Consider the following 56,971-nt stretch of genomic DNA (forward strand, 5'->3'; position numbering starts at 1 on the left):
TCGGTGTCTCGCCTAGGCTCGACATGCCCTCACTCCGGCTTGAATCCGTGGGCCGCCGCGATGGGCCATCCTTGGCCCAGCGCGGCTAACCCGGCGTCCTGCCGGGTTACCCACGGATTCAAGCCTGCGTTCGGCCAGCGTGGTTTAACGGGGCGCCTAAGATCAAGATCAAAAGCCAAATCAAAAGCCAGATCAAAAGCCAAGGCAGACCACTGTCTATCTGACAAATGGAGATCCAAATGTGGGAGCGGGCTTGCTCGCGAATGCGGTGGATCAGCCAATGAATGTGTTGACTGACACACTGCATTCGCGAGCAAGCCCGCTCCCACATTTTTTAACCGTGTCTGACTCACTATGACCGTGCGCTGAACACTCCCCGCGCAATCCCCCTTGCCACACAATCGGCCGCTGCCGCGCCAATCCGCCCGATCTCCACCTGCCGCCGCGGCCCGTCGGTCAACTCCACTGCCGCCGACGCCAACGCGAACACCGTGTCCCCATCAAACGGCAAGTGCGCCGGTCGCACCGCGCGGGCGATGCCGTCCTGGGCCATGATCGCCACGCGCTTGCACTCTGCAACGGTGAGGCGCGCAGTGCTGGCGACCACTACCAGCGTGGTATTCGCCCCGGCTTGCAAACGGCCCATGGAGTCCAGCCGCGACAGCTCCGGCATCGGGTCGCTGCAGTCCATTTCTGTTTGCGGGCGCTGGCCGCCGAACTCCCCCGCCACTTCCCACGGCCACGCCCAGAAGGTCTGGCCGTCGGGCATGTACACCGAGCCAATCGGGTTGGCGACCACCAGCGCGGCAACGATCAGGCCATCGCCCAAATCCAGGGACGCCGTGCCCAGCCCGCCTTTCAGCACCCCAGCCATGGCACCACGGCCGGCGCCCACCGAGCCCAGCTCAAACTCCTCGCCAGCATTGGCCAATGCTTCAAAACCCAGGCGCCGGTATGGCGGCTCCAGGCCCCAGTCCTTGTCGCCACCGTTGGCCAGGTCGTGCAACACGGCGGCAGGCACGATGGGGATCGCCGGGGCGCCGGGCTTGAGGTGCAGGCCGACCTGGTCCTGGGACAGTTTGGCCGCCACCGCATCCGCCGCCCCCAGGCCGAATACCGAGCCGCCGGCGAAGACCAGCGCGTGGAGTTGGCCGACCATGTTTTCGGGTTCCAACGCAGCGGTTTCGCGCCCGCCGGGGCCGCCGCCACGGATGTCGATACTGGCGGTCCAGAAACCATCGGGGCGGATCACCGTGACGCCGGTGTCGACGTGCAGGTCCGTGGCGTGGCCGACCGTGAGGCCTGGGATATCGGTGAGGGCGTTGCGCGGGCCGGGTCTAGGCATACAGAAAAAGCTTCCTTGGGTTTAGGTATGGCGTGGGGTGAGCAAGGGGTGTGCCAAGCGTAGCTCGCCCGGCCTCACGGCTCGAAACCCGACACCCCGGAAAAAGCCCTGCACAAAAACCAACACCCTGCTCTGCGCCCTGTTAGAAAAACACCAACACTGGCATGCAACTACAATCAACCTACTGTTTTTAAACACCTTTTTCAGATGGCACAGCCCTTGCTCTCACACCCATACCAGAGCTTGAACTCAACAAGCCACCCTACCCATTGGAGTGTTGCCCATCATGAATACGTCCCGCGCCGCCAGCCGCAGGCCCCGTAAAGCCTTCGCCCACACGCTGTTGTTTATCGCCCTGTGCGAAGCCGCCAGCTACAGCAGCCTGACCCTCGCCGCCGACGCGCCGGCCAGCGATAACCCGCTGGACACCGTGGTGGTGATCGGCAACCGGGGCCAGGCACGCACCCTGGCAGAGAGCCCGGCGCCGGTGGATGTGATCTCGTCCAAGCAGTTGCTCGCCACCGGCCAGGGCGACCTGACCCGTGCGCTGAGCAAGGTGCTGCCGTCGCTGAACCAGCCGGCATCGTCGGGCTTTGGTTCCACTTCGGTGGTACGCCCCATCAGCCTGCGCGGCCTCAACGGCGACCAGGTGCTGGTGCTGGTCAACGGCAAGCGCCGTCACAACAGCGCCTTGCTCAACAACGGCACCTACCTGAACTCCGGCTCGCAACCGGTGGACCTGGACATGATCCCCACGGCGCTGGTGGATCACGTCGAAGTGCTGCGTGACGGCGCGTCGGCCCAGTACGGCTCGGACGCGATTGGCGGCGTGGTCAACGTGGTACTCAAGCAGACCGACCACGGTGGCAGCCTGTCCACCAGCTACGGCCAGAACTATGAAAACGGCGATGGCGAAACCGTGCGGCAAACCGGCAACGTCGGCCTGGCGCTGCCCAATGACGGGTTTATCAACCTGGCATTGGACGTGAAAAAGCAGAACGTCTCCGACCGTTCCGACAACGCGCCGTACACCGACGCCGCTGGCAACACCAGCCTGCAGCACACCTACTACGGCACCGGCTTGCCTGAGGCGAAGAACTTCAGCCTGGGCTACAACGCCGAGTTGCCGGTGGATGACGCCCTCACGCTGTATTCGTTCTCCACCTTCACCCATCGCAACTCGGAAAAACCGCTGGCCTTCCACCAGCCGCCGAGCTTCAACGGTATCCAGACGCCGTACCCGCAAGGTATCGAAGACAACCTGCGTTTTATCGAAGAAGACTTCCAGGTGGCCTTCGGCGGCAAGGGCAAGGCCGCCGGCTGGGACTACGACCTGTCCACCACGTATGGCCAGGACCACGCGCGCGCCACCCTTACCGACACCTACAACCTGAGCTACGGCCCGACGTCGCCGACCTCGGTGGACACCGGCGTCAAGACCTTCAGCCAGTGGACCAACAACCTCGACCTGACCCGCGCCTTCGACCTCGGTCTGTACAAGCCGACGCAGATTTCGTGGGGCCTGGAACACCGCTACGAAGACTACAAGATCGGCAAGGGTGACCTCGCCTCCTACGCCAGCGGCCCGTTCACCACCGGCGCCAACGGTGCGCTGATTCCGCCGGGGACCATCTCCGGCGCCGGTACCACGCCTGCCGACGCCGCCGAAAAAAGCCGCACCAGCCTCGCCGGTTATGGCGAGATCGGCCAGGACTTCACCGACAAGTGGCACGTCGATTTGGCCGGCCGCTACGAGCACTACGACGACGGTTCGGGCACCACCACCAACGGCAAGCTCTCCACTCGCTACCAGTTGACCCCGATCCTCGCCGTGCGCGGCACCGTCAGCACCGGCTTCCGCGCGCCGTCGCTGGCCCAGCAGATCTATAGCTCCACCTCGCAAACCAGCGTCAACGGCCAGCTGTTCGACTACCGCAACGTGGCGGTCAACTCCGACGTGGCCAAGGCCCTCGGCGCGAGCAACTTGAAGCCTGAGAAGTCCACCAACTTCAGCCTCGGCCTCACCCTGCAACCCACCGATGCCACCAGCATCACCCTCGATGCCTACCAGATCAAAATCAAGGACCGCATCGCCCAGACCGGCTACCTCGGCGGCACACCGCAGATCAGCGCGATCCTCGCCGCTGCCGGGCTTAACCCGAACCAGGCCGTCACCTACTTCACCAACGCCCTGGACACCACCACCCGTGGCGTCGACCTGGTGGGCGACTATCGCCAGGACATCGGTGCCTGGGGCAACCTGCGCTACACCGCCGGCTTCAACTGGAACACCACGCAGATCGATGACATCCACGCCTCGGCCATCGCCAAGCAAGCCCTCGGGGCCGACGGTGGTTATGACCGTCAACGCCAAGGCAACCTCAAGTACGGCCTGCCGCAATCCAAGCTGCTGCTGGGCACCACCTGGACCTTCGACAAACTGGAAGTCGGCCTGAACCTGACCCGCTACGGCGAGTACACCCAGTACGGCACCGCCGAGATCTACGATCGCACCTTCTCGCCGGCCTGGATCACCGACCTGAACATCGACTACCACCTCACCAAGGCCGTCACCCTGAATGCCGGCGCCAACAACCTGTTCAACAAGTACCCGGAGCGCACAAACCTGGCCAGCACCTCGGGTGCCTTCCCCTACGGCAACTTCTCGCCTTACGGCACCACCGGCGGCTACTGGTACACCGGCGTGACGTACAACTTCTAACCCCCACCACGGGGCCGGTTCGCCGGCTCCGTGCGTGACGTTCATGGGAGCCTGTTCATGACCCGCCGCACCGACCAACTCAAGCTGGGCGCATTTCTCGCCAACAGCGGCCACCACGTTGCCGCCTGGCGTCACCCGCTGGCCCAGGCCGATGCCAGCCTGGATTTCGACCACTTCAAGCACATTGCCCAGACCGCCGAACGCGGCAAGTTCGATGCGTTGTTCATCGCCGATGTGGTCGCGCTGTGGGGGCATCATCACGATGCGCTGAGCCGTACTGCCCGCGCCGAGCACTTCGAACCCCTCACGTTGATGTCGGCCCTGGCCGCCGTCACAAGCCACATCGGCCTGATCGCCACGGCCACCACTACCTACAACGAGCCCTACCATATCGCACGCAAGTTCGCGTCCCTGGACCACCTGTCCAAGGGCCGTGCCGCCTGGAACCTGGTGACGTCGGTGGTCTCTGACGAAGCCTGGAATTTCGGCCGCGAACACCACGTGGACCACGGCGACCGCTACCAACGCGCCGAAGAATTCCACGACGTGGTCAAGGACCTGTGGGACAGCTGGGACGACGACGCCTTCACCCGCGACAAGGCCAGCGGCGAATACTTCGACCCGGCCAAGTTGCACACCCTCAACCATCGCGGCGAACACTTTTCCGTGCGCGGCCCGCTCAACGTGGCGCGCCCGCCCCAGGGCCACCCGGTACTGGTGCAGGCCGGCGCGTCGGAGCCAGGCAAGAACCTCGCCGCCCGCGTAGCCGAGCTGATCTTCGCGCATTCCCATAGCCTGGAAGGCGCCCAGGCGTTCTACCAGGACATCAAGCAACGCGCCGCCGCCTTTGGCCGCGACCCGGACCACGTCAAAATCCTGCCCGGTGTCACGCCGTTTATCGCCGACAGCCGCGAACAGGCCCAGGCGCTGTTCGAAGCGTTCCAGGCGCTGATCGACCCGGTACTGGGCCTGCGCCTGCTGGCCGACACACTGGGCGATGACATCGATTTGTCCGGCTACGACCTGGACGGCCCGTTGCCGGAGACACCCGTTGGCCAACGGGGCAGCCGCCGCGACAAGGTGTTGGAACTGGCCCGCAGCGAAAACCTGAGCATCCGCCAGCTGTACCTGCGCCTGGCCGGCGGCAACCCGGTGATCGGCACCGCCGAAGATGTGGCCGACCACTTTGAAGCGTGGTTCCAGGCTCGGGCCTGCGACGGTTTCAACGTGTTCTTCCCGTACTTCCCGGGCGCCATCGACGTGTTTGTCGATCAAGTGATCCCACTGCTGCAGGCACGTGGCGTGTTCCGCAAGGAATACGAAGGCACCACCTTGCGGGAAAGCCTCGGCTTGCCGCGCCCAGTCAACCGCTTTACCACAGGAGCCACCGCATGAAACGCAGCGCATGGATGCTGGCGCTGGGAGGCGTGATCGCCCCCAAAGCCTTTGCCTTGAATATCTTGCTGAGCAACGACGACGGTTATCAGCACCCCAATATCCGCGCCCTCTACACCGAGCTCAAAGCCGAGGGGCACAACGTGAAGATTGCCGCGCCGCAAAGCGACCAGAGTGCACGCGGCGGCTCGTTTTTTTTCGGGCGGGAAGTCACGGTAGGCCATGACACCGACCCGGCCTACCCCGACAGCTACTACATCAGCACCACCGACAAAGGCGTGTGCCAGAGCGCCGAATGCGCCGGCAAGGAAGTGCAGATCGAGATCAGCGGCACGCCAGTGATGGCGCTGCTGATGGGCCTGAACAAAGTACTGCCCCATCCCGACCTGGTGATCGTCGGCCCCAACCCCGGCAATAACCTGGGGGCGATCAACATGGCCTCGGGCACCTTCAACGCCGCAAGCGTGGCGTTGCAGTCCGGGGTTCCGGCGCTGGCGGTAAGCACCGATTTGAAGGAAAAAGATCCGCAGCGCGCCGCCGTCCTGGTGGCAAAACTGGTGCACGCCCTTGACCAGCATCGTCAACCCGATGGCGCACTTCTGCCGCCGGGCTTGGGCTTGAACATCAACCTGCCCAAGGACGCGCAGATCAAGGGCGTAAAGCTGACTCGGGTTGGCAGCTACGTCGGCTTTGAGGCGCTGTACACCGACGACCTCAAGCAGTTCAACCTGCCCGGCAAACCCGGCATCGGCTTCCAATACAGCCCCGCCGCCACCGCCGCGCAACAGAACGATGAGGCGGTGTGGCTGAACAAGGGTTACCTGACCATCAGCCCGTTCAGCGGCCTGCCGGAGTCGATCAGCGCCGGCCCCGCGTTGCAAAAACAACTGGCCCAGGAGGTAAAGCCATGAGTGCGGGTTTTTCCTTGGGATTCCTGAGCCGCGTCTACAGCCCGCGCTTTGATCCCAAGGTGTATCGCGACACCCTGGAGCTGTTCAAGGTCGCCGAAGAACTGGGCTTCGACAGCGGCTGGGTGGCACAACACCACTTCGCCAGTGAGCACGGCCGGCTGCCTGCGCCGCTGGTGTTGCTGGCCGCCATTGCCCAACGTACGCAGCGTATCAGCCTGGGCACCGGGATTATCGTATTGCCCCAGGAAACGCCGCTGCGCCTGGCCGAAGATGCTGCCGTGCTCGACTTGCTGAGCAATGGCCGGCTGGAACTGGGGCTCGGCGCGGGGTTCGATCCCGAGACTTTCCTGGCGTTTGGCCGTGAACCTGCACAACGCCATCGAGACTACGAACAGCACCTGCAGCAGTTGCTCAATGCCTTGGGCAACGCGCCATTGACCGCCAGCGATGCGCGCCTGTTGCCACGGGCCAACGGCTTGAGCCATCGGCTGTGGGAAGCCACTTCGCGAGTGGAGTTGGTGGCCGAACGTGGCCACGGCCTGATCATGGCGCCCAACCCTCATCTGCCCCCCGAAGCGGGTGTAGAGCTGGTGGAGCGCTACCGCAACGCCTGGACCGGCGACAACGGCACGCCGGCCCGCATCGCGCGCGTACAAGCACTGCTGCCAGCGCCGGACGACGCCACCCGCCGCGACATCCAGGCCTATGTGCAGCGCCAGCAAAGCATCGGCGTGCTCAAAGGTGCGCTGGACGATGACTTCGACGCCACCCTCAAGCGCCTCGGCGTACTGCATGGCCCGGTGGAGCAGATCATCGAGCAGTTGCAACAAGGCCCGGCGCTGACGGCCCATGATCAGTTGATCCTGCAAGTGCAGACCACCAGCACCCCACTGCGCGAGGCCATCCGCGCCCTGGAAATCATCCGCGAACACATCGCCCCGGCCCTCGGCTGGCAACCTACGGGAGCTGCGTCATGACCTTCAAACTGGGCTTTCTCAGCCACGCCTTTGGCGACGACCCGCAGCAGGTCTACCGCGACCTGATCGAACAATTCGAAGTCGCCGAAGCGCTGGGCTTCGACGGCGGTTGGATTGCCCAGCACCACCTGAGCAACGGCTTTGGTCGCCTGCCCTCGCCGCTGGTGTTGCTGGCGGCGGTGGCCGAACGCACGCAGCGTATCGAGCTGGGCACCGGGGTGATCGTGCTGCCGTTCGAAGACCCGATCCGCCTGGCCGAAGACGCCAGCGTACTGGACGCCCTGAGCGGTGGACGGGTGCAATTGGGCCTGGGCAGTGGCGGCGCCAACCTGGACAACTTTAGCGCGTTTGATCGTGACCCAAGCCGACGCCAGGCGGACTTCGCCGAACACCAGCAGCGTTTGCAACGCCTGGTGCAAGGCCAGCCGCTGACCGGCGAACTGACCTTGCAACCGCCTGCCCACAGCCTGGGCGAACGCTTGTGGCATTCACACGGCAGCACTGAGGGCGCGGCTTACACCGCCCGACAAGGCAACGGGCTGCTGCTGGGCACGGCCACCCACGATCCGCTGACCGTGCAAAAGCCCTTGGCCGATGCGTACTTGAACGCCTGGCAGCACCCGCACCGCAAGCCACGCATCGGTGTAGTCCGCGCGATCTTCCCGGCCGCCGACCGCGCCAGCGCGCAGGCTGAACTGGCGGTGGACATCGAGCGGCATATCCCACGTCTGCAACGTGAAGGTTTGATCGACCAGGCGGTGGACTTGCAGGAACACCTGCGCCTGATGAACGTGCACCACGGCCATCCCGATGAAGTGATCGAAAGCTTGCAACAGGATCCCTCCCTGCTGCCTTATGCTGACTACGTGATCGCCGTGGTCCAGGCCGAAAGCTCGACCCAGGCGCAGATCCTCAAGCGCCTGGAGATCCTCGCCTTGGACATTGCCCCGGCCCTGGGTTGGAAAAGACCATGACTGACAGCACGCCCCTTGAATTCAGCTGGTTACTGCCGCTGTGCACCCCCGATTGGGCGGCGCGGCCAGGGCAATGGATCCAGCTGGCCCAAGCCGTGGAATACGCCGGCCTCGAAGGCCTGTGGATTCCTGGCGGCGCTCTGTGTGCCGACAGCCTGGGTGTGGCGGCGGCATTGTGTGCGCATACGCGGCGGGTGCGATTGTCGGTGAGCGTACCGCCAGAAGTGATGCTGCCGGCGGCGTTGGCCACCACCTTGCAAAGCCTGCAATCCATCAGCGGCCACCGGGTGCAACTGCACCTGCCCAACAGCGAGCGCAGCGCGTTTGGCGAATGGCTCAACCGTGATCAGCGCAGCGAACGCATCGGCGAATACCTGGCAATCCTGCAACAGCTGCTGGCGCCCAATGATGTTGGGCTGGATTACCAAGGCCTGTATTTCCAACTGGAAAACGCCGGCGTCGCCCGACGTGAATTGCCTGCACCTACGCTGGTACTGGACGACAGCCAGAGCCACGCGTTGGTCGCCACTCATGCCCAGACCTGCCTGCTCGCCCCTGGCCCTCCACAGCGGCTGGCCTCGGAAATACAGCGCTGGCGAGCAATTCAACCGTCGCTGACATTTGCCTGCACCTTCGGCCTGATCCTCGGCGACAGCGAAGACCTGGCCTGGGAAACCGCAGCCAGCTTATTGCCTGTACCCGACTTTCCCCCGGAGTCCCTCGCGACCGTCCCCCGTGCGCGCCACCCGCTGCGCCAATGGGAAGTGCATCCGAACCTGCTGCAAATTACCCCCGGGCAACCGTTGATCCTGGTGGGTACGCCACAACAGATCGCCACGCGCCTGCAGGAACTGCACGGCGCGGGCTTGAACCACCTGATCGTGGAAGGCGGCCCGGCCGTCAGCGAAGTGCTGCGTTTTGGCGAACAGGTACTGCCCCTCTTGCGCAAGGAGCGCCTGCACCATGAGCACTGATGTCCGCCCGCCGATCCAACTGGATTGGTTCCTGCCCACCAACGGCGACGGTCGCCACCTCACCAGCAGTGGCTTGCCCAAGGTCGGGCTGTTCCAGCAAGGCGAACGCGCACCGACCCTGGACTATCTCCGCCAGATCGTCCGCGCCACCGAACAGGCCGGCTTTGACGGCATCATGGTGCCCACCGCCAGCGGCTTCGAAGACCCATGGCTGATCACCGCCGTGCTGGCCCAGGAAGTCCGCCGCCTGAAATTCCTGCTCACCCTCAGGCCGGGCACCGAGCTGCCGGCCTACACCGCGCACCGTGCGGCGACCTTGCAACTGCTCAGTGAAAACCGCCTGGCGCTGCACGTGGTGACCGGCTCCAGCCGCTTTGAACAGCGCTCGCTGGGCGACTTTCTCGAACACGACGAACGCTATGCGCGCACCGCCGAGTTCCTGCAAGTATTCCAGGCCGTCTGGGCCGGGCAACCACCGGCTCATCCCGGTCGCTACTACCGCAGCGGCATCCACACCCCGATTGCACCGGGGGCCGAAGCACCGCCGATCTACTTCGGCGGCGCCTCCGAAGCCGCCGAACGCGTCGGCGCGGCCCACGGGCAAACCTACCTGATGTGGTGCGAACCGCCGGCCATGATCGCCGAACGCATCCAGCGCATGCGCGACCTCGCCGCCGCTCAGGGCCGCACCCTGCGCTTCGGCCTGCGCCTGCACGTCTTCGCCGCCCCCACCGACGAAGCCGCGTGGGCACATGTGGAACGCCTGCTGCAAGAAATCCCCAAGGACGCCATCGACCAGGCGCAACGGCACCTGGCCGCGTATGAATCCGTAGGGCAAAGCCGCCAGACCCAACTGATGCAAGGCCGTGGCCGGGGAGCGCGGGAACTGGAGGTTTCAGCCAACCTGTGGGCCGGGGTGGGTTTGGTCCGCGGCGGCGCGGGCACGGCGCTGGTGGGCAGTTATGCCCGGGTAGCAGAGCGGATCGAGGAGTATCACCAGTTGGGGGTGGACAGTTTTATCCTGTCGGGTTTCCCCCACCTGGAAGAGTCGATACATGTGGGGGCGGAGGTGTTGCCGTTGTTGCGCAAAATCGCAGCCACAGCGGCGGTTGCCTGTGGGTAGGGGCGGTGTGATTTGCTTTCGATAGGGGTGGATCAGGTGAGTGATTGGAGACTGTTACACCGCCTTCGCGAGCAAGCCCGCTCCCACATTTGGATCTCCATTTATCAGGTAGACAGCGGTCTGCTCTGGCTCTGTTTTTGATCTTGATCTTAAGCGCCCCGTTAAACCACGCTGGCCGAACGCAGGCTTGAATCCGTGGGTAACCCGGCAGGACGTCGGGTTACCCACGGATTCAAGCCGGAGTGAGGGAACGCCGAGCCTAGGCGAGGTGCCGAGTGGTGGGGCGAAGCGCTTTTGGTTACTTTTGGCGCTCTTCCAAAAGTGACCCGCTGTAAGAGCGGAACCCATTTCAGCCTTCACCCAAATAACGGATATGTACTCCGACCAAACACCACCAAAACCTGACACACCGATATCGCAGGCAAGCCAGCTCCCACATTAGAGCGCAGTACATCCAATAAATCCGAGTCGCCTGCCAGGCCGCCTTCGCGAGCAAGCCAGCTCCCACACAGGTATCTACCACACAGTGACTTATTGGTAAGGGATCAGGCGATCCCGGTCCAAATCACGCATCAACTCGCCCAGCATTTCGCTTTCACTGCGCGGTTCAGTCATGGGGATATACCAGGTGGTAGCCGTCCAGCCACCACGCTTATAGGCATAGGCCTTGACCAGTTGGCCGTCCTTGTACAACGACCCATGCAGTTGGCGCTCGTAAGTGTAGGGAATCGGCACAGTCAACAACGTCAACGCACCGAACACAGCGGGCAGCACGCCGGCGCCCTTGCCGCCGCTCTGGTCCACCAACAAGCTGTAACCGGTCTTGCTGAAACCACCATCAAGGAAACTGAACGCACCGGTCTCACGCAGACGCTGGATAACCTCCTGCTGCTTTTGCTGATCGAAGCGCGAGGCCGGCGGCGGCATAGTCACGCTCATCGGCACATACGCGCGCTCAGCCTTGTAATCCAACGGCTTGAGCGCCGTGCTGCAGCCGCCGAGCAACAGGACGGCGGCCAGCAATGTCGTCCTGATCATTGCGCTGGCTCCTTGGGCAGCAGGCCGTCGCGCTGCACATCCTGGGCAAAGGCTCGAGTAATACGGCCGACGTTCTCCTGCTGCATGCCGCCACTGCCATCGAGCAACCAGGTGTATTTGTGGGTGACGTTACGGTAGCTGTACTGCTTCAACGGTTTGCCGTCGTGTTGCAGGGAAAACTCAGTGGTGGTGTCGATGCTCTGGGACAACGGCAACAGAAACAAGGTGGCCGTGCTCAGCAGGATCACCGGAAACGGCGGCAGGTCGCGCTGGCTGTTGTAGCGGATCAACACCGAATAATCCCCCGGCTTGCCCATGCCGGTTTCGACGCTGCGAAATACCCCGGTTTCGCGCAATTGATTGCGGATCTGCGCGGCGGTAAGTGGGTCATCAACCATCACATGGATGGGCTGGAGGTAGTCCTGGCCATCGGGCAGCGTGCGTTCGGGCAAGGTGTTGGTGATGGCGCAACCCGTCAGCAGCGCGAACGCGCTCAGGGCGATAAAACGATTCATGGGCGTTTCTCCTGCGGCACGATGATGTAGGGGGCGGCACTGCGGTAATCCAGCGGCATCAACTCAAGCGTTGGCAGGCCAGGCACAGACTGGCGGGCGATAGCCTCATCGCGTGCCAACTGGTCGCGCCACCGGAATGCGCACAGCGAGCCGCCTAGGCACAACGAGCGAAACTCACCGAGGTAGTAAGCCTTGCCGGCTTGTAGCCGCAGCGGCAGGTTGAACTTCTCGCGCGCCTGCACCGAGGTGTAGGTGGTGCCCATGTAGGGTGAATAGGTGCTGGAGAAGAACTGGAAATCATAAAACTCATAATCCCCAGGTTTGAGCGGCAGCACGAACACACTGGCGGCGCCGGTCGAGTCCTTCACATCCTGGGGGGTTTCCTTGCCCATGCCGACCCATATGCCGGCCGCGCCATACGCGGAGCCGCGCTTGCGGAACAACAGGCGTTGGTTGGGTGCAGGAGAAGCCACGAGGCTTTGCGGGCCGATGGAACCGACCAGATACGCCACCGGCTCTTGTGGACCCGGCAGCAGCGGCGCGCTGACCATCGAGGCCGGTTGCGTACCGCACCCGGTCAAGGCGGCAGCCAATAGAAGCAAGGCCAGGGGCCTGGAAAAGCGAGACATGTGTGATCCTGAGTGCTGGCTGTAAGGAGCGGCAGACGACCCAGGACAAGCACGCGATAGCCCTCCTGGCGCTGCACCTCGCGTCACTGCGAGGGGCACGCATGGTACGGGAGGGGCCGGGAGATTGGCCAGCGCTAAGGCCGATCCCCGTCAACGAACGGGCGTGCCAATGGGGGAAACCGAACTGTCTGATGGTTCACTGCTGGAACGATTAAAGAAACGTAGGAAATTGGCTATATGCGGCCAACATGGCTGTTTGATTCGATCTTTTATAAAAATAATTTGTTTTAAATATCAAATAGTTGGATACCTATAAACACTATTTTCAGTAATTGCCGGCCGGATTTACCGCTCAAAAACGTCAAATTAATAACGTTGTTTTTATGCCACGTTGTGTCCCACGTTGGCGCTACATGCGTAGGAGTAATCCCTGCGCAAAGACAATTCCGTTCATGGAGAACGGATCGCCCCACGGATGCCCAGGGCGCTGGTTGCAGGTTTTCGACATCAAGGATGAAAGGGCTATGAGATTGACGCACCTATCAAGCACCCCGGAAAACCCGAATTTCTACACCGAAATGGGCGAGTTGATTGCTCACAGTGGCCACGTGGATTTTGCCGCCCACATGCTGCACCTGGTGGACAAATGGGTGCCGATCCACCGGGTGGACCTCAGTGAATGGACCCTCGATGACCTGCGCGAGCGCGTGCTTGGTATCAAGTCGCTGGGCAGTGCCGGCCGGCAACAGGACGTGACGGCGCCGTCGGCCTTGCAGACGATGGATGAAGATCCGCTGCTGCGCGAAATGCTCGGCATGCAGGACCCGTTGCTGATCCAGCTCAAAGCCAGGGCCAACAGCGCTCACTCGCGTGGCACGTCGCACCAATGCAGCCTTGTGTCGCGCCAGGCCGACCGGCGTTGCGTGATTTCGCTGTACCGGTCGCCCACCCAGCGCGGGTTTTCCCTGGCCGAACTATCCTTTCTCAAACGCTTGTCGGAGGCCCTGCTACCGCTGATCGAATACCACGCCCAGAGCCTGCGCCACTCGCCGTACGCCGAGACTGAACCGGCAGGCACCTTGCTGGAACACTCCCAATTGCAACGTGAGTTCGACAAGCGCCTGTCCTTAGGCGACGTCACCCTTTCGGCGCGCGAGCAGGCGGTGTGCCTCGGCCTGTTGACGGGGGGCACCGTGCAGCAGATCGCGGAAAAACTCAGGGTAAAAAACAGCTCCATCGAGACCTACCTCAAGCGCGCTGCCGCCAAGTTGGGCGTGAGTGGTCGGCATGGTTTGGCCAAGTGGATGGTAGGAGCCAACTGATCCCGCACCCGCAGCCAGCGGAATCTGCACGGTGGTGATGAGTGTTGCCGCGCTTGACGGTAGTTAACATATTAAATATAACGTTAACAACTGAACGACTTTCCCGCATGACGGGCGCAGTCGTTCGAGGCGGGGTGCCCCCCGCCCTACCCTCACGGCCACTCAAAAAAAAGTACAACACTATGAGCACAGCCAATTCCACTGCCAGCCTCGCGCTGGCCGAGCATGATCGCACCCACCGAATTGTCACCTGGCGCCTGATGCCGCTGCTGCTGGTGTGCTACCTGTTTGCGCATCTGGACCGCATCAACATTGGCTTCGCCAAAATGCAGATGAGCAGCGATTTGCATTTTAGCGACACGGTCTACGGCTTTGGCGCCGGCCTGTTCTTTATCGCCTATGCACTGTTCGGCGTGCCCAGCAATATGGCGCTGGACCGCGTCGGGCCGAGGCGTTGGATTGCCAGCCTGATGGTGGTGTGGGGCCTGCTTTCCACCGGCATGTTGTGGGTGGAAAGCGCCCGTGGTTTCTACGTACTGCGCTTTTTGCTGGGGGTGGCCGAGGCCGGTTTTTTCCCGGGGATACTGGTGTTTCTCAACCGTTGGTACCCGGCCCGTCGCCGTGCACAAGTCACTGCATTGTTTGCGATTGCCGTGCCCATGGCCGGGGTGCTGGGCGGGCCGCTGTCGGGTGCGATCCTGGAAAACTTCCACGATGTCGGCAGCCTGCGCGGCTGGCAGTGGATGTTCCTGATCGAAGGCCTGCCGGTGGTGTTGCTGGGGCTGGTGGTGCTCAAGTGGTTGCCGGATGGCTTCGCCTCGGTGAACTGGCTTACGGACGAGCAAAAACACCAGCTTCAGGCACAACTGCGCAGCGAGGAACAACGCAAAACCATCACCTCGTTCGGTGGCATCCTGCGCGACCCGCAAGTGTGGCTCCTGGTGGCGGTGTACTTTGCGGTGATGCTGGCGGTGAACACCCTGGCGTTCTGGATGCCGACGCTGATTCACGGCGCCGGTATCGGCCGTGACAGCCAGGTCGGCCTGCTCAGCGCCGTGCCGTACCTGGCCGGTTGCTTGTTCATGATCGGTTGTGGGCGCTCATCCGACCGCCACCGCGAGCGCCGCTGGCACCTGTGTGTGCCGTTGTTGATGGCGGCGGTCGGCATCGCCGTCGCAGGGCTGGCGCCGACTAATCCACTGCTGGTGATGAGTGGACTGGTCGTCGCTGGCATGGGCGCAAGTGCCGCATTGCCGATGTTCTGGCAACTGCCGCCAGCGTTCCTGTCCAACACTACACAGGCGGCCGGCATCGCCATGATCAGCTCGTTCGGCAGCGTCGCCGCGTTCCTCGCGCCGTACCTGATCGGCTGGATGCGCGACGCCACCCAGAGCGCCAGCCTGGCGCTCTACGTGCTCGCGCTGTTTATCGCCCTCGGCGGTGTATTGGTGTTGCGCACCCACGCGAGCATCGTCAATCCGCGCTAGCGCTTGATGTTTTTCAGGTCATCCAGCAGACCCAACAGGGTCTGCAACTTCTCGTCGCCCAACTCATCCTGCAAGCGCTGGTAGTTGGCTTCCATGCACTGGCTCATGGCTTCGAAGCTGGCCACACCCTTGTCGGCCAGGGTCACCAGCACGCGGCGCTGGTCTTGCTCGGCCTTGCGCCGGTGCACCATGCCTGCGGCCTCCATGCGCACCAGCACGCCGGTCATGCTCGGCTTGAGGATGCAGGCCAGTTCCGCCAGTTGGTAAATCTCCAGTTCACCGTGTTGTTGCAGGATGCGGATGATGCGCCACTGCTGTTCGGTGAGGCCGTGTTCGTTGAGGGACGGGCGAAAAAAACTCATGGCCGCTTCGCGGGCTTGCAACAGGGTCAAGGTCAGGGACTGGCGAGGTTTGAGCATAGGGATCAGGGTCACGACGAATTTGATTAATAATTTAACGAAACTCTAGCATTCCGCGCCAGCAAGTGCGCGCTATAACGTGTAGGTCATGTCTGCCCTGGCGCCCAGAATCAAAACCCTGGGCAGGCAGGATCAAGACATCCATCCCGTCAGGGCCCTTAATGGAGGCATCCGCTTTAGAGCCTTCCTTCACCTTTCAGGCTGCCCCATGATCAACATCGAAACCCCCACGTATTACACCGCCACCAAGAAATACAACCTCAGTTTTCCCACCCTGGAGCAAGACATCGACGCCGATGTGGTGGTGATTGGTGGTGGTTTCTCCGGCATCAACACCGCTTTGGAACTGGCGGAAAAAGGCATCACCAATATCGTCGTCCTCGAAGCGCGCTACCTGGGGTTCGGCGGCACTGGGCGCAATGGCGGGCAGATCATGGCGGGCATCGGCCACGACCTGGAGAAGATCAAAAAGGACGTCGGTGAAGACGGCCTGCGCCAGGTGTTCGAGATCAGCGACCTGGGCGCCGACATCATCAAGAACCGTATCGCCAAGTACAACATCGACGCCGACTTCTGCCACGGCTACGGCTACATGGGCTTCAACGCCCGCCAGGAAAAAACCCTGCGCGCCTGGGAGAAGGACTTCAAGTCGATCAACAGCCAGCACGAGATCCGCTTTCTCGGCGGCTCCGATGTGCAGCAGATCATCGGCTCCAAGGCCTACACCAGCGCCCTGCTGCACATGGGCGGCGGGCATGTGCATTCGTTGAACCTGCTGCTGGGTGAAGCCACCGCGCTGGCCAGTCACGGCGTGCGCATTTTCGAGAACAGCCCGGCGCTGGAGGTCAGCTACGGCGAACGCATCACGGTGCGCACCGGGCGCGGTTCGGTGCGCGCCAGCAAGTTGCTGTGGGCCTGCGACAGTTTCCTCAACAAGCTGGAGCCGGAACTGCACCGCTCGACCATCAACACCTACGCGTTCCAGATGATGACCGAGCCGTTGTCCGACGAGTTGATCCAGCGCATCAGCCCGATCCGTGGGGCCTACAGCGACATCCGTCCGGTGATCGACTACTACCGCGTGACCAATGAAAACCGCCTGCTGTTCGGCGCCGCCACCCCTTTGGTGGAGCATATTCCCGGCGACCTCAAGGCGTGGAACCGCAACCTCATGTTGAAGATTTTCCCGTACCTCAAGGACGTGAAAATCGACCTGGCCTGGGGCGGCCCAATGGCATGCAGCCCCAACCTGTTCCCGCAGATCGGCACATTGCCGGGGCGCAGCAATGCGTTTTTCGTGCAGGGCTATTCAGGCTTTGGCGTAACCCCGAGCCACATCATCTGCAAGGTCCTCGCCGAAGGCATGAGCGAAGGCTCGGCGCGCTATGACCTGGTTTCCTCGATTCATCGTCCGACCATCATCGGCAAGGACGCAATCCGCCCGTTGCTGCTGACGGCGGGCAAATCCTGGCACCAACTTTCCGGCTACTGGAACGGGCGCCGCTAACCCACTTTTTTACTCATCAGGAGCAACTGCCATGACCCTTACCACCCTCAAGCACAACATCCAGCTGTCGGAACTCGACGCCTGGGGCACCGTGGCCGACCTCGGCTCCGAGATCCTCGAAGGCGAAGTGCGTGCCTTCGGCAAAATGACCTTCGGTGCACCAACCGACCCGGTCAGCAGCGCCTACTTCGGCACCACCCAGGGCAAGTTCCGCATGGTCTACCCGTTCAGCGAACAAGCCACCGTGGTGACCGGCGAAGTGCGACTCACCGATGAGTCCACCGGCCAGTCCACGCACTACAAGGCAGGCGACAGCTGGTTCGTGACCAAAGGCACGCCTGTGCTGTGGGAAGTGCTCAGCGAAAGCTTCGTCAAACACTACTTCGCCGTCGTCTAAGGGAGACGTTGCCATGACGAGTTCGTCCAATTGGATCACCGTGGGCGCACTCGCCGACGGTTTCGCCCCAGAAGCGTTCATCCTGCCCAACCGTGCCGACCTGGCCGGCCAGGCTTTCACCCTGCACTTCGCCAATGGCTGGCAGATCGAACACCGTTTCGAGCGCGACCGCCTGGCCTGGCATGCCGCCGATGGGCACTCCAGCGGCAGCGCGCCGTACCGCGCCACCTCAATCCGTCCGGGGCTGTACCTGGTGGATTTCATCAAGCACGAGGCCGGACAAAGCTGGTCCATCAGCCTGGTGCTGGATACCCACAGTGCCTCGTTCACGGCGGTGATCGGCAGTCTGCCGGATCAACAGGAAACCCACGAAGGCCTCTACCACCGCGCCCTCGCCGGCAAGCCGCTGACCTCGGTGCAAGCCGACTTCCTCCACGGCAGCCTCGACCGCCCATGGCAAGACGGCCATTGCCCGCACGCGCCCACCGACGAACTGGTGGGCCTGCGCAACCAGTACCGCTACAGCCCCAGCGAGGTCTACGAGCACATCTACCTCAACGATCGCTTCTACGCCTGGCAATGCCTGCAGGGCGTGGAGCAAGGTTTGTGCGACACCGACCGCTGCCACTACTACAAGATCGCCGAACAGCTGTACCTGTTTGTGTGGCAAGAGAAGATCGTGCCCACACTCGGCCTGGTGTTGATCGACCTGCAACAGCACCGCAGCGACGGCAAGATCTTCGGCTATGCCGGGGCGTCGTTCGACGAATTGTCGAACTTCCCGGTCAGCTCGTATTGCCGAGTACTCAACCGCACGGAATACCCCCGTGACTGAGCCGCGCACGGTGGTGATCACCGGCGCGGGTACCGGCATCGGCGCGGCGTGTGCGCGGCTGTACGCAGAGAAATGTGCGCAACTGGTGCTGATCGGACGACGCCGCGAACCCTTGGAACAGGTGGCGCGTGACACCGGTGGTCTGATCCTGGTGGGCGACGCCGCCTGCCCGACCACTTGGGGCGAGTTCATCCGGCAGATCCACGCGCACGCTGGGCGAATCGATGTGCTGCTGGCCTGCGCCGGAGGCCATGGCCTGGGCAGTGCGACCCAGACCAGCCCCGCCACCTGGGAAGGCGCTCTGCGCAGCAACCTCGACAGCGCGTTCTACAGCGCCCGCGCCTGCCTGCCGCTGTTGCAGGCAAGCGCCGGCAACATCGTGCTGATCGGCTCCATCGCCTCGTTGGCGGCAGGGCCCGAGGTGTGCGGCTACACCACGGCCAAGCATGCGCTGCTCGGGTTGAATCGTTCGTTGGCGCGGGACTATGGCCCCCATGGCGTGCGGGTCAACGCCGTGTGCCCCGGCTGGGTGCACACGCCTATGGCCGATGCGGAGATGCAGCCGTTGATGGACACCTACGGCGACACGCTGCAGCAAGCCTACGACCGGGTTTGCGCCGACGTGCCACTGCGCCGCGCCGCCCAGGCAGACGAGATCGCCAAAGTGTGCCGCTTCCTGGCCTCCAGCGACGCGTCGATCATCACCGGGGCGACGTTAGTGGCGGACGGTGGTTCGAGCATCGTCGATGTGCCGACATTGGCCTTCACCCGTTTGGAGCCCGCCCATGCCCAATGACCTGGATTTCAGCGGGCAGGTAGTGTTGGTCACCGGCGGCGCCCAGGGGATTGGCCTGGGAATCGTCGAAGCGTTTGCCCAGCGTGGCGCCCGGGTGGTGATTGCCGACCGCCTGTTGGAGCAGGCCCAAGAGGTTGCTGCTGCACTGAACGCGCAGGGCTATAGCGTGGAAGCGGTGGGTGTCGACCTGGCAGAGGCCGAGGCAGTATTCACCTGCGTTCAAGCGCTGCCGCAGCTGGATATCCTGGTGCACAACGCCGGGTACTTTCCGCTGACTCCCTTTGAAGCCATCACCCCGGCGATCCTGCAGCGCACGCTGGCGGTCAACCTGTCAGCGTTGTTCTGGCTGACCCAGGCGGCCTTGCCGATGTTTCGCCAGCAAGGCCGGGGCTGTGTGCTGGTGACCTCCTCGGTCACCGGTAACCGGGTGGGGTATCCGGGGCTCAGTCACTACGCGGCGTCCAAGGCCGGGGTCAACGGGTTCATCCGCAATGCGGCGTTGGAACTGGCGCCGCTGAATGTGCGGGTGAATGGTGTGGAACCGGGCATGATCGCCACCCCGGCGATGGGCAACCTGGGGAATGCGGCGTTGAATGACAGCATTGCCAGTCGCGTGCCATTGGGGCGGCTGGGGGCGGCGGCGGATATTGCTGGGGCAATGGTGTTCCTGGCGTCGGGTTTGGCGAGCTACATCACTGGGCAGACATTAGTGGTGGACGGCGGATCCACCCTGCCAGAAGTCTGAAATGCGAATTAAATGTGGGAGCTGGCAAGCCAGCTCCCACATTAGATCGCCTTTGTTCTAAAGACAGTGCTCAGGCCCCCACCGCCTGCATCCGGCTTGAGCGAAAATCCTTGGGCGACACCTCAAACTGCTTCTTGAACGACCGGCTGAAATGCGCCGAATCGGTAAACCCCCACTTATAGGCAATCGAGGTAATCGACTCGCTGCGCAGGAACGGGTTGGTCAAATCATCCGCGCTGCGCTTTAGCCGTGCCCGCTGGATGTAGCGGCACACGCTGTCATCCTGTTCCTCAAACAGGCGATACAAATGCCGCACCGAGATATTCAGCCGATTGGCCAAACCGATCGGGCTCAAGCCGGGCTGGCTCAGTGACTCATCAATCACTTTCTGCACATAACTGCGCAGGTTATTCCCTTGCAGCGCCGCCATGCCTTCGCGGCACTCGTCGCCCTGCTCCAGGGCCGAGCCCAGCAGCGAGACGAATGCCGATTGCAAGGCCTCTACCTCGCCGTCACCGTCTTCGGTGTTGTCCTTGCACAACTGGTCCATCAGCACATGCAGCATGCGCCCACAGGCCTTGGTCGAGGAGATCTTGCCAAACGCGCGCCCATCGCCGCCCAGGTGTTTGCACACCTGCGGGCGCGATAGGGAGAGCGAGGCGTGTTCGATAAGGCCGAAGGGGATGATTTCGATGGAACCCACCGAGTCCATCAGCAGCATCTCGCCAGGGGCCAGTTGCAGGGTCTGGCCGTTCTGCACGATCTGCGAATAACCGCTGCGCTGGCTGACTAGGTAGCAATCCTGGTCGTTGTCGTGATCGGCATGGTGCGACGGACGTTTGATCAGCCCGGCATTGGTGCGCAGGATGGCCAGGCCGCGCGGCAAGTTGCTGATCTCGCCGATGAACAGCGAGCGGTTGAAAGCCAGTTCGGTATCGAAATAACCGCACGCGTCGCGCAGCTCCCGATTCCAGGTGTCCAGCCCGTCGTGTGCATGCTGTGGGATGCTCATGGGGTGCCTCCGCAATGGCTTCTTTTTGTTGTTCTGATGCAATAGTTAACATGTTAGCTATTTGCACGCAACAACTACCTGTCTTGCCATTGCGGTTGCACTATTGATGCCAATCAGAGGGACGACAACAGCCGTTGCAAGCCCACCAGGCTGGCGAGCAAGTGATCACGCTGCACCGGGCTCAAGGCGATATAACGTCGGAACGCCGGCATGCGATTGACCACCTCGCTGCCGCCCATATGCTCCAGGCGCACGCACCATTGCTGGTTGTGCAACTCGATACGCAGGCGCTTGAAATCCAGCGGCATCAAGGCTTGGAACAACGTAGGGTCTGCCAGCAAGCGCGCCTGCAAGTCACGGCCCAGCGCCTGGTTGCCTGAACGCCTGCGCACACGGATGCCGTTGCGCCGAATCGCGCCGCCATGGTGCACCTCGAAACTCGCTGTGCCCCCTGTTGCAGCAGGCACACGCAGCACGAACTCGGTCATCACCAGGTGCATCAACAACTGCGATTCGGTGCGCTCGACGATATCAACCGCCAACCCGGCAAGCTCAGCGTTAGCAGGCCCAAGGTTGCGCCGCACATGCGCCAGGGTGATCCCCGGTCGGTAGCCCGCCGGGGCCCGATCGGCACGGAACAACTCAAACAGTTTTTGGCGCAAAGTCGCTATAACCATGATCAGCATGCCCCGGTTGATGACTGAACTCCTTTGCCAATACCTCCTCCACGGAGGCCGGTTTGAAAGGATTGACCTTCTGCACCACCAGGGTCCAGAACAACGCATACGCCGCCGTCCCGCCCAGCATCACGCCAAACGGCACGTAGATGTCCGAGGGGTTCATGCCCGGCGGGGTGATGAACCACATGCCCAGCAGGATGCCCAGGCTCGACACAATCTGCGGCAGCGGAAACCACGGCGAGCGATACGCCCGTGGCAAGTCCGGCCGACGAATGCGCAGGATCACCACCGACACCGTCACCAGCAGGTACGCAAAGCTCCACGCGCACACCGCCGCCAGTACCAGGTGCATGATGTTGTCGGTGTTGCCGCCCAGGTACAGCGCGTGCAGGCAGGGAATCAGCATCGCTACCAAGATGCACAGCAGCGGGGTCTTGAAGCGCGGGTGCAAGTAGGTGAAGACTTTGGGCAACGCGCCATCCACCGCCATGCCGTAGAGAATGCGTGGCACACCGGCCATCAAGGTGTTGATGGTCGCCGCGCCGGCAAACAGAAAGCCGATGCCCAGCCACATCGGGCCGAACTGCCCCATCACCTGCTCGGCGAATTTTGGAATCGCCATGGGTGTGTCCAGCAGGTGCAGGCCGGAGGCGGCATCAAGGACCACGTTTTCCACCTGGCGCTTCATCGCGGCGCCGTAGATGAACATGCACGTGGCCACGCCCACCAGCCCGAGCATCATCGCGCGCGGCATCACCTTGGCCGATTGGCGCAGGTCCGGTGCCAGTGGCGTGACGAACTCACAGCCAACAAACATGAACATCGCCATGCCCACCAGCGACAGCACGGTGATCAGGTCGGTGCCCACCAGCGACTCGCCGAACCAGCCATCCAATTGCACCGCGGGTGCGGCGATCAAGCCCAGCACGCCGAATATCATCAGCGTGGTCCACATGCCGAACGTGAGGATGATTTCCGCCCGCCCGAATGCGCTGACACCAAAGGCATTCAGCACGCCGAACACGATCACGAAGCCCACCCCCAGCAACCACGAACCACCGGCCGACTCGGCCAGGGTATTGAGGTGTTCGAAGTTCACCAGCGCCATCACCCCGGACAGGATGGTCTCGGCGGTGCCGGCAAATACATGCACGATCAGGTAGGCCGACAAGGTGCCGGTGATCGCGAAAAAGCGTCCCATGCCGCAGTTGATGTAGTCGTACACCGAGCCGGTGGTGGGCAGGATCGCCGCGGCCTCGGCGAACGTCGTGGCCTGGGCCAGCATCATCACTACTGCGATCAGCATCGCCAGGGCAAAGGCGCTGCCGCCGATACCGAAGCCCATGGTGGCGGTGAGAATCACCGGGCTGGCCATGATCAGGCCAATGGTGCTGGCCAGTGCGGTGGGGAAACCTACCGTGCCTCGGTTGAGGTGCGCGGTGAGTCGGTCGTTGCTCGACATGGTGGGGTCCTCGAAAGCGGTTTTTTTTAATGTATCGGCACTCTGCGCCCCACCCGTGTTAGTCGTCTTGCCCCTGTCTGCCGCCGGTTTTGTTGCTCCCTGCCACGGCCCGGTGCCTGGCGGCCAGGGTCAAATCCCTGGCACGCAGAGGAAAGACTTGGGCCCCCAGCGCTCGCCCTAATGCGCCCTCACTCTTAACCAAGCTGGGGACAATAACAATGGAGCACACACTGAAAAATCGCCGCCTGGGCCAGGCGGTCGGCCTGGCTACCGCGTTACTGGTGGGCCAGGCCCAGGCGGTCGAGTTGTACGCCGATGCCGACACCAAAGTCACCGGCAACTTCCTTGCCGTGTACGGCATGTTCAACAGCCCGAAGAACTATGACGGCCGCACGGGTGGGTCCACCTGGCGCGAGGCATTTATCAAGTACGGCCTGAGTGTGGAACAAAGCCTGGGCAATTTCGGTGGCGTGTACGGCACGGCCAACCTGGTGAGTTCCGGCACCTGGGGCGATGGCGATGCGTCCGGGGTCACTACCGGCAAGGAGCGCACCACCAAGTTTGACGAAGCCTTCGCCGGCTGGCGTTCCGGTGACCTGTTCCCGGCCTTGGGCAAGGACGGCATCGACCTGTCGTTCGGCCGCCAGGTGCTCACCCTCGGCGACGGTTTCATCCTCAACGACGACGGGCCCAACCTGGGCAAGGGCGTGGGCGACGGCGAGTTCAATCGCGGCGGCGCCTACTACATCGCCGCACGTCACGCGTTCGACAAGACCGCGGTGATCCGCCTCGGCGGCAAAGACGGCGTGCATGGCAGCCTGCTGTGGTTCAAGTCCGACAACCCGGCCCAGGCCATGACCGAAATGGCCGCCGGCACCCTGGAATACACCGCCGCACCCGGCACCCTCGGGCTCACCTATATGCGCGGCATCGACGTGGACGACCGCTACGCCTCTGATGTACAGCGCCAACGCAAAGGCATGAACCTCTACAGCGTGCGCGGCGCCGGCAACGCGGGCATCGACAACGCCCACTTTGCCTTCGAACTGGCGCGCCAGGACCGCCGCGACGGCCAGGAAAACGCCGGTTACGCCGAAGCCGGCTACACCTTCGCCAACCTGCCCTGGTCACCGGACCTGACCTACCGCTACGCCCGCTATTCAAAGGATTGGGATGCGATGTTCGCCGGTTTCAACCGTGGCTACGGCACGTGGGTCCAGGGCGAAGTGGCCGGCAACTATTCCGGCCCCTACAACACCAACACCTCGGTGCAGCACATGGCCCTCAAGGTCAAGCCGCTGGAGAACCTCACCCTCGGCGCGCTGTTTTTCGACTACAACACCGTCAGCACCCGTGGCCAGCTGAACCTGGACGGTCGCGAACTGGACCTGTACGCCGAATGGGCGGTGAACGAACACCTGATCATCACGCCGCTGATCGGTCTCTACAAACCCAACAAAGATGCCGAAACCGGCGGCAACCAAGTCGGCGGCAACGGCACCAACGTCTACAGCCAACTGGTAGTGGCCGTGCCGTTCTGAGGCGTCTGGGCAGTCACAGGCAGAAAACCTGGCAGGCACAGTCAAGCCACAGGGTGACCCGTTGGTTACCCTCGGTTTTTCTTTTGTGAACTGCCAGGAACCTGCCATGAGCGATATCCCGCTGCTGCCCCAAGTCGAAGCGTTTTTGCGTCGACCCCACGGGCTGTTTATCGACGGCGACAACGTACGTAGCCACTCCAGCCAGACGCTGGCGGTGACCAACCCGGCCACCGGCCAGGTCATCGCCGAGGTTGCCGATGCTGACCTTGCGGATATCGACGCAGCGGTAGATTCCGCCAATCGTGGCTTTGCCCTGTGGTCGCAAACGGCTCCAGCCACGCGCGGCAATGTGCTGCTCAAGCTTGCCGACCTGTTGGAGCGCAACCGCGAGGAACTGGCGCAGATCGAGACGTGCCAGTCGGGCAAGATCATCCAGATTTCCCGCGCATTCGAAGTCGACCAGGCCGCGCACTTCCTGCGCTATTACGCTGGCTGGGCGAGCAAACTCACGGGCCAGACCATCACCCCATCGTTGCCCTCGTTCAACGGCGAGCGCTACACCGCCTTCACCTTGCGTGAACCGGTGGGCGTGGTGGTGGGCATCGTGCCGTGGAATTTCTCGACCATGATCGCCATCTGGAAACTCGCCTCGGCACTGGTGACCGGTTGCAGCATCATCATCAAGCCCAGCGAATTCACCCCGCTGACGATCCTGCGCATCGCCGAACTGGCCATCGAAGCCGGGCTACCGGCAGGGGTGCTCAACGTACTCACCGGCGGCGGCCAGGTCGGCAAGGGGTTGGTGGAACATCCCGGCACCCACAAGGTGTCGTTCACCGGCTCCGTGCCCACCGGTATCGCCGTGGGCCGCAGTGCCATGGGCGCAGGCCTCACCCGCGCCACCCTGGAACTGGGCGGCAAGAACGCCGCGGGTTTCCTGCGCGACGTGGACGTGGACAAGGCGGTAGACGGCATCATCGAAGCCGGCTTCCTGCACTCCGGGCAGATCTGCGCGGCGGCCGAACGCTTCTTCGTACACCGCTCACAGATCGATGCCGTGCTGGAAAAACTCAAGCTTCGCCTCAGCCGCCTGGCCATCGGCTCGCCGCTGGACGAACGCACCGAATTCGGCCCGGTCACCCACCACCAGCACCAGCTCAAACTGCTCGGCTACTTCACCCAGGCCCGCGCCGAAAACAATACGATCATCCACGGCGGCACCCTCCTCGACCGCCCCGGCTGCTACGTCGAGCCCACGGTGATCCTGGCCAATAGCATCAACGACACCCTGCTCAACGAAGAAACCTTCGGCCCCATCGCCACCTTCCTGCCCTACGACAGCGAAGACGAGTTGCTGGCGCTGATGAACCACGGCCCCTACGGCCTCAGCGCCAGCCTGTGGACCAACGACCTGGGCAAGGCGCTGCGCATGGTCCCGGCGATCAACGCAGGCACCCTGTGGGTGAACATGCACACCCTGCTCGACCCCGCGGTGCCGTTTGGCGGCAACCGCTCTTCGGGGGTTGGCCGGGAGTTTGGCAGCGCCTTTATCGAGGACTACACCGAGCTCAAATCCGTGATGATCCGGTACTTACCCGTGTAGTGAGCGGGCTTGCCCCGCGCTGGGAGGCGAAGCCGCCCCAAAACCAGGCACCTCGGTCTAACTGAAACACCGCGGCGACTGGGTTGGGACGGCTTCGCCCCCCAGCGCGGGCGGTGCGACGATTCGACAAGCCCGCTCACTACAAGACGCAAATGTTGCCAGATGTTGATGTACCAGACTGTCCCAGACCGATGCTTTAGCCTTGCTGGCCCATCGACAACAAGGAAGCGTCATGCAAAGAAAGGTTATCAATCCCACAACGGTTTTCAACTCTCTGCAATACGGCTTCAGTCAGGCCATTGAAGTACCCGAGGGACGACGCATTCTGCTCTCCGGTCAAGTCGGGGTGGATGCCCAAGAGCGCGTCGTTGGTCAAGGCATTGCTGACCAGACTGCCACCGCGTTGGACAATATCGAACGGATCCTGGCCGAGGTCGGCGGTGACCTGTCGCATGTGGTGATGCTGCGGTTGTACATCGTCGAATCGGCTCGAGACCAGCAGGAACCGATCGCCCAGGCTTTGCGCCTGCGCTTCCCACACAATCCGCCGCCGTCTTCGTGGATCATCGTCAGCGGTTTGTCGTTGCCCGAATGGCTAATCGAAATCGAAGCAGAAGCGGTGGTTTGTAGTTAGCGGCCCATGGCCAGGCTGAATGGCGAAAATTCGGCAAACCGCCAGCGCAAGGCCAATGCTGCCGGGCGTCGGAGCACGTGTTCCACGTTTACCGTCCACAGCCGTTGTGCGCCCTCGAACGCGGCTACTTGCGGCCCGTCGAGGATCAAGGCGGTGCGCCCGGCAACGTGCAATACATCCCCCGATTCAAAGTCGACGAACAACAGCCCCGCCACGGGGTTGGCGTGCAGGTTGCCGAGGGTGTTGAAGAACTGGTTGCCGGCAAAGTCGGGAATGGTCAGCAAGTTGCCGTCCACCCGCACGAACCCTGTGTTGCCGCCACGATGGGAGACGTCCACCGAGCGTTCACCCTCCGCGTCGACGTAGCTGGCGACGAAGAAGGTGTCGGCATTGCGGATCATCGCTTGCGCGGTTTCATCCAGGCCAGTCGAGCGTTCGGCCACGTTGCCGGGTTTGCGCGCAATGCCGTCCACCGGCCGCAGTTGGATGTATTTGGGGCAGTTGCCGTAGGTGTGCACCACGTCTACCGAGAAACCCTCGTGATCGAGGGCGCCAACGCGACCATTCATGCGGTTGCGGCGGCGGGTGTTGAGGTCGATGCCCAACAGGCCCACCGCTGCGCCTTGGCGAAAGGCCGCGCGGGCCGGGTCACGCGTGGACGGCAGGCTGTCGATCTGCAAGGTATACGGGTCCGGCGAATGGGCGAACCCCGGCGCACCTTCCACCATCGTCGCCCATGGGGTGCCTTGGTCATCCACTACGCCGAGCACCAGGTACGGCAACAGCGGATAGAAATCCCGGTGTTGTTCCGGCAGATGATCGCGGATCACCTTGGGCCCGATCATCGCCATGCGCTCGGCCACGCCGACCACTTCTTGCATGTGCCGTTCGCCGGCATGCCAGGGGGACTGTTCATTCGAGTTCATGGCGATCACCTCATCAAAGATGCCCCGATGCTGCGCTCTACCCGCCACCGAGAGAATGCCCACACCTGGCAATCCACTGTTACGCCAGCTGAAATGCTGGATGTTCGCGCAACTCAGTCACGCAGTGATCGACAAAGCTGCGCACGCGCATCGGCGCGTTGCGGCCTTCGCGATACACCACATGCACTGGCATCGGCGGCAGCTCATAAGTCGCTAACACCCGGCGTAATTGCCCACTTTGCAGGTGCTCGTGCACCGGGTAACTCAGGCAACGAATCAGCCCCGCTCCGTGCACCGCCGCGTTGATGGCGCCTTGCACCGTGGCGCAGCCCAATCGTGCACGGGCCTTGAGTTGATAGCCCTGGAACGCCCAATGCACCTGATCGGCACTGGCAATCAGCCGATGCTGCTTGAGGTCATCCGGGTGCTGGGGTTCGCCGTGATCCGCAAGATAGTTCGGGCTGGCACAGAGGATATGCCGCACATGCCCCACCGGCCGCGCAATCAACGATGAACTGGGCAGCTCGCCGACCAGGATCGCCACGTCCAATCCTTCTTCATGCAGGTTCGGGTAATAGTCGTGGTAATGCGCGACGAGGCGCACCCCGGGATAGCGGTCCATGTAGTCCGCCAATACCGGCGCCATCACGTAACGACTGAATAGAAACGGCAGGAATACCCGCAGGTTGCCCTGCGCCTGCACATGCAAACCCCTGGCCGAGGCTTCGGCGGCGTCCACCGCCGCCAGCAACCGCACGCAGTCGGCCAGGTAGGCGGTGCCCGCGCCGGTCATACTGACACCTCGCGTACTGCGCTCAAGCAACGGCACGCGCAGCCGCGCCTCCAGCCGGGCAACCGCGCGCACCAGGGTCGGGCCCGACACCTGGGCATTGCGCGCCGCTGCCGCCAGGCTTGGTTGCCCGGCCAGCGCGGCGAACAGCTGCATATCGCGATAACGCTCCATCAGCCGCGCCGCTTCATCGCCGGGTTCAGCGCGGCGTCCTGGCCGAGGCGATGGGAGAGGAAGTCCACGAAGGTATTGATCTTGGCCGGCACACGCGCGCTTTTCTGGAACACCACCTGGATCGGCAACGGCGCGGGTTCAAAGTCTTGCAGCACGATTTCCAACTCTCCCGCCGCCACCGATGCGGCGACCTGATAGGACAGCACCCGTGTCATCCCCCAGCCCAGGCGCGCCAGGTTGATCGCGGCGTTGTTCGCCGTCACCACCAGGCGCGGTTCGATAGGCACCGTCAGCGGCTGGCCCGCGTCCACAAACGTCCACTCGCTCACCAGTTGGCTGGACGACGACGTCGCGATCTTGGCTTCGCGCAATTGGAAGGGATGATCGGGACGCCCGTGCTGGTCGAGGTAACCCGGCGACGCGCAGACCACTCGCCGCACCTCCCCCACCTTGATCGCCTGCTGCCCCGGCTCATGCAAATGGCCGATGCGCACGGCCACATCGACGCCTTCGTCGATGATGTTGACCACGCGGTCGACCAGCAAGGCATTGATATTCACCAAGGGAAAACGGTCCAGGTACTCCCCCAGCACCGGCGCCACATACAGCTCGCCAAACAGTACCGGCGCGGTCACGGTGAGGTGGCCGCAGGGGATGGAGTAACTGCCCGCCGCCGCTTCCTCGGCCTCATCCAATTCGGCGAGGATGCGCCGGCAATCCTCCAGGTACCGCTGGCCGGCTTCGGTGAGGTGCAGGCTGCGAGTGGTGCGCGACAATAGCTGGGTGCCGATGCGTTCTTCCATGGCGGCGATGGCTCGGGTCACGCTCGGCGGCGAGGTTTTAAGGCGGCGCGCGGCGGCGGCAAACCCCTCCTCCTCGGCCACCGCGAGGAACACCTGCATTTCATGAAATCGGTCCATCGCGAGCCCTTTTGTTGCTTACTCACCCCAAAAACTCATATCACTCGGTACGCGGCATACCCACGAACCCCGGCAACGCTTCGATGCTGGCAAGCCACGCACGCACCTGAGGGTAGTCGGCCAGCGACACATTGCCTTCCGGCGCGTGGGCCACATAGGTATAGAAGGCGATATCGGCGATGGTCGGTTGCTCGCCGGCCAGGAAGCGGCTCGCCGTCAGTTGCTGTTCCACCAGGTTCAACAGCGCATGGCTGCGGTTGATGGCGGTGACGGTATCCACATCAGCCCCAAACACCACCGCCAGACGCGCAGTGGCCGGGCCTGCGTGCAATTGCCCCGCAGCCGCCGACAGCCAGCGCTGCACGCGAGCCTGCCCAACTGGATCAGCCGGCAACCAAAGGCCCTTGCCGTACTTGTTGGCGAGGTACACCAGGATCGCGTTGGAGTCGGCCAGTACCACGCCGTCGTCATCAATTGCCGGGACCTGGCCAAAGCTGTTGACTGTGGCGATGAAATCCGGGGCCTTTTGGGCGCCCTGCTTGAGGTCCACCAGGATGAACTCCGTGGGCAGACCCAGCAGGGACAACATCAGCGACACCCGGTGGGAATGGCCGGATAACGGGAAACCGTAGAGTTTGATCGCGGGCTGGGACATGAAAGGCTCCAAAGGTGGGTGATCGACGCCAAGCATGTTCTACCGCTGACCTGATCGTTGGAATCACCTGGAATTACAATCCAGCATTTCAGCGGATGAAACAATCACCGCTCCTCCAGGCGTTCGCGCAAAAACCGGTGGCTGACGGAAAACAACCGCCGATACGTCAACAACACCGCCCCCACCGTGCCCAACGCCGACGACGCGGCAATCAAAAACATGATCACGATCTGATACCGCACCGCATCCACCGGGCTCTCCCCCGCCAGCACCTGGCCGGTCATCATGCCGGGCAGGCTGACAATGCCCACCACGGTCATCTGGTTCAGCGTCGGGATCATGCCCGCACGCACGGCCTGGCGGATTGCTTCCTGGGCCGCTTCCCAGCGTGAGCCGCCGAGGGCCAGGATCATTTCGATGGTATTGCGCCCCGAGGTCAGTTCCTGGGTCATGCGTTCGATGCCCAGGGATACGCCGGTGAGGGTGTTGCCCAGGATCATCCCCAGGATCGGAATGGCGTACTGTGGCTCGTACCAGGGATGAATGCGGATCACCGCAAACAGGCCCACCGCCGTCACCAGCCACGAGCTGCCCCACACCGAAACGATACTGTCGACCCGCTGCCCCTTGTACGTGCGCCGCCCGCGCCCGGCTGCGGAGATGCCGGCGATCAACGTCATGGCGCACATCAACGGCAGCACCACGTACCAGTAGGCGAACTCAAACACCCAGCCCAACAGGTAACCGATGGCCAACAGCTGTACCACGGTGCGCACTGCCGCCCACAGCAACTGGCGACCCAGGCCCAGGCGCAGCAGTAATGACAGCGCACCGTTGATCAGGATCAGCGAGGCGGCGATGCCCATGTCCAGGGCCGTGAGGTTTTGGTAGTTCATGGCTGGGCCGCCCCGCTCAATACACCGGCGCTCATGTGCAGGTGGAGGTTGCTCATGCGCTGGGCCTGGTCGAGGTCGTGGGACACCCAAATGCAGGCGCGGGACTTATCGGCGGCAAACCAGGCGTCGATCAGCGCTTCCACTTCGCGCGATGAGGTGGGGTCGAGGGCGGCGGTAGGCTCGTCCAGCAGCAGCACCTCGGGATTGAGTTGCAGGGTACGGATCAGCGAGACCACCTGGGATTCTCCGCCCGATAAATCCGCAGCGCTTTTTGCCAGGAAGTCCGGCGCCTTGCCAGCGTGGCCCAGCAGCGTGGTGACCGCTGCAAGGTCGAAACTGCGGTTGCGTGACGTTTTGAGGCTGAACGGAAAACGCAGGTTGTCTTCCACCGTGCCTTCGATCAACGCCGGGCGTTGGGACAAATAGCTGACATGGCAGCGGTAGTGGGGGATTTGCGCGTTGCTGATCGGCTGGCCATTCCACAGGATTTGCCCGGAACTGGGCGCATCCAGCAGGGCCAGGGCGCGCAGGAACACACTTTTGCCAGACCCCGACGAGCCGGTAATGGACACGCGGTCAGCAGCGTTCAAGGTGAAATCGGTGGGTTGGAGCAAGGGCACCTGGCGGCGCTCGTCCATGCGCGTGAGGGCGCGGGTTTGAATTAACGGGGTCTTAGTCATGAACTCACTACTCGGTGAACAACTTGCAATAAAATATTTCACTGCCTATATTCGCCGCCTGGCGCCTTCTACGCCACCTTCCGCGGAAAGGGCTGCGCCCAGGACACTGCAACACCCTCATTTTTCTACGACTCCCAACCTTAAAGCGGACAAGGTTTACATCAGGAGCTCGTATGTCCCAAGTCTTCAACACCGACGGCCGCCTCAACCTTGAGCAGCAGCGCAAGCGCGCCAAGGAACTGTTGCCGCGCCTCAAAGCCGAAAACCCCAACGCCACGTTGTCCCAGGCCCAATGGGAAATCGCCAAGCAATTGGGGTTCAGCAGTTGGCCCAAGCTCAAGGCGCATGTCGATGCCATCGACTTCGCCGCCCGCCATCCCGACTTCGCAGCCTGCGATGAAGCCCGCACCACCCACTGGCGCTGCGGCAATGACATCGCCCACAGCCTGCAACTGGCCGGTTTCAAAGGCCAGTTCCGCATGCTCACCGACCCCTTGTGCATGGGCCCGGTACGCAACCTGCCCAGTGAGGAATACCAGGCCCTGCGCAGCGCTTTCATCAGCCAGGCATTTACCCTGGACAAAGACGATGCCGCTCGCCGGCTGGCCGACGAATACACCCACCTGCAAGCCCTGGCCAGCGCCGAACACAGCGTGTTGTGGTGCGAAGCCGACGCCTATGACCAACTGTTCCTGATCCGCGCATTGGCAGGCCTGGAGCGCGCGCCGCAGAGGCTGGAGCTGATCGAAGTAGACCGTATCCCCGGCGTGCAACGCTTTATCGGCATCGGCCAACTGGCGCCGGATGTACTCGCCTGGCTGTGGCCACAACGCCGCCTGATCGATGACGCCGCCGTGCAACTGGCAGAGCAGGCGTGGTCGGCGTACTGCGACAGCGCGCCGCTCAAATGGGCGCAACTGGCCCACGCTACACATCCTGCCCTGCCCTTTTTGGCGCCTGCGTTGCTGCGCCAGTTGCAGGAACTGCCTGGGGCGCAGGATGGGCTGTCGCTGACCGGGCGGCTGGTACTCACCTACCTGGCCGAGGCGGGACCAAAACCTGCGGGGCGGGTGTTTGCCGAGTTGATGGCCAAGCGTGAGCCGCTGCCGTTTCTGGGGGACATGATGTTCTTTGCGCTGCTACGGCCATTGATCGATGGTGAGGCGCCGTTGCTGGCGGAGACGGACGCGGGGTTGGCGCTGACGGAGTTGGGCCGGGCGGTACTCGAGGGGCAAGCGTATTGGCTGGAGCATGCCAGCCATGAGCGGTGGGTGGGGGGTACCCGAATCACCCCCGGCCAACCGCACTGGACGATTGACGAAGACCTGCGCCCCCTCTGGCGCCTAGCCTAATGTAGTGAGCGGGCTTGCCCCGCGCTGGGGGGCGAAGCCGCCCTAAACCCAGGCACCTCGGTCTTTCTGAGACACCGAGGCGCCCTGATTGGGGCGGCTTCGCCCCCCAGCGCGGGACGAGCCCGCTCACTACAAGGGCTGGCTGAGGTGTTCCAGGGTGTAGCGCAAAGAGGCTGGCAACATTGGTCCGTGGCTCAGGCCGGGGAATGTCTGGTAGCGCACTTTCAAGCCCTGCACTTGCTGCAAATCTGCCAGCAGCCTCTTCGCCGCGCCGTCGCCTTTTGGCCCGACCTGCATCGAAGGGCTCGCCGGTTCCTCATCGCCGCGCATCATCAACAACGCACGATGTTTTCCAGCAAGGCGCTGCGCCAATCCTTCGGCATGAATCACCCCACCGTTCCACCACAACGACGGACTCGCCGCCGCGTATTCATCAAACGCATCCGGCCGGGTCATCAGCGTATACAGCACCAGCAACCCACCGTAGGAATGCCCCCACAACAGTTGCCGCTTGGGTTTTTCCTCCAGGCGCTGGTTTATCAGCGGGCGGATTTGCTGGGTCAGCAAATCGAGGAACTGCTCCGCCCCACCACTGGGCACGTCGGTCAACGGATCGCGTTGCGCGCCCTCGCCCACTTGCGGCGTGTAGTCGAAGGTGCGTGCATTACGTTCGATGCGCAGTGGCGTGGCATAACCCACCGCCACCAACACCGGTGGCGTGGGGCTGTGGGACAGGCGGTTGAGCAGCTCGGTGTCGAGCGCCGCCATGGCCGCATTGCCGTCCAGCAAGTAGGCCACCGGGTTGGCCGCGCTGACCTTGAGCGGACGGCCCAGCCAGATGCGGTAGTGTCGCGCGCCGTCGGCAGAGTCCAGTTCCAGGGTGCTGAAGCGGTAGTCGCTGGCCTCGCGCAACACCGGGGCATCCATCAACTGGTCCGGTGCCGGTTTGGCCAGCGCACACTGGGTAAACAGCAGCGCGAGAACCATCGCCCGGCGCATCAGAACGACGCCGTCAGGCTGGTGAACAAGGTCCGGCCAGACTGGTTGTAGGTGGCCGCGCCCGCACCGTCGATGTTGGTCACGCCCTGGGCGTTGCCTTCGCGCCACAGGCGTTTGTCGAACACGTTATCCACGCCAGCGGTGAGGCTGAGGTTTTTGGTGATGGCATAAGTCCCGCTGACACCCGCGATGGCATATGGCGACAGTTGGTTGTTGCTGGAGCCTGTCACGCGGTAGCCGTGGTAGTCGTATTTTTTCGGGGTCTGCTTGCCGTACCAAGCCACGTTCGCTTGCAGGGACAGGTCCTGGGTGGCCTGCCAGTCCAGCATGGAGTTGAGGGTGTACTTGGGCGTTACCGAAAGCACATCACCGGTTTGCTTGTTTTTCGATTGCAGCATGTAGGTGAAGTTATTGGTCCAGGTCACTTGCTCGCCCAACGGCAAGGTCAAGTTACCTTCCAGCCCCTCCACAAGTGCCTTGGGTACGTTTTCCCACTGGAACACGTTGGCGTTGGCGGTGGAGCCGGTGCCACCGGTGGCTGTACCGACTGGGGTCAGGCCGGACTCGATCTTGTTCTTGTAGTCGTTGCGAAAGTACGTCAGGCCCGCAACCACACCGTTGTTGCGGTACTCGATGCCCAGCTCCTTGTTGACGCTGGTCTCGGCTTCAAGGTCGGCGTTGCCTTGCAGGTAGCAGCTCTTGGTCGACCCGTAGCAACCCTGGCCGTTGCTATACAACAGGTAATTGGGGTTGAGCTGGTAGAGGTTCGGCGCCTTGTACGAACGGGCGATACCGGCCTTCAAGGTCAGGGTGTCGGTGAGTACCTGGGACAGGTTGAGCGAGGGGCTCCAGTTGTCGCCGACGATGTCGTGGTGGTCCAGGCGCAGGCCTGGGGTGAGGCGGGTGCCAGGGCGCAGTTCGATGTTGTCTTCGGCGAACACAGAGAAGATCCGCGCCGACGAGGTGCTGCTGCGATTGGTGCTAGTCAGCCCGGCGACGCTGCCACCGGCAGTGGTGGTTTGCGTGTTGGCGCTGGGGTCGTCGAGCTTGGACTCAACCCACTCGGTGCCCAGGGTCAGCACCTGGTCGACACCGGCATGCAGCGGCAAGCTGACCTCGCCATGGGCGGTCAGGTCGCGCAGCGTGGTGGTGTAGAAGTCCGTGTTGGCGAAGATGCCTTCGGTTCCGCCCGCCAGCCCTTCGTTGATGCGGCTATTGCGGGTCTTTTCGTATTGCAGGTAGGCCAGGCTGCTGCCGAAATCCCATTCGCCACGGTGGGTCACGGCGTAATGTTCGCGGTACAGGATATTGGTCTCGTGGCCGAGCATGCTTTTTACGCTGGCGTTGGTGTTGGTGTTCTGGGTATCGCCGGTGTAGATGTTGCCCTGGCGGCTGAAACCGGCCTCCAGGTCGAGGGTTTGCTCAGGGGTCATTTTCCAGCTGAGCAAACCGTTGACGTCCTTGTTGCGCACGCCTTCGCGCCCCGCCGGCAGCGTGCCGATCTGGTTGCCGTAGCGGGTCGATTCATGGCCGCTGTTGATGTCGGCATCGTCGGCATCTGTCTTGGCGATGTTGCCGTATACGCGGTAGCTGAGGGTGTCGGTGATCGGGCCGTTGAGGCCGAAGTTCATGCGCTCGGTTTCGCCTTCCTCTTTGTGCTGGGCGAAGTTGTGGTAAATCGTCGCCGAGCCGTGGGTCTCGGTGCCGGGCTGCTTGGTGATGATATTCACCACGCCGCCCGCCGCGCCGTTGCCGTAACGGGCTGCCGCCGGGCCACGGATGACTTCAATGCGCTCCACTTGATCGGCCGGCACCCAGTTGGTGTCGCCACGGCTGTCACGCTCGCCGCGCCAGCCGTAGCGCACGGAGTTACGGCTGCTGACCGGCTTGCCGTCCACCAGGATCAAGGTGTTTTCCGGGCCCATGCCACGGATGTCGATCTGGCGGTTGTTGCCGCGCTGGCCGCTGCTGGAGTTACCGGTGAGGTTCACCCCTGGCATGGTGCGGATGATCTCCGACAGGTCGTTGGCCGGCGGGCGCTTCTTGATGTCGTCGGCCGTGATGATCGACACGCCGGGCATCTGCTTGATCTCTTCCTCAGCGGTGCCCAATACGGTCTGGGTCGGCAGCTCCATCTGCGCGGGTGCTTCGGCGTCGGCGGCGAAACCGACGATGGGCAACACACTGCAAATACTCACGGCAAGCAAGGACAAGCGGAACATGGGGCGATCTCCAAACGTCAACCCGACCGATAGCGGCGGGCCATCAAAGATCGCAGATGATAATCAGATGCAATTGCGAGTAAAGAAACTTAACTTTCTAAACATTTGCCGCCGGCAGACGCAGGTTCATCCGCAACCCCTGACTGCCCTGGGTAGCCCACAACTCGCCGCCCTGCAGTTCGATGGCGCGCCGCGCAATGCTCAAGCCCAGGCCAAACCCCGTGCCCACGGTGCCGTCCAGGCGCAAGTAAGCTTCGAAGATGCGTTCAAGATCAGCGGCTGCAACGCCGGGGCCCTGGTCTTCGATCACCAGCCACCAACTGTCCCCTTCGCGCCAGCCGCTGAGGCGGACCACACCCTGTTCAGGCGAATGGCGGATAGCGTTGCGCAGGATATTTTCCAGGGCCTGGGCAAAGCTGTTGAGGTGCACGTGCAGTTGGCAGCGGCTGTCCAGTTCGCACACCAACGCGTCCAACGGCCAGCCGGTTTCGAAATGCGCGTCCTGCACCAGCGCTTCCCACACCGAGGCCACCACCACGTCTTCGGCTTGCAGGCGCGGTTTTTCGGTGTCGAGCCAAGCCAGGTTGAGGGAGTCGTCCACCAGCCGGCGCATTTCTTCCACTTCCCGCGCCAGGCGTTGCTGCAGTTGCTCGGGCGGCAGGCCGCTTTCGCTGGCGATGGTCAGGCGGGCCAGGGGCGTGCGGATTTCATGGGACAAGGTACGCAGCAACTGCCGCTGTTGGTGCAGGTTCTGACGCAAGCGCTCGGCCATGTGCTCGTACGCACGGGCCAGTTCGCCCAATTCATCCGGGCGGCGGGTCACGCTGCTACTGGCCAGCGGCGCCAGGTCGCCGGCACTCAATGCGTTGGCGCGCTGACGCAATTCATTCAACGGCTGCACCAAATGCCGGTACAGCACCAAGCCCAAGCCCAGCGCCAATAACACCGGCACCACGCCGTGGGTGAACACATGCGTCCAGGGCGTAAGCCCTGGCGGCAACAGGCGCTCGGGCAATTGCATCACCAGCCGTCCACGCTCCGGATGCTCGGGAAACGCAATGCTGACATACGGCAACGCGTCATCCAGGCGTTTGCTCATCGGCCAACTGAGCTTGCGCATGAACGTCAGATGGCTGACCTGTTCGGCATCCAGCGGTGTGGTGCCCAGACTCTGCAAGTAGTCATCGAGCACCGCTACCCAGGTGTGTTCGCGCTGCTCCAGCGCCAATCGCCAGCGCTCCACCGCTTGCGCATCACCGCTGGCCACGACCTGTTCGGCCTCAGCGGCATAGGCGGCCAATGCGATGCGGTCGGGCTGCTCCAAAAAGTAGGTGTTGCGCTCCACCTGCAAGCCCCAACCCCATACCAGCCACACCAGCAGCAGGCAGAAGCACACTTGCAGCACCGCCATCTTCCACAGCAGCGGGTGTCGACGCTGCATCAGGCGCCGTCGCCCATCAGCACGTAGCCCTGATGTCGCACCGCGTCGATGCGGATGCCCTGCACGTCGATGGCCGCGAGTTTGCGCCGCAGGTTGCACACGTGCACATCCAGGCCACGGTCCAGCCGGGTATAGGGCCGATGCAACACGTGTTGATAAAGGAACGCCTTGGTCAGCGCCTCTCCGGCGTGTTCGTGGAGCGTGCACAGCAGGCGGAATTCCGAGGAGGTGAGCCCGGCAGCGACGCCGTTGAAACGCACGTCCCGCGCCTGGCTGTCGAAGGCCAATGCCGAAGCACGCGCAGCCAACGGCGGCGTGCGCGTGCCGCAATCTATCGCCACGCGGCGCAGCAAGGCGTCGATGCGCACATCCAGTTCCGCCAGGCTGAACGGCTTGGGCAAGTAGTCATCGGCGCCCTGGCTGAACCCGGTGATGCGGTCCTGCTCGGCGCCCAGGGCCGACATCAATATCACCGGCGTGCCGCGCTCATGGCGCAGGCGCGAGAGGATGGCCAGCCCACTTTCGTTGGGCAGCATGATGTCCAGCAGGATCAGCTCCACCGGCGAATGCAGCGCCATGTCCAGCCCCTGGTCGCCGCGATGGCTGCTATTGAGGCTGAACCCACGCCGGCTCAAGTGATTGCTCAGGTGCGTGCACAGTTCCACGTCATCCTCGATGATGAGAATGCGCGGGCTGGGCGATGAGGATGCAGCTAGATGATAAGTATTCACAATTACATCAGTTTCGCATTCGACGAAACATTTCGCAATCTTCACTCTTCGCTGCACTGCCCCTCAGCCTGCAACTGCCGCCCGCGCGCCTGCGCCGCGCCCAGCACGCGCAGCAGGTTGCCGCTCCAGATATGGCCGATATCCGCCTCGCTGTACCCGGCCTGCACCAACGCCTCGGTGATCTTCGGCAACTGGCTGACATCCTCCAGCCCTTGCACCCCGCCGCCGCCGTCCCAGTCCGCGCCGATGCCCACGTGCAACGGCCCGACTTGCTCCAGCGTATGCAGCAGGTGCCGCATAAAGTCGGCGAACGTCGCCTGGGGGCTCGGGTAACGCTGCTGCACCTCGCGGATCTGCGCCGACAACTCGGCAAACGCCGCCGGTTGCAGCGCGGGCATCAGGCGCAAACGTTCGAACAGCGGCTTGAGTGCCTTGTCGCGCTGCGGATTGGGCGGCTGGGGGATCAGGTAACCGCCATAGGTGTTGACCTGAATCACCCCGCCGCTCTCGGCCAGGCGGCGCATGCGTGCGTCGTCCAGGTTGCGCGGGTGCGGGTTGATCGCCCGGCTGCTGGAATGGGAGACGATGATCGGCGCACGGGACTGGGCGAGCAGTTGGTCAAACACCTGGTCGGACGCATGGGACGCATCCAGCAGCACGCCCAGGCAATTGGCGCGCTGCACCAGCTCGCGCCCCACCGGGCTCAAGCCATGCCATTGGGGAATCGCCGTGGCCGAATCCGCCACATGGTTATTGGCACTGTGCACCAGGCCGAGCATGCGCAAACCCTGGCGCTGATAAGTGTTCAGCAGGCGTGGATCAGACGCCAAGGGCTCGGCGTTTTCCATACTGATATACACCACGCGCTTGCCCTCGGCGGCGATACGCGGCGCGTCGTCCGGTGTCAGCGCCAGGGCAAAATCGTCCGGGTTACGCGCCACCATGTCGCGAATGCGCGCCAGGGTTGCCAGCCCCTGGTCGCTGGCCCGCGCCATCCCGGCCTCATCAAGGCTGCCCTGGGGCGTGTAGACCGCCCAGAAGCCTCCGTCGAGACCGCCTTCGCGCATGCGCGGCAGGTCGACCTGGGACAAATCCTCCGGGCCATGGCGCTGCAAAATGCTCCAACCGGGACGAGACAATTGCCGAGGCGTGTCCATATGGCTGTCGAGCACCAGCAAGCGGTCATGCAGCGCTCGGGAGTCGGCGTGTGCGCCGGTGATTGCCAAGCTCAGTAACAGCGCCAGCCGCTTCACGCGCCAACCCCGAACAGTCGCTCGGCGTGCGACGGCGCATCCAGCACCGCCTGCAAACGCGCCAGCAACGGCGCGTCGCACAGCGCCTGCAATTTGCCCTGCAACAAACCGTCGCGGCCGCCACGGTCCAGTGCTGCATACGGCCCGTCATACGCAAGCTCGACCACTTCGCCGGTCAACGCGTGCACCCTGAGAGCCGCCGGAAAACCACCGCTGCGCGCCTGTTGCTGGTCCATCTCGGCGCTCGCCTGGATATGCACGCGCGACATGAACGCCAACACCGACTCATCCACCAGTGCCTCACCCTCAAAGTCTTCCAGCGCCGCGCGGCCACGCACAAAAGCGCTGGCCACCACATACGGCAGGCTGAAGCGCGCGGCCAGGTCATTCTCGATCACCCGTGTGGACAGCGACCGCGCACTGCCGCCATTGACCTGCACCACAATACTCACCACCTGCCCCGCCGGCACCTGCTGGCGCAGCTCCAACGCCAGGCGGATCGCGGTCTGGCAGCCAAAACACGCGGGGTACGGTTTGATCGCAAAGCTGTCGAGGCTCTTCGTCAGCGGGTTGCCCGAAAGGAAATCCACCTGCGCCGTGTCAAACCCGAAGCTCGCTAGCCAGCCGTGTTCGCCGGTCAAGAATGCGCTTGGCCCGGTCGCACCGGCCTGAGCCAGCAACACCGATTGCACCGCATGCTGGGCCGAGAAACCGACGGCTAAATCCTTGTCCTGGCTGTAACTGCCGACCTTGGGCGACAACGCCGACAGCAACCCGGCACTCAACGAACTGGCGGCAATCGCCGTGCCGTGGCACACCCGGTCCAGGTCATCATCAAGCAACGCCGAACACCCCAACGCTGCCGCCACCGGTGCAATCAACGAGGTGGTGCGAAACCCTGCCTGCGCACTGCGATGGCCACGCCCGAGGGCTTCGGCCAGGGAAATATTCGCTGCAAAGGCGATCCACAGCGCCCGCAGCAAGCGCTCACCCACCACGCCATGGTGCTCAGCCAATGCCAGGATCGCGGGGATGATCACCACGGCGGCGTGGCCATTGTTGCGCGGGTTGATCAACACTTCCTGAAAGTCCAGGGCTTCGGCGGCGGTGCCGTTGAGCAGTGCGGCGCGAGCCGGGTCGGTGCGCAAGCTGGCGCCCCACACCGAACAGCCGGGGCTGGCGGGCTGCGCCAGGGTGCTGTCCATTTGCGTGCCGCCCACCTGATGGCGACGGGCATACGCGGCGATTGCCACGGTGTCGGCGAGCAAACGCCCGAGGGCGCTGGAAACTGCTTCTGGGATAGGCGCTTCAAGCAATAGCAGATGTCGTGCGACCCACTGCCGGTCTATCGTCGTTACCACGGTTATTGAACCCCTTGCGCCATGATGCCGCCGTCGATCACGAAGTCCGTGCCGTTGGCGTAATGAAATGCCGGCCCTGTCAGGGCCACGATGGCGTGTGCCATTTCCCGTGGGTCGGCGAGCCGGCCCAGAGGAATGCTTGCCAGAAGATGCGGTTCGTCCAGCCGTCCGGCCTCGATGGCGGCCCCCACCATGCGGGTGCGGGTGTAGCCGGGGCTGACGGAAATCGCCCGAACCTGTGCGGCGGCGAAATCCAGCGCCAGCACCTCGGTCATTGCCACCACACCGGCCTTGGCGGCGGCGTAACTGGCGCGGCCAGGCCCGGAGCGGTGGGCGATGAACGAGGCGATATTCACGATCAGCCCGGCGCCGGAAGCGGCCAATGCGGGAAACGCCGCCTGGCAGCTGTAGAACGCGCCGCTGAGGTTGGTTTGCAGCACGGCCTGCCAGTCTTCGGCGCGCATATCGATGGCCGAGGCGCGACGGGCGATACCGGCGCAGGTCACCAGCACGTCCAGTCGCTCCAGGCCTTGGGCCGCACGCTTGAGGGCGTCGGCATCGCGCACGTCCACGGCGGTCATCGCAAAGCCCGCCGCCGGGTCGACCACCAGGTCCCAGCCGATCACCTCGGCGCCTTGCTCCAGGAATACCTGCGCAACCGCCTGGCCAATGCCACTGCCCGCACCGGTTACCAACACACGTCGGGGTGCCGTCATAGCAATGCTCCTTGTTCGAGTAGAACCCTTTTCACCGCATCAAACCCGGTGCGCTGGGACAAGCGACTGGACAGCGCGGCAGACACACCCGCCGCATGCCCAGTGGCAAAACTGGTACCCATCACCCGCACCGAGCCGAAGGCGATGTCGTCCGCGCCAATCGAGCTGCCGGCCAGCCACAGGTTGTCGCTGCCCTCGGGGATCAGCGCGCCGAACGGCACGTGGAACCAGCCGTGGTGCGGGATGGCGCGGTATTCGGTGACGCCACAGCCGGGGTGCAGTTCGCAGGGCCAGCCGGAACGGGCGATGCCGTTGGCACGTTGGCGAGCACTCAGGGCGTCGTCAGCCAGCACATCCTGTTGCGAGGTCACGCAGCGCGTGGAGCGAATGCCCAGTTGCGGCCCGCTGGTTTCCAGGATCGCCTGTTCAAAGCCGGGCACCGTGCGGCGCAGCGACTCCAGGTAGTCGTGGGCAATGCTGCGCGCTTCGATCTCGGCGCGGGTCAGGTAGTGGGCGTCGGTGTTGACCAAGTCCACATCGATCATCATCGCCCAGTAACTGCCAGACCACGGCAACGGCACAAAATAGCCGCCGTTACTGCGCGCCAGGTGGCGTTGGGTGCGGCGCTGGTAGTCGATGACAGCGGCGTGCAGTGCCTCGCGGTCCGGCGCATGGCCAGGCGCGACATTGCCGATGCGCACCGTCAGCGTCGCCGCCTGCAAGCGTGGGCGAATACTGTGGGGCGCAATCATCGCGGCCACATTGGCGTTGCCGGTGGCGTCCACCACGCTGCCCACTTCAAGGCGCAAGTGGCCTTCCGGGTGGCTGCACAACAACGCGTCGATATGCCCGTTCTGACCTTCGGTGGCGATTACCCGGCAATGCAGCAACGGCGTGATGCCGGCGTTCAGGACCAAGCGATCCAGCACCACTTTCAGACGCTCGGGGTCGAGCAAAATGATCCAGTTGCCCGAGCTTTGCAGCACCGGTTCCACCGGATGCCCGAACGCCTGCAAGGCCTCCAGCACGCGCAGGCCCATGCCAGCCACCACTCGCTCCGGGTGCGGGCCGCTGGTGAGAAAGCCACAATACGACTGCACGCCGGAGATGGTCGCGGTACCGCCGAAAAAGCCGTAGTCCTCGATCAGCACCACACTGCGCCCGCATTCGGCCGCCGCCAGCGCGGCGGCAATTCCCGCTGCGCCGCCGCCCACCACCGCCACGTCATAAAACCGCTTCATAGGACTTTGTCGAGAAAGTCACGGGTGCGCGCATCCCGTGGCGTGTCGAAAAACGCCTGGGCCGTGGCGTGTTCCACTACCTCGCCCCTGTCGATGAAGTACACGTAGTCGGCGACTTCGCGGGCAAAGCGCATCTCGTGGGTGACCAACACGCAGGTCATGCCTTCGGCAGCAATCGAACGGATCACCCCCAGCACTTCCTTGACCGTTTCCGGGTCGAGGGCGGCGGTGACTTCATCAAACAACATCACTTGGGGCTGCATGCACAGGCCGCGGGCAATCGCCACGCGCTGCTGCTGGCCGCCGGACAGTTCACCCGGATACGCCTGCTCCTTGTCGCCCAGGCGCACCTGTTGCAGCAGCGCCCGCGCCTCTTCTTCCACGGTGTGGCGGTCGCGCCCGAGCACCTGGATCGGCGCCATACTCACGTTCTGCAACACCGTGCGATGGGGAAACAGGTTGTAGCTCTGGAACACGATGCCGACGCGCTGGCGCAGTTGCTGCAACGGCAATTGCGGGCTGCCGATCGACGCGCCGTCGAGACGGATCTCGCCGCCGTCGATCTCGGCCAACGCGTTGATGCAACGCAGCACCGTGGACTTTCCCGACCCCGAAGGGCCGATGATGCACACCACTTCGCCGCGCCCCACGGCCAGGTCGATGCTTTTGAGCACCGGCGTGTCGCCGTAGGCCTTGCTCACCCCATGCAGGGCGATAAAGGGGTTTTCCAGGATACGTTTCATGGGTTACCTGTAGGCCAGGCGCCGTTCCAAGGAACGGGCCAGCAGTGAAAGCGGAAAGATGTAGGCAAAGAACAACGCCAGCACCAGGCCGTAGACCGGCAGCAGCAAATCAGTGCGGGCGGTGGCGGCGAGGATTTCGCGGCTTGCGCTGAGCAATTCGCCCACCCCCAGTAAGCTGGCCAGCGCGCTGGACATGGTGACCACGCAATAAAGGCCCAAGGCGGGCGGCACCATCAGGCGCAAAGCCTGGGGCAAGATCACATGGCGCAACTGGCCCACCGCGCTGTAGCCGAGCGCGGTGGCGGCTTCCCATTGGGTACGCGGGATCGACTGCAAGGCGCCGCGCACGATTTCCGAGGCATTCCCCGCCGCTGGCAGCGACAACGCCAGCACCGCCTTGAGCCACGCAGGCAGGCTGATCACCACGCCCGCCACGTGCCATTCGTAAGGCAGCAGGTGCATCACAAAAAACATCACCACCAGCCACGGCGAGTTGCGCAGCAGTTGGGTCACAAGCTTTGCGCCCAACCGCAGCCCGCGCGACTTGGCGCGTTGCAACGCGCCCAGGCACACCCCGGCCATGCAGGCCAGCAGCATCGCCAGCGCACCGATCCACAGGTTCAGCGCAAAGCCCTTGAGCAGCATGGGCAGCCACGGCAGCAAGGCTGAAATCACCTCGTTCATGCGCCACCTCCAGGGATGTGCAGGCGCCGTTCCAGGCAATGCAGCGCCCAGGCGAGCACGGCCATGGCCGAGAAATAAGTGACCAGCACCAACAGCATCATTTCCACCACGTTGTAGCGTTCGCTCCAGATTTCCTGGGCGCTGTACAACACCTCGGGCACCGCCACCGCGTAGGCGATGGAACTGCCCTTGATCAACTGCACCATGTTGTTACCCAGCGCCGGCAAACACGCGCGCAGGGCCAACGGCAGTTGGATATGCCACAGCCTGGCTGCACGCCCATAACCCAGCGCGAGCGCCGCATCGCGGGTGCTGGCGGGTACGGCGAGCAACCCGGCGCGTACGATTTCCACCGCAAATGCGCCGTAATGCAGGGTGATGCACAACGCGGCCAGGCCGAACGGGTTGGCGTACCACGGCGCCGCACCGCCCTCCAGGCCGCCACGCAACAACGCGCCGACACCGAAATAGATAAAGTACAACTGGGCCAGGCTCGGCGTGTTGCGCAGCAGTTCCACGTAACCGCGTACCAGCCAGCGCAACGGCTTTGACGCCCCCATCGCCAGCGCACCGAACAGGCCGATCAGGCATGAACCGAGGATGCCAATGGCCGACAGTTGCAAGGTGGTGAGGATTCCGGAAGCAAATTGGCGGGCGGTCCAGCCGTCGTAGAACACCGGGAAATTCCAGCCGGTGCGGGTATTCAGACGTTCAAATCCGTCAGTGAGGCGTTGCAGGAAATACGGCAGGCTCTGGGTATCCACCGCCGTACTTTCAACCTGGGTCGGGTCCAACGGATGTTTGTGCGGCAAGCCATAGCGGCTTTCCAGCTCATACAGGAAACCACTCTGGCGCCAATGCAACGCCAGTTGCTCCAGCAACCCGCGCCACTGCGGATCGCCCTTGGCCACCGCCAGGCTCCACGGCGCTTCGAGAATTACTGGCAACTGAATGCGATAGCCTTGCCATTGCTGGCTGTCCTGCAAGCGCAGGCGTGCCACCGCCTCGTCCATCACCTGGCCGATGCAACGTCGATCACGCAGGGCCTGGGCACTTTCAGTGAGGCCGGCAAAGGCGAGAATGTTCACCCCGTAACGCTCGGCCACGCTCTGATTGTAGGTCGAACCCTGGCTGCTGCACAGGGTTTGACCGCGCAGGCTTTCCCAGCTCTCGACCACCTGATCGTCACGGGTCAGTAGCACCGCGCCGGAGGCATAGAAGCCCGGGAAGATGAAATCCACCAGGCGCTGGCGCTCTTCGGTCACGCTGAAGCCGGTGATGATCACATCGCATTTGCCCTGCTGCACAAACGGCACACGGTTGGCGCCGCTGGTGGGAATGGTCTGTGCGCTGATCTCGCGGCCCAGGCGCAGGCTGAGGGATTGGCGCAGGTTTTCCAGCAGGTCGGCATTAAAACCCACCGCCTTGCCCGACGGCGTGAGGTACGCGAACGGTCGGTTCTCCACGTTGGTGCAGGCGTTGACCACACCGCGCTCAGCGATGCGTTGCAACACCGGTCCGTCATCCGCCACCGCGCCCAGGGAGGCCGCCAGCACGCCAGCGGCCACCCAGGCCTTGAGCAACCTCATCACCACGAATACGTCGCCTTGAGGTAGTAGAACGCGCCGTTCATGCCAAACGGTGAGTAGGAGATGTAGTTGACGTTCTGATGGCCAGGGTTGTTCAGGCTGTTGCGTTTGTCCGGGTAGGCGTCGGTGACGTTGTCGCCGCCCACGGTGAACAGCCAGTCGGTGTAGCGATAGCTGGTGGACAGGTCGAGCACCCACTTGGCGTCGAAACGCTGGTCGTAGGCCGGGCCGGTATTGCTCACGGCCAGGAAGCTGCCGTAGCGCACCAGGTTGGCGTGCAGGCCCCAGTTGTCCTTGCTGTAGTCGGTGGAGAACGACAGTTTGCTGCGTGGTGTGCTGTCGGTGAGTACACCGTAACGGTCACGACGGTCGATACGGTCCAGGTTCAGGCCGCTCTGCGCCAGGGCGGTGGGGTTGTCCTTGATGTCGGTGACGCGGGTCTTGGCGTAGCTGTAGCCGACGGTGCTGTTGAGGCGGCCACCGTTGTCGAAGCGATAGCGATGCTGGCCGGTGATATCGACGCCACGGGTCTGGGTGTCCACCGCGTTGGTGAAGTAGCGCACCGACTGGTACAGGTCCGTGGGAATGCCGTTGGCCGCCAGGTACGCCTGGCCGGCGGCGGTCTGCACGTTGAGGTTGCTCGACAGGGTAACCCGGTCGTTGATGTTGATCTGGTACACATCCAACGTGGCACTGAAATCGTCAGTCGGTTGCAGCACCAAACCCAGGCTGATGTTGCGCGACTTCTCGGCCTTCAAATCCTCTGCACCGAGCAAGCGTGCAATCGGCGAATCCACCGAAGCGGTCAACTGATCCTGATACGCGTTGATCGACGTGTTGAGGGCGCTGGTGGTCGCCGAATAATGCTGCTGCGCCAACGACGGCGCACGGTAGCCGGTGGACACACTGCCGCGCACGGCGACCACCGGGTTGAAGTCATAACGGCTGGAGAACGAGCCCGTGGTGGCGCCGCCGAAGTCGTTGTAGTCGTCATGACGCACAGCGACCGAGGCGCGCCATTTATCGGTGAGGTTGGTTTCCAGGTCGAGGTACTGCGCCACCACATCGCGGCGATAACTGCCGCTGTCACCCGGCTTGAGGCCCGAGAAGCCTTCGGCACCGGTGCCGTAGTAGGAGTTGGCTTCGCCGCTGCTCTCCTGGTAGGTCTGGTGTTGGTATTCCACACCAAAGGCCACCGACAACGGGTTGCTCAGCACCGGCACGTTCAGCTCGTTGCTGAAATCCAGTTGGTACACGGCGAGGCTGCTGGTGAGGCTGCCATCGTTGAAATTTTGCTGGGCATTGCCGGTGTCGCGGTACAGGTAGCGGTTAAGGGTGTCGCGGCTGCTCAGGTCGATTTGATTGCGGCCGTAGTCGACGCTGGCGTCCCATTTCCAGTCAGCCAGCAGGCCACGCAGGCCGAGTACCAACGATTGGTCCTGGGTCTCGGCGTGCAGGCGCGGCAGGTAGCCTTCAGGGTGCGCGGCGCGGTCGTAGGTGGAAGCGCGACCGTTGCGGAACGCATCCCAGGTGTCGCCAGTGGACTTGTTGTAGCCGGCAAACCCGTAGGCGGTGAGGTCGTCGCTCAAGGCGTATTCGGCGTTGAGCATGACCTTGCCGTTGGTGATGTCCGGGTCGCCCAGGCGATACGTGGTGCTGCCATAACCCGGCGCGCCAGGGTTGCGATTGTCCGGGCCGGCGCGGTTGGTGAAGTCGTTGTTGTTGCCGTCGAAACTCAAGTGCGCACTGCCGCGTTCGCCGAGCTTGAAGCCAGTGTCGGCGTCCACGTGGCGCTGGATGCCGTCGCCTTTGGAGTACTGGCCGTAGCTGGTGGTGACCTGCCCGCCTTCATCGTCTTTCTTGAGGATGACGTTGATCACCCCGGCAATCGCATCCGAGCCGTAACGGGCCGACGCACCGTCGCCGAGCACTTCGATATGGTCGATGGCCGACAGCGGGATCGCACCCAAATCCACCGGCGCCGAGCCACGGCCCTGGGTCACGTTGGTGTTGAGGAAAGCGCTGGTATGGCGGCGCTTGCCATTGACCAGTACCAATACCTGGTCCGGCGACAGGCCACGCATCTGCACTGGGCGAATGATCCCGGTAAACCCTGAACTGGCCGGACGCGGGAAATTCAAGGACGGGATCAACCGCGACAAGGCTTCGGACAACTCGTTGCTGCCGGTGCTTTGCAGCGTCTTGCTGGACACCACCTGAATCGGCTGCATCGACTCCAGCACCGTACGGTTCTCCGAACGGGTGCCGGTGACCACTACCGCATTCAACTGCGGGGTGGTGTCGCTGTCTTCTGCCGCGTGTGCCTGCATGCCTGCCACGACTGCCACCACTGCGAGCGACAGCCTGCACTGTTTGAACCTGCCCTTGATCATTCCTTATTCCCCAGCCAACAGCCGTCACCGCGACCTGACATAAGCGCAGGGGCAGTGGCTGTCGAACATTTGTCTATTCAAAAGTTGATAAAAGAGTGGCCAGGGGGCAATTCGGTGGTGTGTTGATTGCTTGCCTGGTATGTCACACGGGGCCCAATTTACCTGCCCTGCGTGGTCATACCTATGGAAAAAACAGCGGGCAACACTAACTTTTACTCATGTGGCACTGCGGTTATATGGTTAAAAGAACACGGTCTAGTTGAAGCCGGTTTATTGATTGAGTGCGATAAAAGATCAGGCTATAAGTGCTCGGTTTTATTAACAGGCAATACCCGAGTGTTCTAACTTATGAATCTTCGCCAGATGGAAGTCTTCCGTTCCATCATGCTCACCGGCAGCATCGCGGGCGCCGCCGAGTTGTTGCATATCTCCCAGTCTGCCGTGAGCAAAATGCTCAGCCACACCCAACAACGTGGCGGCCCCAAGTTGTTCGAACTGGTCAAGGGCCGGCTGGTGCCCACCAGCGAAGCGCGAGAGCTGTACGAGGAAGTCGAGCGGCTGTGGCGCAACGTGGAACGGGTGCGTGAACTGTCCAGCGAACTGGCCAACCCGTCCAAGGGCAACCTGTACATCGCGGCCTCCCCGAGCCTGGGCATGTCGGTGGTGCCGCAGAGCCTGGCGCAGACGGTCAAGGAGCGGCCGGACCTGAGCGTGAAAGTGATCCTGCCGCTGCCCGGCGCACTGACTGATGTGGTGGCGGAGAAGATCGTCGATATCGGCATCACCACGTTTGAAGTCGACCACCCGAGCATCACGGTGCATGCGCGCTATAGCTGCCCGTTGGTGTGCATCATGGCGCCTTCGCATCCGCTGGCTTCGCTTGCGTCCATCAGCCCGACGGACTTGATTGGCCACCGGCTGATTTCGGTGCCGTTGCAGGAGTTGTATGGGATCAATGAAGAGAAGGTGTATGGCGACGTATTGGCGCAATTGAATATTGGGTTGCAGGTGCGTTCGGGGTTGATTGCCAGCCTGTTCAGTTTGGCCAGTGGGGAGATTGCGGTGGTCGATGCGCTGGCCGTGTCGGGGAATTTGCTGCCGCTGGTGATACGGCGGTTTGAGAGTGCGGCGGCGGTGAATATTTCGGTGATTCATAACAGCTTTAAGCCGTTGTCGCCGCAGGCGTTGTTGTTTCGGGACATGGTGATGGGGCATTTGCGGGGGGTGTCTGATAGTTATCAGTGATGTGGAGTGTGGGTGAATATCCGTTGTTTGGGTAACGGCTGGTATTGGTTCCGCCCTTACGGCGGGTCACTTTGGAAAAGAGCCCCAAAGTAACCAAAGGGCTCTTGCCCCACCACTCGGTGTCTCGCCTAGGCTCGACATGCCCTCACTCCGGCTTGAATCCGTGGGCCGCCGCGATGGGCCATCCATGGCCCAGCGCGGCTAACCCGGCGTCCTGCCGGGTTACCCACGGATTCAAGCCTGCGTTCGGCCAGCGTGGTTTAACGGGGCGCCTAAGATCAAGATCACAAGCCAGATCAAAAGCCAGAGCAAAACACTGTCTACCTGACAAATGGAGATCCAAATGTGGGAGCGGGCTTGCTCGCGAATGCGGTGTGTCAGTCAACACATTCATTGGCTGATCCACCGCATTCGCGAGCAAGCCCGCTCCCACATTTTTGACCGTGTCCGGCTTCCTTACCCTGTGAAACCTGCTCTTCTGTGGGAGCTGGCTTGCCTGCGATGGCATCAACAGGGTATGCCTGAAGTACCGAGTTGCCTGCATCGCAGGCAAGCCAGCTCCCACATTTGAACGGTGATCGGCACACACATACCGGTCGGCTATCAGGCCGCCGCGCTCTTGCTTTTGATCTAGAGGCGCCCCGTCAAACACGCTGGCCGAACGCAGGTTTTGGAGCGTGGGTAACCCGGCAGGACGCCGGGTTAGCCGCGCTGGGCCAAGGATGGCCCATCGCGGCGGCCCACGCTCCAAAGCCGGAGTGAGGGCACACCGAGCCTAAGCGAGGTGCCGAGTGTTGGGGCAAGAGCCCTTTTGGTTACTTTTGGGGCTCTTTTCCAAAAGTGACCCGCCGTAAGGGCGGAACCAATACCAGCCGTTACCTAAACAACGGATATGTACCCCCCCCAAAAAAAAATCACTCCCCCCAAACAGGCTCCCCAAGATTAAGCATCAACCGATTAGCCCAAGCAAAAATCGCAATCGCATGAATCAAATCAAGAATCTCCCCATCCCCCAACCCCTCCTCGCGCAGCACCCTCAACGCCCCCGCACCGACCTCCCCAGGCTCCAACGTCAGGTCAATCGCAAACCGCACAATCGCCCGCTCCCGCGACGTGGTTCCGGCAGTCTGCGGATCACTGAAAACCTGCGCGATCACATCATTGCGCTTGGCCAACTGCTCAAACCGCTGGGCATGCACCGACGCGCAAAACACGCAGTGGTTGACGCGCGACACCACCGCACTCGCCAACTCCCGCTCGGCCCGTGACAACCCACCCGGTGCATACATGATCGCGTTAAAGGCCAAGGAACGCTGGCGCAACACTTCGGGCTGGTGAATCAACGTGAGGTAGTACTCGGAAACCTTGGCCTGGGGATGGCTCTCCTCCAACACCGCCACTTGTTCGGGGTTGGCCTGGGCCAGGTCGAGGGTTGGCAGCCAGGATTTCCAGCCCAGGCTACGGTTGGTGAAGCCTTGGATGTCCAGGGGTTCGCTCATTGCAATTGCTCCAGGGCTTTGAGCCCGCTGGCCAGGCGTACTTGATAGGAAATGAAAGCAATCAGTTGGCCTAGCGTGACCACGTCAACTGTTTCAAGGCCGGCATCCAGCAGTGCCGTCAACGCCTGGCGATCACCTTCCACGGGGGTCAGCACCAGGGTGCGGGTGAAGTCGAGAATAGCCTTGAGGCGCGGCGAATCCTCAGGCGCCGTAAACCCTTGCAGGCGCTCCAGGTAATGCGCAGCCAGCTCCGGTTGCGGGGTCAGTTGGCTGGCGTATTCGGCCACCAGCAGGCGTTCCTGCAGGGTCAGGCTGCCAGGCAAGTCGGCAGCAAACAGCGCCTGGTAGCTGCCTTCGGTGGCGTCGGTGACCTTGGCCCGCGCTTGGCGCAGGCCTCGTACCGGGCTGGCTTCACCGAGCACCAAGCGGGTCAGCAGATCGGGTAAGGCGGGACTGTTCATTGCAACTCCTTGGAATGCGCGCGGCGCTCGGCCACGGCGTTGTGCAGAAACTCCACCACGGCTTGCCACGACTGCTCGTTGGCCTGGGCGTTGGCCTCGGGCTGGCCGTCGTCGGTGTAGGTGGTGGGAATGTAGGGCAGCAAAATGCTGTGGCCGGCTAACGGAAAATCCCGTTGCAGCACGGGCCAGGGGTGATCGAAATGTTGGAGGCGCGCGCTGACCATTTGCCCGAAACGGCTGGACGGCCATGCCGCGTCATCGCCGGCGGTCAAGGTCAGTACCGGCCCGCGAATGCGTTCGACATGGATGCGCGCACGCGCTACTGCATCGTCGTCTTCCAGCGCGGTGTTCATCGACACGGCATTGCGCTGCCCGGCATCACGGGCCGCCCATGACGCATGGCGATTGTCATTCCACAGGTGCACCAGCGGCTGCCCGCGATACAACCACGCGGGACCATCGCGCCCCACTGCCGGGTCAGCGGCGGCTTGCCCGCCATGCACCAGGGCACTCGGCACATAGCCGATCACGGCCGACACGGCGTCGGGAAACAGGCTGGCGAGCAACAATACCAACTCACCCCCACGGGATTGACCACTCAGCGCGATGAAATCATCGGCCGGTGCCAGCTCGCGACGCATCCACGCCAGCCCCCTCTCGAAATACTCGAGCGGCGTGTTGGAGATGTAGTCCGACAACCCCGGCGCCTTGAAATACCCCAGTGCCAACGCGCTGTAACCCCGTGAGGCGTACAGCGCCGCGCGGGCTTCGTTGATGCCGCCGCCGGAGCCATTGAGCACCATCACCGCCGGATGCGGGCCGGCGCCTGCGGGTTGGAACAAGGTGCCCACCAGACCGTCCTCGCGCACCTCTCGCCGAGTCACACCGGCAGCGGCCAGGCGTTGCACCAGCACAAGCGCCTGGCCTTGCACCTCTATGCGGGTGTGCAAGGGTTCCAGGACCGAATCAGGAAACACCGCCGCACTGTGGCCCTGCTCAATGCGCTGGCTCCACAACAAGCCCATGCCCGAGACACCGCTATAGTCGCCAGCCACCGGGGCGTCACGCTCGAGGTCCACGCGCCCCTGGGCATCGGCCACGAAGGTTGCGGCGCTCTGCCACGGCTGTCCGCCACCGCGCAGGGTGCGGCTGGTCAATGTCACCCGCGCGCCCGGCGTCACGCCTTCTACGACGATGTGGCGCGGCTCATCCAGCAGGCCATCGAGGGGCGTGATCAGCAAGCGCGCCATTACTTTTCCTCCGTCACCATCGAGGCGGTGGTGCGGTCGCTCACCAGTGGATCGACACGCAGGCCTTTGCGGGCCGCCCAGATGTTCTGGTAGTGGAATAACGGCAGGATGCCGACGTCGTCGCTCACGCGTTGCACCGAATCACGCAGGATCGCTTCGCGCTTGGCTTCATCGAACTCGGCCGACGACAGTTCCAGGTCCCTGTCCACCTGTGGGTTGCTGTAGCGCCCCCAGTTCGACGAGCCCTGCCCTTTGCTCGGGTCGGCGCTGGCCAACACGTTGAGCAGGCCATAACCCGCCTCGCCGGTGCCGTTGCCCCAGGCAATCACCGTCACGGCGTATTCGTTTTTATTGGCGCGGGCGGCATACACCGACCATGGCACCACCTGCAAATCCACCTTGATGCCGATCCGCGCCCAGAACTGCGCCACCGCCTGCATGCTCTCCGGCGCCAGTGGGTAACGGTCGCCGGGCACGTGCACGGTCAACTGGAAGCCGTCCGGAAAACCCGCTTCGGCCAACAGCTTTTTCGCCTGGGCCGGGTCGTTGGCAATGTTCTTGACGTCAGTGTTGTAGCCGAAGGTATCGGCCGGCATCCACTGGTTGGCCTCGGTCACGGTGTTTTGCAGGATGCGCTCGACAATCGCCTTGCGGTTGATCGCCAGCGACAGCGCCTGGCGTACCCGCACATCGCGCAGCGGGTTTTCGGCCAGCGGCCTGCCCTGGTTGTCACGCACGAACTCGTTCGGCCCCGGGCGGAAGCTCGGCTGGATCAAGAGCGCGCGCAGCCCTGGGTAGGCAAACACCTTGACGCTCGGCGTGGCCTGCAGCTTTTTCACGTCCTGGGGCGAAACCTTGTCGATCACATCCACGTCACCCGCCAACAAGGCCGCCGTACGGCTGGCCGGGTTGGCGATAAAGCGGTAATCCACCGTGTCCCACAGCGGCTGAGTTCCCCAGTAATCCTTGTTGCGCTCAAACAGCGTGCGATCGCCTTGGGCATAGGACACCAAGCGATACGGCCCGGTACCGATCACCGCCTTGCCGCTGTTGTAGTCCTCGGTGCTGGACTTTGCGCCGATATGCCGGCTGACGATGTAGACGGAGTCGATGTTCTGCACCAGCAATGGGTTCGGCACCGTGGTCTTGACCCGCAAGGTGTAAGGGTCTGGCGCGCTCACCGATTCCACCGTGCGCAGGCTGCTGGAATACGGCGCGACGCTGCCGGGTACGTTGCGCGCACGCTCCAGGGAAAACACCAGGTCGTCGGCGGTGAACGGCTGGCCGTCCTGCCATTTCACGCCCTGGCGGATCTTGAATTCCCAAGTGGTGGCGTCAATCGCCTTCCAGCTTTCGGCCAGGCCCGGCAGGTTCTTGTCGTCGCGACGGTCCAGCAAGGACTCCCACACGTGCAAGGCCAGGGAGCGGTCGCCGGCATGGTTGTTCAGTTGCGGGTCCAGTGACGACACCGGGTCGGCGTAGGCTATACGCAAGGATTGGGCGGTGACCCCGGTTGCGCCGGTCAACAGCGCAGCAGTCAGTAGCGTCAGCAGCAAGGGCTTCATGGCAAATTCCTAAGAGGCAAGGTTGAGGTGGCAAGCGCTCAAGTGGTCGGGCGACACTTCTTTGAGCAGCGGGATTTCTTCACGGCAACGCGCCGTGGCATGCGGGCAACGTGGGTGGAAATGGCAGCCGGAGGGCGGGTTCAAGGGGCTGGGGATTTCGCCGCGAATCGCCTGGTATTGGCTGCGCCGCAGTTCGAACTTGGGGATCTGCGCCAGCAGCGCCTGGGTATACGGGTGGTTGGCGCGGGCGAACAATTCGCCCACGGTGGCCGACTCCACCACCCGCCCCAGGTACATCACCACCACGCGGTCGCACAGGTGCTCGACCACGCCCAAGTCATGGCTGATAAACAGGTAGGTCAGCCCCAATTGCTCACGCAAGTCCATGAACAGGTTGAGGATCTGCGCCTGGATCGACACATCCAGCGCCGCCACCGACTCATCGCACACCAACAATTGCGGCTGCACCGCCAGGGCCCGGGCGATGCCGATGCGCTGGCGTTGACCGCCGCTGAACTGGTGCGGGTAACGTTGGCGCAACTCGGGGCTCAAGCCTGCACGGCGCAGTTGCGCGCTGACGTAATCGTCAAAGCCTGCACGGTCGGTGAGGCCCTGGCGCAACGCACCTTCGCCAACGATTCGGTCGACCCGCAGCCGAGGATTGAGGCTCGCATAAGGGTCCTGGAAGATCATCTGCACCTTGAGCTTTTGCGCCGCACTCAACGTCTGCATAGGCTGACCGTCCACCATCACGTTGCCGCTGGACGTCGGCAGCAGGCCGGCGACCATGCGCCCGAGGGTGGATTTCCCGCAGCCGGACTCCCCCACCAAACCCACCACTTCGCCCTTGGCAATGCGCAGGTCAATGCCATCCACCGCACGCGTCAGCGGCCGCGGTTTGCTCAGCCCCAGGCGTTGCAGCAAGCCACCCGGCGCCTGGCCAAACTGTTTGCTGACCTGGTGCAACTCGATCAACGGCACGGATTCATTCGCCATGGGCAACTCCAGGATGGAAGCAACGCACGCTGCGACCCGGTTCGATTTCAAGAGGCTGCGGTTGCTCGATACAAGCACTGCTGACACGGCTGCAACGCTCGGCAAACGCACAGCCGGGAGGCATCGACAGCAAGTCCGGGGCCATGCCCGGAATCTGCCGCAGGCGCTGGCCGCGTTGGTTGCGACTCGGCAGGCTGTCGATCAAGCCTTGGGTGTACGGATGCAACGGCCGGTCGAGCACGTCGTCCACACGGCCTTGCTCCACAATGCGCCCGGCGTACATCACCGCCACGTCGTCGGCGAGGCCGGCGACCACCGACAGGTCGTGGGTGATCCAGATCAGCGCAGTGCCTTGTTCGCGCACCAGCTTTTGCACTTCGCCGAGGATCTGCGCCTGGATGGTCACGTCCAGTGCCGTGGTCGGTTCGTCGGCGATGATCAGGTCGGGGCGGTGCAACAACGCAATGGCAATCGCCACCCGTTGGCGCATGCCGCCGGACAGTTGGTGCGGATAGGCACGCAGGCGTTCTTCGGGGCTGGCGATGCCCATCGACGCCAGGGTGTCGCAGGCATGTTGACGCGCCTCGCGCTGGCTCATCGGGTTGTGGGCACGCACCGCTTCGATCATCTGCGTGTCGATGCGCAGCACCGGGTTGAGGGTCATCATTGGGTCCTGGAAGATCATCGCGATGCGATTGCCTTGCAGCTGGCGCAACTGGGCGGGGCGCAGCTTCACCAGGTCGCGCCCCTGGAACAGAATCTCGCCGCCGCTGATACGGCCCGGCGCGTCCACCAACCCCAGGATGGAGAAACCTGTGACGGATTTACCCGAGCCCGACTCCCCCACCAGCCCAAGGATGCGCCCCGGTTGCAAACGCAGGGACACGTCACGCACCGCCGGTAAAATCCCGTCGCGGGTATGGAACGAGGTGCACAGGTTGCGCACTTCAAGCGTCGCCGGTAATACGGCGTTTTCGAGTGCCTTCATCGTTGCAACCTCGGGTTGAGCACGTCCCGCAGGCGATCACCCACCAGGTTGATCGCGACGATGGTCAGCAACAGGGCCAGGCCGGGAAACACGCTGATCCAGTACTCATCGCCGAGCATGAACTGGAAACCGTTGGCGATCAGCAGGCCCAGCGACGG

The 56,971-nt window shown here is 63.1% G+C and carries 52 protein-coding genes (1 of these 52 cut by a window edge); 19 read left to right on the forward strand and 33 right to left on the reverse strand.

Annotated features, from left to right (window positions below; all coding sequences use genetic code 11):
* Positions 1-352: 352 nt before the first annotated feature.
* Entirely contained in the window at positions 353-1,345 is a 993-nt protein-coding gene (locus CFE47_RS25450) for a P1 family peptidase (RefSeq protein ID WP_286841254.1), read from the reverse strand.
* Between the two features lie 286 nt (positions 1,346-1,631).
* Here CFE47_RS25450 and CFE47_RS25455 point away from each other — a divergent pair, with 286 nt between their 5' ends.
* The 7 genes from CFE47_RS25455 to CFE47_RS25485 are packed head-to-tail and all read left to right on the forward strand — an operon-like array spanning position 1,632 to position 10,421.
* On the forward strand, positions 1,632-4,067 hold the full coding sequence (locus CFE47_RS25455; protein ID WP_185710443.1) for a TonB-dependent receptor plug domain-containing protein: 2,436 nt from the start codon (positions 1,632-1,634) through the stop codon (positions 4,065-4,067).
* A 57-nt stretch (positions 4,068-4,124) separates the two neighbouring features.
* Positions 4,125-5,462, forward strand: coding sequence for an LLM class flavin-dependent oxidoreductase (locus CFE47_RS25460; protein ID WP_286841257.1), 1,338 nt, complete (start codon positions 4,125-4,127; stop codon positions 5,460-5,462).
* Positions 5,459-6,373 carry a 5'/3'-nucleotidase SurE gene (locus CFE47_RS25465; RefSeq protein WP_286841259.1) on the forward strand — a complete coding sequence of 305 codons (915 nt, stop codon included), beginning with the start codon at positions 5,459-5,461 and terminating at the stop codon, positions 6,371-6,373. Before CFE47_RS25460 ends, CFE47_RS25465 begins: the two co-directional genes overlap by 4 nt.
* Positions 6,370-7,350: an LLM class flavin-dependent oxidoreductase gene (locus tag CFE47_RS25470; RefSeq protein WP_286841261.1), complete on the forward strand. Its 981-nt coding sequence runs from the start codon at positions 6,370-6,372 to the stop codon at positions 7,348-7,350. Before CFE47_RS25465 ends, CFE47_RS25470 begins: the two co-directional genes overlap by 4 nt.
* A complete protein-coding gene (locus CFE47_RS25475; RefSeq protein WP_286841263.1) occupies positions 7,347-8,324 on the forward strand; it encodes an LLM class flavin-dependent oxidoreductase in 978 nt (325 codons plus the stop codon). Before CFE47_RS25470 ends, CFE47_RS25475 begins: the two co-directional genes overlap by 4 nt.
* Positions 8,321-9,298 carry an LLM class flavin-dependent oxidoreductase gene (locus CFE47_RS25480; protein WP_286841266.1) on the forward strand — a complete coding sequence of 326 codons (978 nt, stop codon included), beginning with the start codon at positions 8,321-8,323 and terminating at the stop codon, positions 9,296-9,298. Before CFE47_RS25475 ends, CFE47_RS25480 begins: the two co-directional genes overlap by 4 nt.
* Positions 9,288-10,421, forward strand: coding sequence for an LLM class flavin-dependent oxidoreductase (locus CFE47_RS25485; RefSeq protein WP_185710437.1), 1,134 nt, complete (start codon positions 9,288-9,290; stop codon positions 10,419-10,421). Before CFE47_RS25480 ends, CFE47_RS25485 begins: the two co-directional genes overlap by 11 nt.
* A gap of 531 nt (positions 10,422-10,952) precedes the next feature.
* Here the strand turns inward: CFE47_RS25485 and CFE47_RS25490 are convergent.
* The 3 genes from CFE47_RS25490 to CFE47_RS25500 are packed head-to-tail and all read right to left on the reverse strand — an operon-like array spanning position 10,953 to position 12,603.
* The gene (locus tag CFE47_RS25490) at positions 10,953-11,459 is read right to left on the reverse strand and encodes a hypothetical protein (protein ID WP_286841268.1); all 507 of its coding nucleotides are present in this window, start codon (positions 11,457-11,459) and stop codon (positions 10,953-10,955) included.
* Complete coding sequence (locus CFE47_RS25495) at positions 11,456-11,974, reverse strand: hypothetical protein (protein ID WP_286841269.1); 519 nt, start codon at positions 11,972-11,974, stop codon at positions 11,456-11,458. Before CFE47_RS25495 ends, CFE47_RS25490 begins: the two co-directional genes overlap by 4 nt.
* Positions 11,971-12,603, reverse strand: coding sequence for a hypothetical protein (locus CFE47_RS25500; protein ID WP_286841271.1), 633 nt, complete (start codon positions 12,601-12,603; stop codon positions 11,971-11,973). Before CFE47_RS25500 ends, CFE47_RS25495 begins: the two co-directional genes overlap by 4 nt.
* Positions 12,604-13,127: 524 nt before the next feature.
* Between CFE47_RS25500 and CFE47_RS25505 the strand changes: the two genes are divergently transcribed.
* Positions 13,128-13,925, forward strand: a complete 798-nt coding sequence (locus tag CFE47_RS25505) for a helix-turn-helix transcriptional regulator (protein ID WP_286841273.1) — start codon at positions 13,128-13,130, stop codon at positions 13,923-13,925.
* 182 nt (positions 13,926-14,107) lie between these two features.
* Positions 14,108-15,412, forward strand: a complete 1,305-nt coding sequence (locus CFE47_RS25510) for an MFS transporter (RefSeq protein WP_286841275.1) — start codon at positions 14,108-14,110, stop codon at positions 15,410-15,412.
* Here the strand turns inward: CFE47_RS25510 and hpaR are convergent.
* Positions 15,409-15,831, reverse strand: coding sequence for a homoprotocatechuate degradation operon regulator HpaR (gene hpaR / locus CFE47_RS25515; protein ID WP_185710489.1), 423 nt, complete (start codon positions 15,829-15,831; stop codon positions 15,409-15,411). The genes CFE47_RS25510 and hpaR overlap by 4 nt on opposite strands.
* 208 nt (positions 15,832-16,039) lie before the next feature.
* On the opposite strand from hpaR, the gene CFE47_RS25520 reads away from it, so the two are divergent.
* From CFE47_RS25520 to CFE47_RS25540, 5 genes are read left to right on the forward strand one after another with little or no spacing between them, the layout of a single operon-like run.
* Positions 16,040-17,338 (forward strand): NAD(P)/FAD-dependent oxidoreductase, encoded by a 1,299-nt coding sequence (locus tag CFE47_RS25520; protein WP_185710434.1) that lies wholly within the window; start codon positions 16,040-16,042, stop codon positions 17,336-17,338.
* Positions 17,339-17,369: 31 nt separating this feature from the next.
* Positions 17,370-17,735, forward strand: coding sequence for a cupin domain-containing protein (locus CFE47_RS25525; protein ID WP_185710433.1), 366 nt, complete (start codon positions 17,370-17,372; stop codon positions 17,733-17,735).
* Between the two features lie 13 nt (positions 17,736-17,748).
* Positions 17,749-18,570, forward strand: coding sequence for a molybdenum cofactor biosynthesis F family protein (locus CFE47_RS25530; protein ID WP_286841278.1), 822 nt, complete (start codon positions 17,749-17,751; stop codon positions 18,568-18,570).
* The gene (locus CFE47_RS25535) at positions 18,563-19,366 is read left to right on the forward strand and encodes an SDR family NAD(P)-dependent oxidoreductase (RefSeq protein WP_286841280.1); all 804 of its coding nucleotides are present in this window, start codon (positions 18,563-18,565) and stop codon (positions 19,364-19,366) included. Before CFE47_RS25530 ends, CFE47_RS25535 begins: the two co-directional genes overlap by 8 nt.
* On the forward strand, positions 19,356-20,111 hold the full coding sequence (locus tag CFE47_RS25540) for an SDR family oxidoreductase (RefSeq protein WP_286841282.1): 756 nt from the start codon (positions 19,356-19,358) through the stop codon (positions 20,109-20,111). The genes CFE47_RS25535 and CFE47_RS25540 overlap by 11 nt, the downstream gene beginning before the upstream one ends.
* Positions 20,112-20,181: 70 nt before the next feature.
* On the opposite strand, the gene feaR is transcribed toward CFE47_RS25540, so the two are convergent.
* The 3 genes from feaR to CFE47_RS25555 all read right to left on the reverse strand — a co-directional run bounded on the left by feaR (position 20,182) and on the right by CFE47_RS25555 (position 23,265).
* A complete protein-coding gene (feaR, locus tag CFE47_RS25545; RefSeq protein WP_286841284.1) occupies positions 20,182-21,123 on the reverse strand; it encodes a transcriptional regulator FeaR in 942 nt (313 codons plus the stop codon).
* Between the two features lie 113 nt (positions 21,124-21,236).
* Complete coding sequence (locus CFE47_RS25550) at positions 21,237-21,809, reverse strand: DUF3156 family protein (protein ID WP_286841286.1); 573 nt, start codon at positions 21,807-21,809, stop codon at positions 21,237-21,239.
* On the reverse strand, positions 21,766-23,265 hold the full coding sequence (locus CFE47_RS25555; protein ID WP_286841288.1) for an APC family permease: 1,500 nt from the start codon (positions 23,263-23,265) through the stop codon (positions 21,766-21,768). The genes CFE47_RS25550 and CFE47_RS25555 overlap by 44 nt, the downstream gene beginning before the upstream one ends.
* 218 nt (positions 23,266-23,483) lie before the next feature.
* On the opposite strand from CFE47_RS25555, the gene CFE47_RS25560 reads away from it, so the two are divergent.
* The 3 genes from CFE47_RS25560 (at position 23,484) to CFE47_RS25570 (ending at position 27,043) form a co-directional block, all read left to right on the forward strand.
* On the forward strand, positions 23,484-24,806 hold the full coding sequence (locus tag CFE47_RS25560) for an alginate export family protein (protein WP_286841290.1): 1,323 nt from the start codon (positions 23,484-23,486) through the stop codon (positions 24,804-24,806).
* 106 nt (positions 24,807-24,912) lie between these two features.
* A complete protein-coding gene (locus CFE47_RS25565; protein WP_286841292.1) occupies positions 24,913-26,409 on the forward strand; it encodes an aldehyde dehydrogenase family protein in 1,497 nt (498 codons plus the stop codon).
* 232 nt (positions 26,410-26,641) lie between these two features.
* Positions 26,642-27,043 (forward strand): RidA family protein, encoded by a 402-nt coding sequence (locus CFE47_RS25570; RefSeq protein ID WP_286841294.1) that lies wholly within the window; start codon positions 26,642-26,644, stop codon positions 27,041-27,043.
* Here CFE47_RS25570 and CFE47_RS25575 read toward each other — a convergent pair.
* The 6 genes from CFE47_RS25575 to CFE47_RS25600 form a co-directional block, all read right to left on the reverse strand.
* A complete protein-coding gene (locus tag CFE47_RS25575; RefSeq protein WP_286841296.1) occupies positions 27,040-27,969 on the reverse strand; it encodes a pyridoxamine 5'-phosphate oxidase family protein in 930 nt (309 codons plus the stop codon). The genes CFE47_RS25570 and CFE47_RS25575 overlap by 4 nt on opposite strands.
* Before the next feature lie 79 nt (positions 27,970-28,048).
* Entirely contained in the window at positions 28,049-28,933 is an 885-nt protein-coding gene (locus CFE47_RS25580; RefSeq protein ID WP_286841298.1) for a LysR family transcriptional regulator, read from the reverse strand.
* A complete protein-coding gene (locus CFE47_RS25585; protein WP_286841300.1) occupies positions 28,933-29,853 on the reverse strand; it encodes a LysR family transcriptional regulator in 921 nt (306 codons plus the stop codon). Before CFE47_RS25585 ends, CFE47_RS25580 begins: the two co-directional genes overlap by 1 nt.
* A 40-nt stretch (positions 29,854-29,893) precedes the next feature.
* Positions 29,894-30,508, reverse strand: coding sequence for a glutathione S-transferase family protein (locus CFE47_RS25590; RefSeq protein ID WP_286841303.1), 615 nt, complete (start codon positions 30,506-30,508; stop codon positions 29,894-29,896).
* Between the two features lie 104 nt (positions 30,509-30,612).
* Positions 30,613-31,404, reverse strand: coding sequence for an ABC transporter permease (locus tag CFE47_RS25595; RefSeq protein ID WP_286841304.1), 792 nt, complete (start codon positions 31,402-31,404; stop codon positions 30,613-30,615).
* Positions 31,401-32,084, reverse strand: a complete 684-nt coding sequence (locus CFE47_RS25600; RefSeq protein ID WP_286841306.1) for an ABC transporter ATP-binding protein — start codon at positions 32,082-32,084, stop codon at positions 31,401-31,403. The genes CFE47_RS25595 and CFE47_RS25600 overlap by 4 nt, the downstream gene beginning before the upstream one ends.
* A 173-nt stretch (positions 32,085-32,257) precedes the next feature.
* Here CFE47_RS25600 and CFE47_RS25605 point away from each other — a divergent pair, with 173 nt between their 5' ends.
* The gene (locus tag CFE47_RS25605) at positions 32,258-33,436 is read left to right on the forward strand and encodes a DUF1835 domain-containing protein (protein WP_286841308.1); all 1,179 of its coding nucleotides are present in this window, start codon (positions 32,258-32,260) and stop codon (positions 33,434-33,436) included.
* A 129-nt stretch (positions 33,437-33,565) separates the two neighbouring features.
* On the opposite strand, the gene CFE47_RS25610 is transcribed toward CFE47_RS25605, so the two are convergent.
* The 12 genes from CFE47_RS25610 to CFE47_RS25665 all read right to left on the reverse strand — a co-directional run bounded on the left by CFE47_RS25610 (position 33,566) and on the right by CFE47_RS25665 (position 48,809).
* On the reverse strand, positions 33,566-34,435 hold the full coding sequence (locus CFE47_RS25610; RefSeq protein WP_286841310.1) for an alpha/beta hydrolase: 870 nt from the start codon (positions 34,433-34,435) through the stop codon (positions 33,566-33,568).
* Entirely contained in the window at positions 34,435-36,657 is a 2,223-nt protein-coding gene (locus tag CFE47_RS25615; RefSeq protein WP_286841312.1) for a TonB-dependent siderophore receptor, read from the reverse strand. The genes CFE47_RS25610 and CFE47_RS25615 overlap by 1 nt, the downstream gene beginning before the upstream one ends.
* A gap of 97 nt (positions 36,658-36,754) precedes the next feature.
* A complete protein-coding gene (locus CFE47_RS25620) occupies positions 36,755-38,098 on the reverse strand; it encodes a HAMP domain-containing sensor histidine kinase (protein ID WP_286841314.1) in 1,344 nt (447 codons plus the stop codon).
* Positions 38,098-38,829 carry a response regulator transcription factor gene (locus CFE47_RS25625; RefSeq protein WP_286841316.1) on the reverse strand — a complete coding sequence of 244 codons (732 nt, stop codon included), beginning with the start codon at positions 38,827-38,829 and terminating at the stop codon, positions 38,098-38,100. Before CFE47_RS25625 ends, CFE47_RS25620 begins: the two co-directional genes overlap by 1 nt.
* Positions 38,830-38,870: 41 nt before the next feature.
* The gene (locus CFE47_RS25630; protein ID WP_286841318.1) at positions 38,871-40,082 is read right to left on the reverse strand and encodes a dipeptidase; all 1,212 of its coding nucleotides are present in this window, start codon (positions 40,080-40,082) and stop codon (positions 38,871-38,873) included.
* Positions 40,079-41,443 carry an MmgE/PrpD family protein gene (locus CFE47_RS25635; protein ID WP_286841319.1) on the reverse strand — a complete coding sequence of 455 codons (1,365 nt, stop codon included), beginning with the start codon at positions 41,441-41,443 and terminating at the stop codon, positions 40,079-40,081. The genes CFE47_RS25630 and CFE47_RS25635 overlap by 4 nt, the downstream gene beginning before the upstream one ends.
* 2 nt (positions 41,444-41,445) lie before the next feature.
* A complete protein-coding gene (locus CFE47_RS25640; protein WP_286841320.1) occupies positions 41,446-42,159 on the reverse strand; it encodes an SDR family NAD(P)-dependent oxidoreductase in 714 nt (237 codons plus the stop codon).
* Entirely contained in the window at positions 42,156-43,400 is a 1,245-nt protein-coding gene (locus CFE47_RS25645) for an FAD-dependent oxidoreductase (RefSeq protein WP_185712088.1), read from the reverse strand. Before CFE47_RS25645 ends, CFE47_RS25640 begins: the two co-directional genes overlap by 4 nt.
* Positions 43,397-44,143: an amino acid ABC transporter ATP-binding protein gene (locus tag CFE47_RS25650; protein ID WP_286841322.1), complete on the reverse strand. Its 747-nt coding sequence runs from the start codon at positions 44,141-44,143 to the stop codon at positions 43,397-43,399. The genes CFE47_RS25645 and CFE47_RS25650 overlap by 4 nt, the downstream gene beginning before the upstream one ends.
* Positions 44,144-44,146: 3 nt before the next feature.
* A complete protein-coding gene (locus CFE47_RS25655; RefSeq protein ID WP_286841324.1) occupies positions 44,147-44,827 on the reverse strand; it encodes an amino acid ABC transporter permease in 681 nt (226 codons plus the stop codon).
* Positions 44,824-46,416: an ABC transporter substrate-binding protein/permease gene (locus CFE47_RS25660; protein WP_286841373.1), complete on the reverse strand. Its 1,593-nt coding sequence runs from the start codon at positions 46,414-46,416 to the stop codon at positions 44,824-44,826. The genes CFE47_RS25655 and CFE47_RS25660 overlap by 4 nt, the downstream gene beginning before the upstream one ends.
* Positions 46,416-48,809, reverse strand: coding sequence for a TonB-dependent receptor plug domain-containing protein (locus CFE47_RS25665; protein ID WP_286841325.1), 2,394 nt, complete (start codon positions 48,807-48,809; stop codon positions 46,416-46,418). The genes CFE47_RS25660 and CFE47_RS25665 overlap by 1 nt, the downstream gene beginning before the upstream one ends.
* 348 nt (positions 48,810-49,157) lie before the next feature.
* On the opposite strand from CFE47_RS25665, the gene CFE47_RS25670 reads away from it, so the two are divergent.
* Positions 49,158-50,054, forward strand: a complete 897-nt coding sequence (locus tag CFE47_RS25670) for a LysR family transcriptional regulator (RefSeq protein ID WP_106803252.1) — start codon at positions 49,158-49,160, stop codon at positions 50,052-50,054.
* A gap of 914 nt (positions 50,055-50,968) precedes the next feature.
* Here CFE47_RS25670 and CFE47_RS25675 read toward each other — a convergent pair.
* The 7 genes in view from CFE47_RS25675 to CFE47_RS25705 are tightly spaced (at most 9 nt apart) and all read right to left on the reverse strand, a layout consistent with a single transcriptional unit that may run on beyond the window.
* Positions 50,969-51,553, reverse strand: a complete 585-nt coding sequence (locus CFE47_RS25675) for a peroxidase-related enzyme (protein WP_286841327.1) — start codon at positions 51,551-51,553, stop codon at positions 50,969-50,971.
* Positions 51,550-52,014 (reverse strand): CMD domain-containing protein, encoded by a 465-nt coding sequence (locus CFE47_RS25680; RefSeq protein WP_286841329.1) that lies wholly within the window; start codon positions 52,012-52,014, stop codon positions 51,550-51,552. The genes CFE47_RS25675 and CFE47_RS25680 overlap by 4 nt, the downstream gene beginning before the upstream one ends.
* Entirely contained in the window at positions 52,011-53,264 is a 1,254-nt protein-coding gene (locus CFE47_RS25685) for an acyl-CoA thioesterase/bile acid-CoA:amino acid N-acyltransferase family protein (protein ID WP_286841331.1), read from the reverse strand. The genes CFE47_RS25680 and CFE47_RS25685 overlap by 4 nt, the downstream gene beginning before the upstream one ends.
* Complete coding sequence (locus CFE47_RS25690; RefSeq protein ID WP_286841333.1) at positions 53,264-54,829, reverse strand: ABC transporter substrate-binding protein; 1,566 nt, start codon at positions 54,827-54,829, stop codon at positions 53,264-53,266. The genes CFE47_RS25685 and CFE47_RS25690 overlap by 1 nt, the downstream gene beginning before the upstream one ends.
* Positions 54,830-54,838: 9 nt before the next feature.
* The gene (locus CFE47_RS25695) at positions 54,839-55,825 is read right to left on the reverse strand and encodes an ABC transporter ATP-binding protein (protein WP_286841335.1); all 987 of its coding nucleotides are present in this window, start codon (positions 55,823-55,825) and stop codon (positions 54,839-54,841) included.
* Positions 55,815-56,813, reverse strand: a complete 999-nt coding sequence (locus tag CFE47_RS25700) for an ABC transporter ATP-binding protein (RefSeq protein ID WP_286841337.1) — start codon at positions 56,811-56,813, stop codon at positions 55,815-55,817. The genes CFE47_RS25695 and CFE47_RS25700 overlap by 11 nt, the downstream gene beginning before the upstream one ends.
* Positions 56,810-56,971, reverse strand: the 3' end of a protein-coding gene (locus CFE47_RS25705; RefSeq protein ID WP_286841339.1) for an ABC transporter permease. The gene runs 723 nt beyond the window's last position; only the last 162 of its 885 coding nucleotides appear in the window; its start codon lies off the right edge, out of view; its stop codon occupies positions 56,810-56,812. Before CFE47_RS25705 ends, CFE47_RS25700 begins: the two co-directional genes overlap by 4 nt.

Source organism: Pseudomonas sp. PGPPP1, from assembly GCF_002255865.1.
GTDB lineage: Bacteria > Pseudomonadota > Gammaproteobacteria > Pseudomonadales > Pseudomonadaceae > Aquipseudomonas > Aquipseudomonas cremoris.

Coding starts and splice junctions, on each gene's coding strand:
- CFE47_RS25450 (WP_286841254.1), bottom strand. CDS start 1,345: ATGCCTAGACCCGGCCCGCGCAACGCCCTCACCGATATCCCAGGCCTC.
- CFE47_RS25455 (WP_185710443.1), top strand. CDS start 1,632: ATGAATACGTCCCGCGCCGCCAGCCGCAGGCCCCGTAAAGCCTTCGCC.
- CFE47_RS25460 (WP_286841257.1), top strand. CDS start 4,125: ATGACCCGCCGCACCGACCAACTCAAGCTGGGCGCATTTCTCGCCAAC.
- CFE47_RS25465 (WP_286841259.1), top strand. CDS start 5,459: ATGAAACGCAGCGCATGGATGCTGGCGCTGGGAGGCGTGATCGCCCCC.
- CFE47_RS25470 (WP_286841261.1), top strand. CDS start 6,370: ATGAGTGCGGGTTTTTCCTTGGGATTCCTGAGCCGCGTCTACAGCCCG.
- CFE47_RS25475 (WP_286841263.1), top strand. CDS start 7,347: ATGACCTTCAAACTGGGCTTTCTCAGCCACGCCTTTGGCGACGACCCG.
- CFE47_RS25480 (WP_286841266.1), top strand. CDS start 8,321: ATGACTGACAGCACGCCCCTTGAATTCAGCTGGTTACTGCCGCTGTGC.
- CFE47_RS25485 (WP_185710437.1), top strand. CDS start 9,288: ATGAGCACTGATGTCCGCCCGCCGATCCAACTGGATTGGTTCCTGCCC.
- CFE47_RS25490 (WP_286841268.1), bottom strand. CDS start 11,459: ATGATCAGGACGACATTGCTGGCCGCCGTCCTGTTGCTCGGCGGCTGC.
- CFE47_RS25495 (WP_286841269.1), bottom strand. CDS start 11,974: ATGAATCGTTTTATCGCCCTGAGCGCGTTCGCGCTGCTGACGGGTTGC.
- CFE47_RS25500 (WP_286841271.1), bottom strand. CDS start 12,603: ATGTCTCGCTTTTCCAGGCCCCTGGCCTTGCTTCTATTGGCTGCCGCC.
- CFE47_RS25505 (WP_286841273.1), top strand. CDS start 13,128: ATGAGATTGACGCACCTATCAAGCACCCCGGAAAACCCGAATTTCTAC.
- CFE47_RS25510 (WP_286841275.1), top strand. CDS start 14,108: ATGAGCACAGCCAATTCCACTGCCAGCCTCGCGCTGGCCGAGCATGAT.
- hpaR (WP_185710489.1), bottom strand. CDS start 15,831: ATGCTCAAACCTCGCCAGTCCCTGACCTTGACCCTGTTGCAAGCCCGC.
- CFE47_RS25520 (WP_185710434.1), top strand. CDS start 16,040: ATGATCAACATCGAAACCCCCACGTATTACACCGCCACCAAGAAATAC.
- CFE47_RS25525 (WP_185710433.1), top strand. CDS start 17,370: ATGACCCTTACCACCCTCAAGCACAACATCCAGCTGTCGGAACTCGAC.
- CFE47_RS25530 (WP_286841278.1), top strand. CDS start 17,749: ATGACGAGTTCGTCCAATTGGATCACCGTGGGCGCACTCGCCGACGGT.
- CFE47_RS25540 (WP_286841282.1), top strand. CDS start 19,356: ATGCCCAATGACCTGGATTTCAGCGGGCAGGTAGTGTTGGTCACCGGC.
- feaR (WP_286841284.1), bottom strand. CDS start 21,123: ATGAGCATCCCACAGCATGCACACGACGGGCTGGACACCTGGAATCGG.
- CFE47_RS25550 (WP_286841286.1), bottom strand. CDS start 21,809: ATGCTGATCATGGTTATAGCGACTTTGCGCCAAAAACTGTTTGAGTTG.
- CFE47_RS25555 (WP_286841288.1), bottom strand. CDS start 23,265: ATGTCGAGCAACGACCGACTCACCGCGCACCTCAACCGAGGCACGGTA.
- CFE47_RS25560 (WP_286841290.1), top strand. CDS start 23,484: ATGGAGCACACACTGAAAAATCGCCGCCTGGGCCAGGCGGTCGGCCTG.
- CFE47_RS25565 (WP_286841292.1), top strand. CDS start 24,913: ATGAGCGATATCCCGCTGCTGCCCCAAGTCGAAGCGTTTTTGCGTCGA.
- CFE47_RS25570 (WP_286841294.1), top strand. CDS start 26,642: ATGCAAAGAAAGGTTATCAATCCCACAACGGTTTTCAACTCTCTGCAA.
- CFE47_RS25575 (WP_286841296.1), bottom strand. CDS start 27,969: ATGAACTCGAATGAACAGTCCCCCTGGCATGCCGGCGAACGGCACATG.
- CFE47_RS25580 (WP_286841298.1), bottom strand. CDS start 28,933: ATGGAGCGTTATCGCGATATGCAGCTGTTCGCCGCGCTGGCCGGGCAA.
- CFE47_RS25585 (WP_286841300.1), bottom strand. CDS start 29,853: ATGGACCGATTTCATGAAATGCAGGTGTTCCTCGCGGTGGCCGAGGAG.
- CFE47_RS25590 (WP_286841303.1), bottom strand. CDS start 30,508: ATGTCCCAGCCCGCGATCAAACTCTACGGTTTCCCGTTATCCGGCCAT.
- CFE47_RS25595 (WP_286841304.1), bottom strand. CDS start 31,404: ATGAACTACCAAAACCTCACGGCCCTGGACATGGGCATCGCCGCCTCG.
- CFE47_RS25600 (WP_286841306.1), bottom strand. CDS start 32,084: ATGACTAAGACCCCGTTAATTCAAACCCGCGCCCTCACGCGCATGGAC.
- CFE47_RS25605 (WP_286841308.1), top strand. CDS start 32,258: ATGTCCCAAGTCTTCAACACCGACGGCCGCCTCAACCTTGAGCAGCAG.
- CFE47_RS25610 (WP_286841310.1), bottom strand. CDS start 34,435: ATGCGCCGGGCGATGGTTCTCGCGCTGCTGTTTACCCAGTGTGCGCTG.
- CFE47_RS25615 (WP_286841312.1), bottom strand. CDS start 36,657: ATGTTCCGCTTGTCCTTGCTTGCCGTGAGTATTTGCAGTGTGTTGCCC.
- CFE47_RS25620 (WP_286841314.1), bottom strand. CDS start 38,098: ATGCAGCGTCGACACCCGCTGCTGTGGAAGATGGCGGTGCTGCAAGTG.
- CFE47_RS25640 (WP_286841320.1), bottom strand. CDS start 42,159: ATGACGGCACCCCGACGTGTGTTGGTAACCGGTGCGGGCAGTGGCATT.
- CFE47_RS25645 (WP_185712088.1), bottom strand. CDS start 43,400: ATGAAGCGGTTTTATGACGTGGCGGTGGTGGGCGGCGGCGCAGCGGGA.
- CFE47_RS25650 (WP_286841322.1), bottom strand. CDS start 44,143: ATGAAACGTATCCTGGAAAACCCCTTTATCGCCCTGCATGGGGTGAGC.
- CFE47_RS25655 (WP_286841324.1), bottom strand. CDS start 44,827: ATGAACGAGGTGATTTCAGCCTTGCTGCCGTGGCTGCCCATGCTGCTC.
- CFE47_RS25660 (WP_286841373.1), bottom strand. CDS start 46,416: ATGAGGTTGCTCAAGGCCTGGGTGGCCGCTGGCGTGCTGGCGGCCTCC.
- CFE47_RS25665 (WP_286841325.1), bottom strand. CDS start 48,809: ATGATCAAGGGCAGGTTCAAACAGTGCAGGCTGTCGCTCGCAGTGGTG.
- CFE47_RS25670 (WP_106803252.1), top strand. CDS start 49,158: ATGAATCTTCGCCAGATGGAAGTCTTCCGTTCCATCATGCTCACCGGC.
- CFE47_RS25675 (WP_286841327.1), bottom strand. CDS start 51,553: ATGAGCGAACCCCTGGACATCCAAGGCTTCACCAACCGTAGCCTGGGC.
- CFE47_RS25680 (WP_286841329.1), bottom strand. CDS start 52,014: ATGAACAGTCCCGCCTTACCCGATCTGCTGACCCGCTTGGTGCTCGGT.
- CFE47_RS25685 (WP_286841331.1), bottom strand. CDS start 53,264: ATGGCGCGCTTGCTGATCACGCCCCTCGATGGCCTGCTGGATGAGCCG.
- CFE47_RS25690 (WP_286841333.1), bottom strand. CDS start 54,829: ATGAAGCCCTTGCTGCTGACGCTACTGACTGCTGCGCTGTTGACCGGC.
- CFE47_RS25695 (WP_286841335.1), bottom strand. CDS start 55,825: ATGGCGAATGAATCCGTGCCGTTGATCGAGTTGCACCAGGTCAGCAAA.
- CFE47_RS25700 (WP_286841337.1), bottom strand. CDS start 56,813: ATGAAGGCACTCGAAAACGCCGTATTACCGGCGACGCTTGAAGTGCGC.